Here is a 57,671-nt window from a genome sequence, read left to right as displayed (position 1 = left end):
CGCCGGGTTTGTGTGCCCGAACTGACCGCCGCACATCTGGCAGAGCTGGGTTTCGCCCGCATCGCTTTGGAACCGCATTTGGCGCAAATCGCGGCAAATCGTATGCAAGATATTGATATTGATGAATTAGAAAAGATTGATGCGCAGGTAAATGCCGCGATCCGCCTTGGTGATATTCCGGCCTATCTAAAGCAAAACTATCTGTTTCACACCACGCTTTATGCCCATTCCGGCGCTGAAATTCTTGGGGCGCTGGTACAGGGGCTTTGGTTGCGTGTCGGCCCGTCCTTGCGGGTTGTTTGTGGCCGCTATGGCACGCAAAACCTGCCGGACAAACATGCCGAGGCGATCTTGGCTTTGCGCCAAAGGCGTGTAGCGGATGTGGCTGCTGCAATCCGCGATGACATCGCGCAAGGGCAAGAGCAAATCGCGATGGCGCTGGCCGAGACTCATTGACTTTGAATAATTTGATCATATTCTTGGCGCAAAGTTTGAACTAGCCTGCAATTGCGTGGAACGATGCCGCGCCGCGAACCCTTTGACAACCTGACACCTGCCAGCTGCATCACTGCCCGGCACTGCGAAAAGGACGATGCCATGACTGCGATCACCAATCATATGCCCACCAAAGAGCTTCAGGCGCTGGATGCGGCCCATCACATGCACCCGTTTACAGATGCCAATGATCTGAACGCCGTGGGCGCGCGCATCATCACACGGGCCAAAGGGTGCACGATTACCGATAGTGAGGGGCTGGATATTCTGGACGGGATGTCAGGCCTGTGGTGCGTTGGTGTGGGCTATGGCCGTCAGGAACTGGTCGATGCCGCAGCGCGCCAAATGCTGGAGCTGCCGTTCTACAACACGTTCTTCATGACCAGCCATGTGCCTGTTATTGCGCTAAGCGCAAAACTGGCCGAGCTTGCCCCCGACAATATCAACCACGTCTTTTATGCCAGCTCGGGGTCTGAATCGAATGACACCAATATCCGCCTTGTGCGGCATTATTGGGCGAAAAAGGGCAAGCCGACAAAAACCACGCTGATCGCCCGCAAAAACGGTTATCACGGGTCCACCCTTGGGGGCGGCAGCCTTGGCGGGATGAAATCGATGCAAAATCAGGGCTGCCCGGTCATTCCCGGCATCCATCACATCGACCAACCGCATTGGTGGGCCGAAGGTGGTGACATGACGCCCGAGGAATTCGGTCTGGAACGCGCGCGCCAGCTCGAAGCCGCCATTCTGGAAATCGGCGAAGACAATGTCGCGGCATTTATTGGCGAGCCTATTCAAGGCGCCGGCGGCGTTATCATTCCGCCAAGCACCTATTGGCCGGAAATCCAGCGCATTTGCGACAAATACGAAATCCTGCTGATCGCGGATGAGGTGATTACAGGCTTTGGCCGCACGGGCAACTGGTTCGGTTCCACCACGATGGGCATCCGTCCTGACATCATCACCATCGCGAAAACCCTGACCTCGGGCTATATTCCGATGGGGGGCTCGTTGGTAAGTGATGAGATCGCCACGACAATTGCCGATGGCGATTTCAACCATGGCTATACCTATTCTGGTCACCCTGTGGCGGCGGCTGTGGCGCTCGAAAACCTGCGGATCATCGAAGATGAGGCGCTGGTGGCCCGCGTGCGTGACGATGTTGGCCCGTATTTGGCAAAACAATGGGCAACCTTGCTGGACCACCCGCTGGTGGGCGAGGCGAACTCGGTCGGCCTGATGGGGACGCTTGCACTGACCCCCGACAAGGCCAAGCGCGCCAAATTCAAGGGCAATGAAGGTGACGTAGGGCTACGCTGCCGCACGCATTGCTTTGCCAATGGCCTTGTGATGCGCCATGTCGGCGACCGCATGATCATCGCGCCGCCCTTTATCATCACACATGACGAAATCGACACGCTGGTCAAACGGGCGCGTCTGTCGCTGGACCAAACGTATGAAGGTTTGATCAAAGACGGATTGTTAGTTGCGGCGGATGCCTAACACATGCATGTCGGGGCCGGTGTTACCGGCCCCATTTGCAGGGTGAACTGATCCAGTCTCGCGGGATTACGCGGCGTTTTCTCAATGCCTTGTAACGAAACGGCTGTGGCCGCGTGGTAGTCTTTGGCTTGGCGCATATTCGGCGCTGACTCTCTGGGTAGGCGCTAGCCAAGCTCGCTTTGCTGGTGTTTGGCGTGGGCCAGCCACTCTGGGTTGATTTCAACACCCCAACCGGGCCCTTGGGGAATTTGGACTTTGCCATCCGTGACGGCAAAAGGATTGCCAATGAAAAGCCCGTTTTGCCACGGGTAATAGTCATCGCCCTCAATGGAAAATTCGAGGTACTTGCCCGCGTTGGGAATAGCCCCCAGCAAGTGCATTGTGCAGATTGTAACCAGCGACAGATTGGCGGAATGGGGGGTGCAGGGCATGCCCGCCGCTGCCGCCATTTCGGCCACCAATACTGTGCGCGCCATGCCACCCATATACATTACATCGGGTTGAACGATATCGACGGCTTGCATGTCGATCATGCGACGCCATGTGGCCAGATCCCAATCTTGCTCGCCGCCGGTCACGTCGATGTCCAGCGCAGCAGTGACCTCACGCGTTTGGTCGAGCTCCCAATAGGGTGTGGGCTCTTCAAAATGGGAAATGCCGTTGTCTGACAGTATTTTACCAACTTCGATCGCGCGTTTGGGCGAAAAACCCGAATTGCCATCGACAAGTTTTGCGATGCCTTGGCCCAAAGCGGCGGATACCACCGGAATAACCTCTTCGGTGCGGCCAGCCCATTCGTCAATATCGCGCCCACATTCCGCAGCAACCCGCCATTTGAAGGCGTCAAAACCGTAAGTATCGCGCAGTTTGACGAAGCGCGCCGCCTCATCCTGCGGTGTGATGTCGCGTTTCATCGAACTTGCATAGGCGCGCAGCCGACCCGGCGTACCACCAAGCAGTTCAACCACGGGTTTGTTCTGGCGCCGCCCCTCCATATCCCAAAGCGCGGTATCAAGGCCTGCATTGGCGCGGCAGCGGTAGGAGCCGGGGAATTTGTGCTCTCGTTCCTCGATGCGCTGGATAAGGGGGAGGATGTCATTTGTGCTGTTGATATCGGTGCCCAAGGCCCAAGGTGCAATTTGGCGGTGCAAGATTTGCGCTGTGATATCAGCATTGTAGGTGGATGTTTGGCCCCAACCGACCGCGCCATCAGCGGCTGTGATCTTGGTAAAGCAAACAAATTCATTGGAGAAGGTTTCGATTCTGGTGAGCTTGGGCATAGACGGCTCCGTTTGAGATGGGGCGAGTGTGCGTCAGTATTTGCTTTGGATCAAGCGGCGGTAGGGGGGCGCTGCCCCCCTCTGGCCCTGATGGGCCATTCACCCCCCGGGATATTTGGGCCGAAAAGAAAGCAGGGGCAGGGCGCTTTACCTGTGTAGGGGTTGCGCAGTAGAAGGGGCCAAATGAAGGAGTGCCGGCCATGACATTTTCACGCAATATTAAGATCGCCCCATCTATCCTGTCGGCTGATTTTGCCAATTTCGGCGCCGAGTGCCGCGCGATTGAAGAACAGGGTGCGGATTGGGTGCATGTTGATGTGATGGACGGGCATTTTGTACCCAATATTACCTTTGGGCCTGCGACTTGTGCTGCCATCCGGCCGCATATCAAAGGTGTAATGGATGTGCATTTGATGATCGCGCCAGTGGACAGCTATATTGACGCTTTTGCGCAGGCGGGGGCGGATGTGATTTCGGCGCATCTGGAGGCAGGGCCACATATTCACCGCACGCTGCAAGCCATTCGCGGGGCAGGGGCCAAGGCAGGGCTTGCGATCAATCCCGGAACGCCGGTGGAGGCGGTGGAATATTTGCTCGATATGGTGGATCTGATCTGTGTGATGACGGTAAACCCCGGTTTTGGCGGGCAAAAGTTCATTCATTCGCAAGTGGCCAAGGTTGCCAAACTACGGGCAATGATTGGCGATCGGCCTGTGCATATCGAGATTGACGGCGGTGTCACGCCCGAGACGGTGCCTTTGGTGGCAGCGGCGGGGGCAGATGTGCTGGTGGCAGGTTCGGCAGTGTTCAAAGGCGGGTCAGTTGGCAATCCGGCACCTTATGGCGTAAATATTGCCGCCATCCGGGCCGCCGCCCAAGACGCGCTATGACCGCTGTTATTTTTGATTTGGACGGCACGCTGATTGATAGCGCAGCCGATATTGCCGCCAATGCCAATGCTGTGTTGGAAGAGGTTGGCCTTGGCACCTTGCCGCCTGAGCAGATCGCCAGCTTTGTGGGGCGCGGTGTGCCGCATTTGCTGCAAAGGGTGCTTGAGGCATCGGGTATGGCACCAGAGGGCCCATTGCTAAAGCCAATGATCCAGCGATTCAACGCGTTGTATGAAACCGCGTTTGAGCATACTGTGATTTACCCCGGTGTGACTAAGGCATTGGCGCAACTGTCTGAAATGGGCTGCGTGTTGGGCCTGTGTACCAACAAGCCCATCGCGCCGACTCGTGCCGTTTTGCGCCATCTGGGCTTGGAACAACATTTTGCGTCTGTTTACGGCGGCGACAGCCTGCCGCAGCGCAAACCCGACCCTGCGCCTTTGTTTGCCACAGCGGCCGATCTGGGCCGTGCTCGTGTGATCTATGTCGGCGATAGCGAAGTTGACGCCGAGACGGCCGCCAACGCAAAGCTGCCATTTCTGATTTACACCGAAGGCTATCGCAAAACACCGGTACATGATTTGCCGCATGATGCGGCGTTCAATGATTTCAAACAGTTACCAGGGCTGGTTGCCAGCCTGATGAAAGGCTGAGCCATGTCTGCTTCCTACCACTTTACCCATGCGATCACCCGTAAACCCAGCGCCAGCATCACCAGCGGCCTGCGCGCAGTTGATATTGGCACGCCTGATCTGGCCAAAATGCAGGCCCATCACGCCGATTATATCGCAGCCCTGCGCAGTACGGGCGCCGAGGTCGTAGAGCTTGACGCGCTTGAGGCGTTTCCCGACAGCGTTTTTGTCGAGGATACCGCCCTATGCTTGCCCGAAGGGGCGGTTGTGATGCGCCCCGGCGCGCCCAGCCGCTTGGGCGAGGCCGCTTTGATGGCCCCGCACTTGCGGGCGCTTTATGCGCAGGTTCGGCAAATCTCTGGTGCTGACAGTTTTATTGAAGGTGGCGATATCCTGACCACAGAAACCGAGATTTTGGTTGGTCGTTCGGCGCGTACCAATGCTGCCGGAATTGTCGAACTGACCGCCCTCGTCAGCGACTGGGGCCACACTGTGCGCGAGGTGTTTACCCCGCCGGGTGTGCTGCATTTCAAAACCGATTGTTCCTTGCTGGACGGCGAGACAATTCTTGCGACCGAGCGACTTGCTGCGTCGGGGTGTTTTGACGGCTATAAGGTAATCCATACCGCGATCGGCGAGGAGGCCTGTGCCAACACAATCCGCTTTAACGATTTGGTCATCATGCCCGCAGGCTTTCCAAAAACCCGTGATACGCTGGTCGCGGCAGGCTATGCGGTGCGCGAGGTTGGCAATAGTGAATGTGCCAAACTGGATGGCGGCATGTCTTGTCTTAGCCTTAGGTTCAGCCCGCGCGGGTGAAGCCAGGGCCTTTGGCGCTGACCGTTTGATGGCAGCACTACGCGCCCGCGCAAGCGTTTTGAAAACCCAGTCACGATTCCGACGGTTTCGGCATCAATAAAACATGCCATGCTGCCGTGCAGAATATTGATATGTGTCTTTTGCATGGCGGAAATGCGCCTATCGCATCACAAGCAATCTGGCGCTTCTCCTGATAGTCTGCGATTTCTGTTGAGTTTTTCGAGAATCGAAGCAGGGAGCTCTTATGCCGGTCCAACCGCGCCTAAACGTCAAACTATCGCGCCGCGCCATTCTGGCCGGGGTTGGCGCCTTGGCTATTCTGCAATGCAGCACAAGCTTGTCTGGCTTTGCGATGGCGCAAATTGCACCTGAAACGCCAGCTGTGCCGGCACCTGTCGTACCGTTCGATTTCGATTGGTTGACCGATGATGCACGTGCACGCGCAACCCAAGCACAAGTACCTGCGACAAAGGTCGAAGGGTTCTTTACGACCTTCAATTATGATGATTATCAAGCCATTCAGTTCAACCCGCAGCAGGCGCGTTGGGCGGGGGCGGAATCGGGCATTCAGCTGCATGCGTTCCACCTTGGCTGGCTTTTTGCCTCGCCGGTCACGCTGTATGAGGTTGATGGCGGCGTTGCACGTCCGATGCTGTTTACCACCGATGATTTTCTCTATTATGACCGGATCAAAGACCGGGTTCCGGCGCATGAGGCGTTGCCCGGCGTCGCAGGGTTCCGTCTGAATGCGCCGCTGAACCGCGCTGACCTGTTTGATGAGGTTGTGGCCTTTCTGGGGGCCAGCTATTTCCGCGCTTTGGGGCGTGGCAACGGCTATGGTCTGTCGGCACGTGGTCTTGCGATCAACACCGGCTTGGGCAAGCCCGAGGAATTCCCCCGCTTTACGCAGTTCTGGATTGAAAAGCCGGTACCGTTTGCCCGCAGCATCACCGTCTATGCCGCGCTTGAAAGCGAAAACTGCACGGGTGCCTATCGCTTTGTCATTTCGCCCGGCACCAATACTGTCATGGACGTGACTGCACGCCTGTTTTTCCGGTCCGAGGTGGATCAGGTAGGGGTCGCGCCATTGACGTCAATGTTCTTGTTCTCGGAAAAAAACCGCGCCGATTTTGATGATTTCCGGCCGAATGTACATGACAGTGACGGACTGGTCATTCACCGGCGCGATGGCGATCATATCTGGCGGCCGCTGAACAACCCAGTCCGCCTGACAGAATCATGGTTCGTCGAGGAAAGCCCGCATGCGTTTGGCCTTATGCAGCGTGACCGCGACTTTGATGATTTTCAGGATGCCTCGGCACATTATGAAAGCCGTCCGTCCTTGTTGATCGAGCCTCTCGGCGATTGGGGCCGTGGCGCGGTAAGGCTGGTCGAAATTCCAACCCGGCAAGAGGTGAACGACAATATCGTTGCATTCTGGGTTCCCGAAGAAAAGCCTGTCGTCGGTGAACTGCGTGAATTCCAATACCGCATGCATTGGGGGGCTTTGCCTGTCGATCCTACGGCAGATATCGCCTATGTGCTGGAAACCCGCGCTGGATTGGGCGGTGTTTCAGGCGCCGATACGCCAGATGGAACGCGCAAGTTTGTCGTCGACTTCGCGGGCGGCCTGCTGGCCAGTTTGCCTGCCGAATCCGCGCTTGTCCCTGTGGTTTCGGTTTCGGGCGGAACGATCGCAGTCCAAACACTGTCAAAAATCGAGGGCCACAATATTTGGCGCCTTGTCATCGATGTGATGCCGAACTCTGGTCAAACCGTAGAAATGCGGGCGCATGTGGCCGGGTTTGGACGCAAACTAACCGAAAACTGGTTCTACCAATGGGTGCCTGAATGACCAATCATATGCCAAATCTTTCCACGTCGGCAGCAATGGTTGCGGATGAGCCATCTTTGTCGCTGCCGCCATATGCGCCGCTGGCGATGCCAAAGCAGATCCTCGCTTCGGACCTGCAGCTGTTCAGTTTTGTGGCCGCAGTGCTGAATTTGGTGCTTTCGGCCCTAAAGCCCGGCTATCGGAGCGCAAACTGACCGATGAAACGGGCCGCTGACCAAAATCGCACCCTATGGGTGCGCCTGTTTGCGGTCGTTGCAAGTGTGCTGCTTGCAGCTGCAGCGGGCATGGTCTTTATAATATACGGTGCCACCGATGGAATATCGTGGCTAGACCTGCTGCGCGCGGGTCTGATCATGCTGTCAACGTGGTGGCTGGCGTGGGGCGCAGTGACCGGGCTTTTGGGCTTGGTGTTCCGCAAGCCACCTGTGGCAAGCAGGCTCGAAGGGCCGATCACTGGCAAAACCGTTATTATTGTTCCGGTCTATAATGAAGATCCGGTAGCAACTTTCGCGCGCGTGGCTGCAATGGACAATTCATTGCGCGCCAATGCAGCGCTGCCTCATATCGATTTTGCCATTCTGTCTGATACCCGTGATGTCAGCATCGCGGCGCAAGAGCAGCACTGGTTTGCCCACCTGATCGCGCAACAGAATGCGGCGGGCCGGATGTTCTATCGCCGCCGCATCCAGAATAAAGGGCGCAAAGCTGGCAATATCGAAGAGTTCATAACAACATCGGGCGGCGCGTGGGATTACGCAGTGATCCTTGATGCCGACAGCCTGATGGAAGGCGCGACCATTCTTGAAATGATCCGCCGGATAGAGGCAGATCCTGCTGTTGGTTTGCTGCAAACCTTGCCCAAAGTCGTCGAGGCCAATTCGATCTTTGGCCGGGCTATGCAATTTGCCGCGGCCTTTCATTCGCCGGCCTTTGCGCGGGGGCTTGGCGCTTTGCAAGGGCGTTCGGGACCGTTTTGGGGGCACAATGCCATCGTGCGGATCAACGCTTGGGCCGAAAGCTGTGGATTGCCGGAACTGTCGGGCCCGCCACCCTTTGGCGGCCATATCATGAGCCACGATTCCGTAGAGGCGGCCTTGCTTGCGCGGGCAGGTTGGGTTGTGCGTTTGGATGATGATCTGGAAGGCTCTTATGAAGGGGCGCCCGAAAACATCCTTGACCATGCCAAACGCGATCGGCGCTGGTGCCAGGGCAACCTTCAACATAGCAAAATCCTTGGCGCGCCCGGCCTGCTGATGTGGAGCAGGTTCAGCCTGTTCCAAGGCATTTTCTCGTATCTGGCGCCGTTGATCTGGGTCGCCTTTATCATAACCTCGATTGCCGCAATCCCGCTTGCGGGCGATCTGAACTATTTTCCCGAGGCAAACTGGCCCTTTCCGGTGTTTCCGAATGACGAAACCCAAAAGGCTATTGGTCTTGCGTTCGGTATTTTCGGGTTGCTTGTGATGCCCAAATTTCTGGTCGGTTTGGATGCAATTCTAACCGGCCGCGCCAAAGAGTTTGGCGGCGCGCGTCAAAGCCTGCGGTCGGTTTTGGCCGAACTGGCCTTGTCATCGCTGTTTGCGCCTGTGCTGCTGGCGTTTCAGACCCGCTCGGTCTTGCAGGTTTTGTTGGGCCGTGACGGGGGGTGGCCGACGAACAATCGCGGCGATGGCAGCCTGAGCGGCGCCGAAAGCTGGGCCGCTGCCCGCTGGATAAGCCTTTGGGGCTTTGGTGTGCTGGCGGCAACGCAGTATATCGCACCAGAGCTGACGCTGTGGCTTTTGCCCGTCGCTTTGCCTTTGGCAATTGCGCCGTTCCTGATCTGGTGGACTTCTCGCGCGTCAAAGGGCCGGTATTTCCGTGTGCCTGCCGATCAAGCCCGCCCCGCCATTCTTGCCGCGAATGATGCCATTCTGGCGGCTTGGTCAGATCAAAAAGCGGGGCAGGTCAGTGCCTAATCCTATCCGTACGCGCGACCATCGCATTGACATGTTGCGCGGCATTGCCTTGGTGATGATTTTCATCAACCATATCCCCGAAACCGCATGGGAACATTTTACCTCACGCAATTTCGGGTTTTCCGACGCCGCCGAGGGATTTGTCCTGATGTCCGGTATGGCGGCGGGGCTGGCCTATGGTGCGGTCTATTTGCGCGGCACACCTACTCTGGCCGAGGTGCTGCGTCCGTGGCGACGGGCCGTGACCCTTTGGTGGGTGCATTGCATCATCATTTTCAGCGTGCTGGCGATGTTCCTTTTGCTGATAGATCAGCCCGGCATCCACAGCATGGCCTATGATCGCAATATCCTGTTTGCGGTCGAGGATCCGGCCAAACTGTCGATCGGGATGGCGTTTTTGGGTCATCACTTTGCCTATGCCGATATTTTGCCGCTTTATATTGTGTTGATGCTGGCTGCGCCGTTGCTGCTGTTTGCCTGTGCCCGTTGGCCGCGCCGCGCGCTTGCGGGGTCGATTCTGCTTTGGCTTTGTGTCGGTGTCGTCAAGCTGAAAATGCCGACATGGCCGACAGATTATGGCTGGTCTTTCAATCCGATGGCGTGGCAGTTGTTGTTTGTTGCAGGCATCTTGACCGGATATGGGTTGCGGCAAGGGCGGCGGTTTTTGCCGGTGAACCGTTTGGCCTTGCAGTTGGCAATCGGCTATCTGGTGTTCGCCTTGATCTGGACAAAGGTTCCAGTCGTGGCCGATTGGGGCGGGCATGCGCTGTGGCTGCTCTATGAATATGCGGGCGTTCCAAGCCTTTTCACCGCGTTTGACAAATGCTTTGTCTCTGTGCCGCGGCTGTTGCACATCCTTGCGCTGGCCTATGTGCTAAGCGTGTTGCCGGTGGTCAAGGCGATGTCGGCTCATCCATGGGCCACGCCGTTTTGCCTTTTGGGCCGCAATTCCCTGCCGGTTTTCGCTGTGGGGTCTGTCTTGGCCTATGTTGGCCAGCTAACAAAGGCATTGCAGCCTCCGTCGGCCTTGCTGGATGCTGCGCTGATTATTTCGGGGCTTGCCGTGCTGTTCTTGGTGGCCCATTTGCGGGAAAAGCAGCGCCTGCCCAAAGCAGCACAGTTTGCAGGCGCGCCCCGCGCCGCATAATCCACGGCATGTTTTTAGAATATGGTTTCCCCCGCCGCCCAACAGCCGCGAGGGGGGAGTGTATCAGGCCAGTTCGCCTGCCGCTGTAACCCGGGTTTTGCCGCGCAAATAGGGGTGAAGCACCGCAGGCAGCTCTACCGAGCCATCGGCCTGCTGGCCGTTTTCCAGCACGGCAATCAAGCAGCGCCCGACGGCAAGGCCCGACCCGTTGAGGGTATGGACAAACTCGGGCTTGCCGCCAGCGCTGGGTTTGTAGCGGGCGTTCATCCGGCGCGCTTGGAAATCGCCGCAGACAGAAACCGAGCTGATCTCGCGGTAGGTATCCTGACCGGGCAGCCATACTTCGAGGTCGTGGGTCTTGGTCGAGCCGAACCCCATATCGCCGGTACAAAGCACCATCACTCGGTAGGGCAGGTTCAGTTTTTGCAAGATTGCCTCGGCGCAGTCGGTCATCCGCTCATGTTCCGCTAGGCTGGTTTCGGGGGTGGTGATGCTGACCATTTCCACCTTTTCAAACTGGTGCTGGCGCAGCATCCCGCTGGTGTCGCGGCCGGCCGAGCCTGCCTCGGAGCGGAAGCATTGGGTGTGGGCGGTCATGCGGATAGGGAGCTGGGCCTCGTCGAGCGTGTCACCCGCGACGGTGTTGGTCAGCGTGACCTCGGAAGTGGGGATAAGCCACCAGCCGTTGGTGGTTTGATAGCTGTCTTCGGCAAATTTCGGCAGGTTGCCGGTGCCGAACATCGCCTCATCCTTGACCAGAACTGGCGTCCAGACCTCATTCAGGCCGTGTTCCTCGATATGGGTATCCAGCATGAACTGGGCGAGGGCGCGGTGGATGCGGATCATGGCGCCCCGAAGGACAACAAAGCGGCTGCCGGACAATTTGGCGGCGGTCGCGAAATCGAGACCCGGGATGGCTGCGGGCAGCTGGTAATGCTCTAACGGTTTGAAATCGAGCGTGCGCGGGGTGCCCCAGCGGCGGATTTCGACGTTATCTTCCTCGCCCTTGCCAAAAGGAACCTCTGCTAGCGGAAGGTTATCGATGGCCATCAAAAGGTCGCGCAGGCGAGTGTCTTCGAGGCCGGCTTCTTCGTTCAGCGTGGCGATCTCGGCTTTCTTTTCGGCGACGAGGGCGCGGAGGCGTTCAAATTCGGCGTCATTTCCGGCGGCTTTGGCGGCGCCCACCTGTTTAGAGGCGGCGTTTTGGGCCGCGGTCGCGGTTTCGGCGGCCAGAATTTTGGTCCGGCGGGCGGCATCGATATCGAGGATTTGAGGCGAGAGGGGCGACAGGCCGCGCCGTGCGAGGGCGGCGTCAAAAGCTGCGGGGTTCTCTCGGATCGCTTTGATATCGTGCATTTTAGGCCTCTTTTTTCGGATGGGGTAGATATGCCCGATTATGCGGGCGAGGGAAACGGGGAAATTTGTCCCAGATGTCCGCGCGCGGGCATTTTGCTAAGGTGTTGTAATCAATCAATCTTCAGTGCGGCGTTAACGGAATGTTAGTGTTTGCAGCGCGGCTTGGGGGTAAGGGCGGCAAGAGTCGCGGCGAACCACGACCCAAGGGGAATTGCGCGGGTGGGCTACACATCTGCGCGAGGGGAGATTATATGGCGCGGGCAGGGTGGTTGCGCTGCCTTGCGGATAGGGCGCGTCAGATATAGGGTGCGCGCGATAAAACAGGGGCAAATGGCCCGTAAAGGGGCGAATGCCCACCGACCGAGAGGACTAATTGATGTTTGCTACTCCTGCTTATGCTCAGGCTGCTGGTGGCGCGATGGGCGCTGTAACCTCGCTGATGCCGCTGATCCTGATCTTTGCGATCATGTATTTCCTGCTGATCCGTCCGCAGCAAAAGAAGCTGAAAGACCATAAGGCGATGGTTGAGGCACTGCGCCGTGGCGACCAGGTTCTGACCCAAGGCGGCATTGTTGGCAAAGTTGTCAAAGTTGCCGAAGACGGGATCATCGAAGTCGAGATTGCCGATGGCGTGAAGGTTAAAGTGGTCAAGCACACAATCGCGCAGGTAATGTCGAAAACCGAACCGGCAGCGGCGTAAGTCAAGCCTGATTCAAGCCTGAATTAAGAAAGCCCTATCCCATGTTGCAGATACCGCTGTGGAAGCGATTGATAATTGTAGGGCTATGCGCCCTTGGGATTATCATCGCTGTTCCGAACCTGTTTTATACCAAGGTTGAAATGCACAATGACGCCGTGGCAGCGGTGACGGCAGCAAAGGGTGTTGCAACACCTGAGCAGACGGCGGCAGAGGCGGCTTGGCCTTCGTGGCTGCCGTCTGGTCTGGTGAACTTGGGGCTTGATTTGCGCGGCGGTGCGCATTTGCTGGCCGAGGTTCACGTGGCCGATGTCTATGCGTCGCGGATTGATGCGATGTGGCCTTTGGTGCGTGACGCGCTGCGCGATGTGCGCGACGCGGCGGGTTCGGTGCGCCGCCAGCCTTCGGTGCCAGGTGTGCTGCGGGTTGCGATTTCCAACCCTGCGGGGATGGATGCGGCTTTGACTGCGGTTAAGGCACTGGCGACGCCGGTGGTATCGCTGACCGGTGTTGGGCAGAACGATATTGATGTGACGGCCGAAGGTGACGAGATCGTCGTGCAATTGTCCGAGGCCGAGCGTGTGGCAACCGATAGCCGGACTATCCAGCAATCGCTGGAGATCATTCGGCGTCGGGTTGATGCAGCAGGCACGCGCGAACCAACGATCCAACGCCAGGGCGAAGACCGGATTTTGATTCAGGTGCCGGGGATTGGTTCTGCATCTGAATTGAAAAAGCTGATCGGCACCACGGCCAAGTTGACATTTAACCCGGTGGTCGGCCGCACGACCGATGCCGGTGCAGCCCCCGGCCCGCGCAACCTGTTGTTGCCGGCCATGGGCGAGGACGGGCAGTTTTACATTGTCGAACAGACGCCGGTTGTAACCGGTGAAGACCTGACCGACGCGCAACCCGCGTTCGACCAAAACAACCGCCCCGCCGTCAGTTTCCGGTTCAATCCGGCGGGCGGGCGTTTGTTTGGTGATTACACCGCCAATAACATCGGCAGCCCGTTTGCGATTGTCTTGGACAACGAGGTGATTTCGGCGCCGGTTATCCAAAGCCATATCGCGGGCGGTTCGGGTATTATCACCGGCAACTTTAGCGTTGAGGAAAGCACCAATTTGGCAGTGTTGCTGCGGGCAGGGGCCTTGCCTGCTGAAATGACCTTTCTGGAAGAGCGCACCGTTGGGCCGGAACTGGGCCAGGACAGCATAGACGCGGGCAAAGTCGCGGCAGTGATCGCGATTGTGATCGTGGGCCTGTATATGCTGGCGTCTTACGGGTTGTTCGGCATGTTTGCCAATCTGGCGCTGGCGATCAACATCGCGCTGATCTTTGCGATTTTGACGATGATCGGCGGCACATTGACGCTGCCGGGGATCGCCGGGATTGTGCTGACAATCGGTATGGCGGTGGATGCCAACGTGCTGGTGTATGAGCGGATCCGTGAGGAATTGAAAACCGCCAAAGGGCCTGCGCGCGCGATTGAGATCGGGTATGAGCGGGCGATGTCGGCGATTATCGATGCGAACGTGACGACGTTGATTACTGCGGCGGCGCTGTTCTTTTTCGGCGCGGGGCCGGTGCGTGGCTTTGCGGTGGTTTTGGGCATTGGTATCGTCACATCGGTGTTTAGCGCGATCTTTGTGACGCGTTTGTTCATCTCGATCTGGTTCGGCTGGCGCCGGCCCAAGACCATTGAATTGTAAGGAGAGCCGAAGATGGCATGGCGTTTAAAGCTCGTTCCTGAGGTCACCAACTTTAACTTCTTTCGCTGGCAGTGGTTTACCTTTGGTGGCTCGATTGCCCTGATGGTGGTGGCGTTGGTGGCCTGGGCCTTTATGGGGCTGAACTTTGGCATTGATTTCAAAGGCGGCACGACATTGCGCACCGAAAGCACCACGGCAGTGGATGTGGGCGGCTACCGGCAGGCGTTGAATGCGCTGGATGTGGGCGATGTGTCGATCACCGAGGTGTTTGACCCTTCGTTCCGTGACAATCAGCATGTCGCGCAAATCCGGATTGGTGCGCAGGATGGTTATGAGGCGGTGACGCCAGAGACGCTGGACAAGGTGCAAACGGCTTTGGTGGCGTTTGACCCCGCGTTGAAGGTGGTGTCGGTGGAATCTGTGGGGCCAAAGGTTTCGGCCGAGCTGGTCTGGACCTCGATCCTTGCGGTTATGGCGACTTCGGCGGGGGTGTTGGTTTACATCTGGCTGCGGTTCGAGTGGCAGTTTGCGCTGGGTGGCGTGTTGGCCTTGTTGCATGACATGCTGATTACCATCGGCATTTTCGCCGTGTTCCAGTGGAAGTTTGACCTGACAATCGTGGCGGCGTTGCTGACGATTTTGGGCTATTCGATCAACGATACGGTGGTGGTGTTTGACCGGTTGCGCGAAAACCTGGTAAAATACAAAACCATGCCGCTGCGCGATGTGATGAACCTGTCGGTGAACGAGACGCTGAGCCGGACGATCATGACCTCGGGCACCACATTGATGGCGTTGGCGGCGATGCTGATCTGGGGCGGCGATGTTATCCGCGGCTTTAGCCTTGCGATTTTCATCGGCGTTATTCTGGGGACGTATTCTTCGGTTTATGTGGCCAAGAACATCGTTTTGCTGATCGGCCTCGATCGTTCGGAAAAGCCGAAAGGCGGCAAGGGTACGCCGTCGGAATATGCCAATATTGATGCGTAAGGGGATCTGATGCGCTTGACCGAAGTGACCTATGACAATGCCCAGCCCATAGACAGCTATGGGCCGGGCTTTTTTCGGGTGGCGGGGCAGGTTATTCATGGCCCGGTCTTGGTGACGCCGTGGGATGCGGGGCCATGGGGCGGGCTGGAAGATACGGCGGCGCCTTTGGCCCTGATCGGCAAGATCGATGTATTGTTTGTGGGTATGGGAACCGAGATCGCCCATGTGCCGGTTGCGTTTCGCACCACGCTAGAGGCGGCAGGGATCGGGGTTGAGGTGATGAACTCGCCCGCCGCTGCACGGACCTATAACGTGCTGCTGTCCGAAGGGCGGCGGATTGCGGCGGCGTTGATGCCGGTTTTGTGACCAGTTGGCAGTGGCGTCATTTTTCTGTTAAATTTCACGCAATCCCTGCTTGCTGTGCTTTAATTGCGGGCGCATGATTGGGGCAAATAAGGGCTGGCTGGTTGACAGCCCCATCCCGCAACACCAGATATGGTGACCAGAGAGGGGAAAGCCGATTGCTGCCGAAACGACGGGGCATGGCTTTCTTGCCAGAGAGGAAATGAGATGAACGACGTTAAATCCAACAGCTACCCCGTATTGCCGCTGCGCGATATTGTGGTGTTTCCGCACATGATTGTGCCGCTGTTTGTGGGCCGTGAAAAATCGGTCCGCGCCTTGGAAGAGGTGATGGCCGATGACCGCCAGATCCTGCTGTCCAGCCAGATGGACCCAACCGTTGACGACCCGGCAGCAGACGGTATCTACCGCGCGGGTGTGTTGGCCAATGTGTTGCAATTGCTGAAACTGCCCGATGGCACTGTGAAGGTGCTGGTCGAAGGCAAGTCGCGCGTGCGCATCACGAAATTCATTGAAAACGACCGCTTCTTTGAAGCCGAGGCCGCGCCTCTGACCGAATTGCCGGGCGATGAAGCCACGGTAAGCGCCTTGGTGCGCGCAGTGGCTGACGAGTTCGAGCGTTATGCCAAGATCAAGAAAAACATCCCCGAAGAGGCGCTTTCGGCTGTGGCCGACACACGTGAGCCATCGCGCCTTGCCGATTTGGCCGCAGGCCATCTGGGGATTGAAGTTGCCGACAAGCAAGCCTTGTTGGAAACGCTTGATATCGGCCAGCGTCTGGAAAAAGTCTACGGTCATATGCAAGGCGAGATGAGCGTTTTGCAGGTTGAGAAAAAGATCAAGACCCGCGTCAAAAGCCAGATGGAGCGGACGCAGCGCGAGTATTATTTGAATGAGCAGATGAAGGCCATTCAAAAGGAACTCGGCGATGGTGAGGATGGCCAGAACGAGGTGGCCGAGCTAGAGGCCCGTATCGCCAAAACCGCGCTGTCGAAAGAGGCGCGCGAAAAGGCCGAGTCCGAGATCAAAAAGCTGAAAAACATGAGCCCGATGAGCGCCGAAGCGACCGTCGTGCGCAACTATCTGGATTGGTTGCTGGGCGTGCCATGGGGCACAAAAAGCCGTGTGAAAAAGGATTTGTCCAAGGCGCAGGCTGTGCTCGATGCCGATCACCACGGGCTGGAAAAGGTTAAGGAACGGATTGTCGAGTATCTGGCGGTTCAGGCGCGCTCGGCCAAGCTGAAAGGCCCGATCCTGTGCCTTGTTGGCCCGCCCGGCGTTGGTAAAACCTCGCTTGGCCGGTCGGTTGCCAAGGCCACGGGGCGTGAGTTTATTCGCATCTCGCTTGGCGGTGTGCGCGACGAATCCGAAATTCGGGGCCACCGGCGCACCTATATCGGGTCGATGCCCGGCAAGATTATTCAGGCGCTGAAAAAGGCGAAAACCACCAATCCGCTGATTTTGTTGGATGAGATCGACAAGATGGGGCAGGATTTCCGCGGAGATCCGGCCAGCGCGATGTTGGAGGTGTTGGACCCGGAACAGAACGCGACCTTTACCGACCACTATCTTGAGGTCGAGTATGACCTGTCGAACGTGATGTTTTTGACCACGGCGAACAGCTATAACATGCCCGGCCCGTTGCTGGACCGGATGGAGATTATTCCGCTGTCGGGCTATACCGAGGATGAAAAGCGCGAGATTGCCAAGCAGCATTTGATCCCCAAGCAGGTTAAGAACCATGCGTTGAAAAAGGGTGAATTCTCGATCGCCGATGATGCGCTGCTAGAGGTCATTCGGACCTATACGCGCGAAGCCGGGGTTCGCAACCTTGAGCGCGAGCTGGCGAAACTGGCACGCAAGGCCGTGACCGAGATCGTGAAAGGCAAGACCAAAGCGGTGAAGGTGACGATTGAGGGGCTGGAAGGCTTCCTTGGCGTCAAACGGCATCGCTATGGGCTGGCCGAAGCCGAGGACCAGATTGGTGTGGTCACCGGTTTGGCGTGGACCAGCGTGGGTGGCGAGTTGCTGCCGATTGAAGCGCTGCGGCTGCCGGGCAAAGGCCGGATGAAGACAACCGGCAAGCTGGGCGATGTGATGAAAGAGTCGATCGACGCGGCGAGCAGCTATGTGCGGTCAATCAGCCCGGAAATCGGGGTGAAGCCGCCGAAGTTCGAGACGATTGATATTCACGTTCACGTGCCGGATGGCGCGACGCCCAAGGACGGGCCGAGTGCCGGTTTGGCGATGGTAACGTCGATTGTGTCGGTGCTGACGCAGATTCCGGTGCGCAAGGATATTGCAATGACGGGCGAGGTTTCGTTGCGCGGCAATGCGATGCCTATCGGTGGTTTGAAGGAAAAGCTGCTGGCGGCGCTGCGCGGCGGGATCAAGACGGTGCTTATTCCGCAAGAGAATGAGAAAGACCTGTCCGAGATTCCGGACAATGTGAAGGAAGGTCTGAGCATTATTCCCGTTAGCCATGTGCGCGAGGTGCTAAAGCACGCATTGGTGCGCCAGCCCGAGCCGATTGAATGGGATGAGGCCGCAGAAGAAGCGGCCGCGGCGGCGCAAAAGGCCGTTGCAGGTGCGGCATCGCAGGCGACAGCGCATTGATGTGCGGCGGGGGCGGTTAAGCCTCTGACCCATACAGGATTGAAAGGCGCGCCGTGATTGGCGCGCCTTTTTGCATTTGGTGGCGCGATATTACGCGACCGGTTGCAAATTTGGCAAAGCGGGTTAGCCTGTTGCGACATCAAAGCCAATTTCGAGCAGGAGCCATCATGGCCACAACCAAAATTACCGCAAACGCAAAACCTGCCGAGGTGGCTGCGTCAAACGCCCAGCCCAAGGCGACGGGCAGCAATCCGGTGCCGACGATCACAGCGGCCGAGGTTGTTGTGCCGAAGGTTTCGGTGGTGGACGCTGGGGCAGTTGCGGCGCCGCTGCCGGGCGCAGAAGGCACTATGCTGAAAAAGCAGGAGCTGGTGGAACGTATTGTGCGGGCATCGGGGGCGAAGAAGAAGGACGTGAAGCTGATCGTCGAGGCCACTTTGGGGGTGATCGGGGATGCGCTGTCTGCGGGCGAGGTGCTGAACCTGCAGCCTTTGGGCAAGCTGAAGGTGAACCGCAAGCGCGATGAGGGCAATGCTGAGGTGTTGATCGTCAAACTGCGTCGCGGCGGCGGGAAAGCGGCCGGGAATGAGGCGCCCGATGACGACGATACGGACGACTAGAATCGCAGAGGTGGTTGATTCGAGCGGTTTCGCGGGTCTGCACCGAGGTTGATTCTGTAACAAAGGCGATTTTAGCCGTCATCGGCCGTTAGGATCGAATTTATGAAGCGCCCGTATTTTGCGGGCGTTTTGTGTTTTTAAGGTGTTTGCTCCAACATAGTCATACGGCGCCGTGGGGGAATCCGTCTGTGCAAAAATGCACATGAACGGTGTAGTGCCCGTTTTCGACGCGATGTCGCGCCAGGCGTGATCGGCTGAAACAAACCGTTTGATCAAAAAAGCGCGGAATTCCTGAGTAAACTTGATCTTTGTGGGCGGAATTGAAAAAGTTTCGTTAACCCTTTGCCGAATAGGGAAAATTTCCGTGATCGCAGGTGAATGTTCTGTGATTTGAAACTTGGCATGGCAAGGCGCATTTCATGTTCACCGGACCAAACAACTGGTTCCGCAAAACAAAACTGAAATGGAACACATGATGAAACGTATTATTCTTGCCTCGCTGATCGCCCTGACAACTGCTGGTGCTGTGAGCGCTGCCTCTGCGCCGACCAACCTGTCTTCGGCTGCAAAAGCAGAAGCCCAGAACATCCTGCCAGCTGCATCTTTCGACAACCTGACGGCTGACCAAGCGGCCCGCATCGAAGGCGTTTTGACGGGTGGCAAAGACCTGCAAGCCTATGAAGTTAAACTGATCATTTCGAAAGCACTGGCCAGCTAATCGCGGCCTGCCCTGAACCGAACACATAAAGGAACACATGATGAAACGTATTATTCTTGCCTCGCTGATCGCCCTGACAACTGCTGGTGCTGTGAGCGCTGCCTCGGCGCCGACCAACCTGTCTTCGGCTGCAAAAGCAGAAGCCCAGAGCATCCTGCCAGCTGCATCGTTCGACAACCTGACGGCTGACCAAGCGGCGCGTATCGAAGGTGTTTTGACAGGTGGCAAAGACCTGACAGACACCGAAGTGAAGTCGATCATCGCAAAGGCACTGGCAAGCTGAGCGCTGCCGGAGCATAGTGGACGCAAACCAAAGGAACACATGATGAAACGTATTATTCTAGCCTCGTTGATTGCCCTGACGACAGTTGGCGCAGCGAATGCCTGGACTGAAAAAACCACGCTGTCGGCACCTGCCAAGATGCAAGCCGAGCATATTTTGCCAGGCGTGTCGTTTGACAATCTGACAGCCCGCCAGGCGACAGTGATCGAGGGCCTGTTGACCACCAACTCTGATATGCTCGATTATGAGGTGAAACAGTCGATCAAGGCGGCTTTGGCGCGCTGAGACGGCCAGAAAAATGGGGTGCCTTTGCTGAAGGCACCCCCAAATGCGGGATTTTAGGGGGTTAGCATTGCGCTGACCCCTTCGCTTTGTTGTGCATAGGGCTGCAATCGTCTAAGGGAGACGGGAATCCTTGGGCGCAGATGCGACCTATGAAACCGGGGGCGGATATGACGGGTAAGAACGGGCTGACCTATGCCGATGCAGGCGTGGATATTGATGCAGGCAATGCGCTGGTAGAGCGGATCAAACCTGCGGCCAAGCGCACGGCACGGCCGGGAACGATGTCGGGGCTGGGCGGTTTTGGTGCGCTGTTCGATTTGAAGGCTGCGGGCTTTGTCGATCCGGTTCTGGTTGCCGCGACCGATGGTGTGGGCACCAAGTTGCGGATTGCGATTGATACCGGCAATGTGGATACGATTGGCGTTGATCTGGTTGCGATGTGCGTGAACGATCTTGTGTGCCAAGGGGCCGAGCCGCTGTTTTTCCTTGATTACTTTGCGACGGGCAAGCTGGAGCTGGACCAAGCGACGCGGATTATCGAAGGCATTGCCGCGGGGTGTGAGGCGTCGGGCTGTGCGCTGATCGGTGGCGAGACGGCGGAAATGCCGGGCATGTACCACAAGGGCGATTTTGATCTTGCCGGTTTTGCGGTTGGTGCGATGGAGCGCGGGACTGCGCTGCCCGAAGGGGTAGAGGTTGGCGATGTGCTGCTGGGCCTTGCGTCGAACGGCGTGCATTCCAACGGCTATTCGTTCGTGCGCAAAGTGGTTGAGATGTCTGGCCTTGGCTGGGATGCAAAAAGCCCGTTCAGTGCGGGCAAGCTGGGCGAGGCGCTGCTGGCGCCAACGCGGTTGTATGTAAAGCAAACCTTGGCTGCGGTGCGGGCAGGCGGCGTGCATGCGCTGGCCCATATCACCGGCGGTGGGTTGACCGAAAACCCGCCACGGGTTTTGCCCGAAGGCATGGCCTGCGAGATTGATCTGTCGGCATGGACCCTGCCGCCGGTGTTTCGCTGGTTGGCGGAAACCGCAGGGATGAGTGAGCCCGAGCTGTTGAAAACCTTTAACTGCGGCATCGGGATGATGCTTGTGGTCAAGGCCGATCGTGCCGAAGCGTTGGCGTTGCAACTGCATGATGCGGGCGAAAAAGTGGTGGTGATGGGCCATGTCGTACCCGGTGAGGGCGTGGTTTACAAAGGTAAGCTGCTGTGAAGCGTGTTGCCATCCTGATTTCAGGGGGTGGTTCGAACATGGTTGCCTTGTGTCGGGATATGGTGGGCGACCACCCGTGCCGGGCGGTTCTGGTGGCGTCGAATGACCCCGAGGCGGGGGGGCTGAAAACGGCCTCTGCTATGGGGATTGCGACAGCGGCGGTCGATCATCGGCCCTTTGGCAAGGATCGGGCGGCCTTTGAGGCAGCGCTTTTGAAACCGGTTTTGGCGGCGAGGCCCGATATTTTGTGCCTTGCCGGTTTTATGCGCGTGTTGACACCCGGCTTTGTGGCGCAGTTTGAGGGGCGGATGCTGAATATCCACCCCAGTTTGCTGCCGAAATACCCCGGTCTGCATACCCATGCCCGCGCGATTGCGGCGGGTGACACCGAGGCGGGTTGTTCGGTGCACGAGGTGACAGCGGTTCTGGATGACGGCCCGCTGTTGGGGCAGGCTGTGGTGCCGGTTTTGCCAGATGACACCGCAGATACTTTGGCCGCGCGGGTATTGGTGCAAGAGCACCGGCTGTACCCGGCTGTGCTGCGCCGCTTTGGCGCGGGCGAGCGCGGGTTGCTGCGGCTTTAACGGGCCGGATTAGTGCGGCGCGGTAAAGTAGTCGGGGTGCGCAGCCTCGATACCCGGCAAGTCCGCCTCGATCAGGCGCAAATGGGCGCGGAGTTCGGCCTCGGCTGCGTCTGCGTTTTGGGTTTCAATCGCATCGACCATGGTTTTGTGCTGTACGATCAGCGCCGGGATTGGGAATTCTTGCAGTTGCAGGAACCGTACGCGGTCCATCTGGGATTTCAGCCTTTGCAGGTGATCCCATGCGCGGGCGCGGCCTGCAATTTCGGCGATGCTGCGGTGGAAGGCTTCGTCGAGTGCCATGAACTGCGTCGGCGTATCTGCGTTTTCTTGGGCGGCCAGCAGATCCCTTAGAGTATTGATGGCGGGCGGCGTTGCATTCTTGCAGGCGACGCGGATCAGATCGGCCTCAACCGCTTCGCGTACGAAACGGGCGTCGAGCACCTCGGCGGTGGTGATTTTAGAGACGAAAGTGCCGCGCTGAGGGCGGATTTCAAGCAGACCTTCGCCGGCAAGGCGCAAGAATGCCTCGCGCACGGGTTGGCGCGAGGTGCCTATGGCATCGGCGATCTCTTGTTCCGAAACTTTGGTGCCGGGCGGTAGGGTGCCGGTCAAAATAGCGTGGCGCAGCGCCTCGGCAGCCTGAGGCTGGGCGCTTTTGCTGGGTTTCAGTGAAAATTGAAAGGCGGTGGGCAAGGGCATTGTGGCGTCCGGTCAATAGGCTTTGCCCTTTGTCGCAGGAATCGTCGGCCGAGGGAAGTCGTTGGGTTGACAGGGCTGCGTGCGGTGCGGCCTATTCGGGCAGAACAATGGATAGAGAGTGCTTATGCAAAAAGAGGTACGGGTTGGAATCGCGCCATTGACGCGGTTTTGTGAGGCGGCGTTTTTGGCGGTCGGGGCGGATAATGAGACCGCGCGCGATGCCACGCGGTCGATGATGCACGGGTCTTTGCACGGGGTAGACAGCCATGGCGTGCGGTTGCTGCCCTATTACGTCAGCGTTTTGGCGGGAGGAGAGGTGGCGCGGGCACCGGTGATGAATTTTCGGCAGGTCAAGCCGGGGACAGGGTTGCTGGATGCAGGCCATGCGCAAGGCGCGCGGGCGACCTATCACGCGCTGGATTTGGCGATAGAGATGGCGGGCACACAAGGGATTGCGGCGGTTGGCATTCAGAATACCAGCCATTTCGGGCCTGCAGGAGCCTATGCCTGGGCTGCGGCAGAGCGGGGGTATGTAGCGCTTGTGGTGGCCAATTCGGACAGTTTTGTTCGCCTGCATGACGGGGCCGAGAAGTTTCACGGTACCAATCCGATTGCGGTCGGGGTGCCTACGGGCGAGGCGAATCCGTGGCTTTTGGATATGGCGACCTCGGCCGTGCCGTATAATCGGGTGGAGCTGTACCGTTCGCTTGGGGTGGATTTGCCTGACGGTGTGGCATCGGATGCGGCGGGCGAGGCGGTGTTGGACCCCGCGCTGGTGGCAATGCTGGCGCCGGTGGGCGGAGTGTTCGGGTTCAAAGGGGCGGCATTGGGCGGGGTGGCCGAAATATTCTCGGCCGCGTTGACGGGGATGCGCCTGAGCCCCGAGATACCCTTTATGGGCGGCGAGGCGCATTCGGAGCCGCGCCAAATGGGGGCGTTTGTGATGGTGATGGACCCCGAGGGGTTTGTGGGCGGAAACATGTTGCGCGCGATCATGCAGCGCTATTTGGCGGCATTGCGCGGCTCTGCGCCGCGTGCGGGATGCCGCGTGATGGCGCCCGGAGATCGGGAGTGGGAAGAAGCGGCCCGGCGGCGTGATTTGGGCGTGCCCTTGGACCCGGTGACGGTGAGCGGGTTTGAGGCATTGGTGGCGCAGTACGGGTTGGAAGCGCCGTGGTTGTGAGAGTGACGATGATTTTTGTTTGGGGGATGGGCGGAGCCTAGAGTCGGGGGGCCAGCCCCCCGGACCAAGCTTAAAGCCGGGGGGCCAGCCCCCCGGACCCCCCGGGATATTTGAGCCGAAAAGAAAGCGCGGTGCGGGGAAGGGGGTGGTAAGGGTTGGCTTTTGGGGGGCTTGGTTGTAGGGATGGGCGCTTGTTTGTAGAGGCGGCCGCGGCGGCGGATTATTGGGGAAGCGGGTTAGATGATGTCACTGGATTTGTATCGTCAGCAATGGTTTGGCAATGTGCGGGCGGATTTGCTGTCGGGGCTGGTTGTGGCTTTGGCGTTGATCCCCGAGGCGATTGCGTTTTCGATCATTGCAGGCGTTGACCCGAAAGTCGGGCTTTATGCCAGTTTTTCCATTGCTGTGATTTGTGCGATTACAGGCGGGCGGCCGGGGATGATTTCGGCGGCAACCGCGGCGACGGCGGTGTTGATGGTGACTTTGGTCAAGGACCACGGGTTGCAATATTTGCTGGCCGCGACGGTGCTGGCGGGGCTGTTGCAGATTGGGGCCGGTTTGTTGAAGCTGGGGCGTGTCATGCGCTTTGTGTCGAAATCGGTGATGACGGGCTTTGTGAACGCGCTGGCGATTTTGATCTTTCTGGCTCAGGTGCCCGAGTTGGACCCGACCAAAGTAACTTGGCTGACCTATGCGCTGGTGGCGGCGGGGCTTGGGATTATCTACTTGTTTCCGTATATTACCCGCGCCGTGCCTTCGCCTTTGGTGACGATTGTGGTGCTGACGGCTTTGACGCTGCTATTTGGTTGGGATGTGCGGACGGTGGGCGATATGGGGGCCTTGCCCGACACGCTGCCGGTGTTTTTGATCCCGCAAATTCCGCTGACGTTTGAAACCCTGCAGATTATTTTCCCTTATTCGCTGGCGGTGGCTGTGGTGGGGTTGCTGGAAAGTCTGATGACGCAGAATATCGTCGATGATCTGACGGATACCACTTCGGACCGCAATCAGGAGTGTATCGGGCAGGGGCTGGCGAATACGGCGACCGGATTTATTGGCGGCATGGCGGGCTGTGCCATGATCGGTCAGAGCATTATCAACGTGAAATCGGGCGGGCGCGGGCGGCTTTCGACCTTTGTGGCGGGGGCGATGTTGCTGGTTTTCGTGGTGGGCCTTGGCGATTGGGTGAGCCGGATTCCAATGGCGGCCTTGGTGGCGATTATGATCATGGTCAGCATTGGCACGTTTTCCTGGTCGTCGATCAAGGCGCTGCGGACGCATCCGACTTCAAGTTCAGTCGTGATGTTGGCCACTGTGGCGGCCGTGATTTACACGCATAATCTGGCCATCGGGGTTGGGGTTGGCGTGTTGCTGTCGGGGATATTCTTTGCCGGCAAGATTGCGCAGCTGTTCCGTGTGACTTCGGTTTTGTCGGCGGATGGGGCAGAGCGGACCTATCGCGTTGAGGGACAGTTGTTCTTTGCCAGCGTTGAGGATTTCATGAAAGCCTTTGATTTCCGCGAGGTTCTGGACCGTGTGGTGATTGACGTGTCGGATGCGCATATCTGGGATATTTCTTCGGTTTCGGCGTTGGATATGGCGGTGCTGAAGTTCCGCCGCGACGGGGCCGAGGTGCAGATTGTCGGCATGAACAAAGCGTCCGAAACTATTGTGGATGAGTTGGCGCTGCACGACAAACCGGGCGCGCTTGACAATATGTTGGCACATTAAGGGAGGCGGAAAATGAAGATCGTCGCATTGGTGGATGGATCGGTTTACGCGCAATCGGTGTGTGAATTGGCAGGTTGGGCGGGCGCGCGTTTGGGCGCGGGAGTCGAGCTGCTGCATGTTTTGGGGCGGCGTGAGACGGGCGAGCAGGATTTATCCGGCTCTATCCGGCTGGGCGCGCGGACTGCGTTGCTTGAGGAATTGGCCGAGCTGGATGCGCAGCGGGCCAAGCTGGTGATGCATCGTGGTCGCGCAATTTTGGACGATGCCCAAGCGGTATTGGCCAAGGCGGGGGTTGCAGATGCGACCACGCGGTTGCGCCACGGTGATTTGCTGGAAGAAATCGGGACAGGGTTTGACCTGATTGTTGTGGGCAAGCGCGGCGAGGCGGCAGATTTTGCCAAGGGGCATTTGGGGTCAAACCTTGAACGCATTGTGCGGGGCAGCAAAGTGCCGGTTTTGGTGGCGGCGCGAGCCTTTGCGCCAGTGACCAATCTGCTATTGGCCTTTGACGGTGGCCCGTCGTCGCAACGCGCAGTGCAGCATATTGCGCAAAGCCCGCTTTACAAAGGTATGGCGGTGACGGTGGTCAGCGTGGGCGAGGCGCTGTCTGTCAGGCCATTGTTGGCCGATGCGCAGGCGCAACTGCTTGAAGCAGGGATTGAGGCCGAGACGCGGCAGGTGACAGGCCAGCCCGAGGTTGCCTTGGGGAAGCTGGTTGAGGATGAGGGCTATCAGATGTTGGTTATGGGGGCCTATGGCCACAGCCGCATCCGCAGCCTGATTATCGGTTCGACCACGACCGAGATGATCCGCTCGTGCAAAGTGCCTGTGATGTTGGTGCGCTGACAGGGCTTGATTTATCGGGCGGCATTGGCTTTGCATGGGGCGACCCATAAGCGAGGCCGCCTTTCATGCCCACAACGCCTGCCAAGCATCGCACCAAACCCAACGTATTGTTTATTGTCATCGACCAGTTGCGGGCCGATTGCCTTTGGGGCGGTTTGGCCGATGTGACGCCGATGCCGAATTTGCGCGCGTTGATGGATGAGGCTGTCAGTTTTACGCAGCACTATTCGGTTGTGAACCCCTGCGGGCCGTCGCGGGCGTCGATACTGACAGGGCAATATGCAATGAACCACGGGGCGGTGCGCAATGGCACGCCTTTGCCGCATGACACGCCCAATATCGCGACCGAGCTGCGTAAGGCGGGCTATTTGCCGCTGCTTTATGGCTATACCGATTCCGCGCAAGATCCGCGCCAGTTTCACGCCAATGACCCGGCGTTGACCAGCTATGAAGAGGTGATGCCGGGGTTTCACGAGGTGGTCGAGATGCGGCTTGAGCAAAGCCTGCCGTGGCGGGCGGATTTGCTGGCCAAGGGTTATGACGTGCCGCCCTATCCCGATATTTTTCGCCCAAACGGGCCGCGCCTTGACGATCCTGCGCTGTACCGCGCCGAAGATAGCGACACGGCCTTTCTGACGGATCAGTTCTTGCGTGGGCTGTTGGGGCGGCCGGCAGGTTGGTTCGCGCATTTGACCTATATTCGCCCGCATCCGCCGCTGGTGGCGCCGGAACCCTATAACCACTTGGTTAACCCCGCCGAGGTGCCTGCACCGGTGGTTGCGGGGACTCTGGCGCAAGAGCAAGCGCGGCACCCATTTATTGCCCTGAACCATGCGCAGACGCCGATTTCATCGGTTGTTGAAGGCTTTGCCGGATTGCAGCCAACGCGGGAAAACGTGGCGAGCTTGCGTGCTGTCTACCTTGGGTTGGCGGCCGAGGTAGACCACCATATCGGGCGGGTGATTGCGGCGCTAAAGGAGGCGGGGATTTATGACGATACGCTGCTGGTGGTGACGGCCGACCATGGCGAGATGCTGGGCGATCACTATGCCTGGGGCAAGCAGACGTTTTATGACGCAGCCTATCATACGCCGCTGATTATTCGTGACCCGCGCAGGCCGCAGGCGCAGGTGGTTAAGGCGCCGACTGAATCTGTGGATGTGACCCCGACGATATTGGAATGGTTGGGGCAGCCAGTGCCGGATACGATGGACGGCCGCAGTTTGATGCCGTTTTTGCGCGGGGAAACCCCGACAGACTGGCGCGAATTTACCTTTTCCGAGCTGGATTTCGGCAATCCGATCACTGCTACTGCAACGCAAAAGGCGCTTGGGTTGCGGGCAGAGGACGCGAATTACTGCATCTTGCGCGGGGCGCAGCATACGTTGGTGCATTTTAACGCAGGCCTGCCGCCTTTGTTGTTTGACCATGCAGGCGAAGGCGAGAAACGCGATATTGCCGGGGATGCGGCAGCGCAGCCGGTGTTGTTGGCGATGACGCGCGCCTTGCTTGACCACCGGATGCGCCACAGAGGCGGGCGCTTTCGGCGCATGATGATTAGCCAAGAGGGCGCTGTCGTGGCGCAAAATCAGGCAATCTGATCAATTGATAGGTTTTTTTACCAAACAGTTCACTTGACTGAAAATTAATTGCACGTCCATACTTGGGCCTGGGCAAGGCAGTTGCAAGCCTTGTGACCCAATGTTTACCCGCGCCAGTGTCTGGTTCCGGACTGCGCGAAAAACCTGACTGCCCTGAGACGCCGCAACTACGTAGCGTTTTTGTTACATAAGGCGGATACGCCACAAGAAGGAAGAAACTTCCGCATTAACCCACGACAGGAGAGATCATGAAACGCCTATTATTGAGCAGCGCTGCGCTGCTTATTCTACCGTTCGCAGCCCTCGCCAACTGCCCTGCAATCTCGGTCGCCGATATGGGCGGCGTTGCCCCCGGCGCTTTTCCCGAACAATATGACCTTGCTGAATTCCAAGCGGCTGCCAATTGCACGATGGAGCTGTCGGAAAACCCGAGCATGGCCGATTTCAACAGCAAAATTCGCAACAACCCTGCCTTGCCTGCTGTAGCTGACCGCCTGCCGTCCGAGCCGCTGGTGGTGGTGCCTTATGCATCGACTGGCAAATATGGTGGCACGCTGGACGCGTTGTCGAACGCGACCGAGGCGGGGACATCGGATTTCATGTCGATCCGGCATGTGAACCTTGTACGCTATTCGGATGATCTTGAAACCATCGTGCCGAACGTCGCAAAATCCTGGGCGTGGAACGATGATTTTACGCAACTGACCTTTACCCTGCGCAAAGGGCATAAATGGTCTGACGGCCAGCCCTTTACCTCGGCCGATGTAAAGTTCTGGTATGATAATCTGGCGCTTGACCCGAATATCAACGAAAAACCAAAGGATTACGTGACTGTCGGCGGTGAGCGTATGACGGTGGAAACACCCGATGACGTGACGGTCGTGTTCAAACTGCCTGCACCGAAACCCGGCCTTTTGGCGCATTTCGCGACGCATTTTGCACAGGCCTTCCAGCCCAAGCATTTCCTTGGCCAGTTCCACCCCGCTATTAACCCCGATGCCGATAAACTGGCGCAATCTTTGGGGTTTGAGAATGGCTATGCGGTGATCCGCGCCTATTACGGTAACTCGGACTGGATGGATACAGCGACGCCAATGCTGAACTCACCCGATCTGGTGGCCAAGATGCCGGGCGATGCCGCGCCAACGCTGGAAAGCCATATCGTGGTGAAAGAGACCACCGAAGGGCGGCATTTCGTGGCCAACCCCTATTTCTTTATGGTGGATACAACGGGCCAGCAATTGCCCTATATCAATGAAATGGATGAGCTTTTTGCCAATGACCAAGAGGTTCGTTTGCTAAAGCTGGTCAATGGCGAGGTGGATTACAAATCGCAAAGCTTGCAGCTTTCCGATGCACCGCTGCTGTTGGAAAATCAGGAGAAGGGCGGCTATACCATTCAGCTGAAGCCCAAGATCGCGATGCAGACGATTTCGTTCAACGTGACGCATCCGGATGAGGCCAAGCGTGCGGTCTTTGGCGATGTGAAGTTCCGTATTGCGATGTCTGAAGCGATTAACCGCGATAACCTGAACAGCACGGCCTATTTTGGCCAAGGACAGTTGCAGCAATACACCGGCTTTTCACCGCTGCCGGAATATATCGATCCAAAGTGGAAAACCTTTGGGATGGAATATAATCCGGACGCCGCCAAAGCGGTGCTGGACGAGCTGGGGCTGAAGGATGTTGACGGTGACGGCTTCCGCGAATTGCCGGATGGGTCGCCTTTGGTCATCAACATGCAATTTGCCACCCAAGGGATTGCCGGGCAGGTGGTTGAACTGATCAGCCAGGATTGGGCCAATGTCGGCATCAAATCGGCGGTCAAAGAGGTGACGCCGGATGAGTATCGCTCGGCGCAATCGTCAAACCAGCTGGACGTGGGCCTGTGGGAAAAGGGCCAGCCGTTGGGCATCATCCTTGGCAATAACGAGCTGTGGGTGCCGCCGTTTGAAAACTATTTTGCGCATCGCACAGGTATGCTCTGGGCTGAATGGGTGGATAGCAAAGGCGCCAGCGGTGTTGAGCCGCCGGAATATGTAAAGACGCTGATGGCTGATATCAGCACCTTGCAATCAACACCAAGTGGCACGGATGAGTTCAAGGCGATTGCAAACCGGATGGTTGCTGCAATGGTTGAAAACATGCTGTTCATCGGTACCGCGCTGACGCCGGACCCGATCTATGTGAACAACAAGGTCAAGAACTTCCCCGAGTTCAAAACCGCGTCTTATGAATACTATCGCACCTATCCGTACCGTGGTCCGCAATGGTATCTTGAGCAATAAGATCAAGGCGTTATCCCTTGTTCTTAAAGTGGTGGCAGGCGTTCGCGCCTGCTGCTTTTCCCGCCCTTGTCTGTAGGACGCGCCTATGCTTCGTTTCGCGCTGACCCGTGCCTTTTTGGCCATCGTCACCTTGCTGACCGTTTCGCTGATTGTGTTTACCTTGATGGAACTGGTGCCGGGCACCTGCGCCGAGCGGTATCTGGCGTTCAAGAACACCTCGGGGTCGCAGATTTCACTGGCCGATATCGAGGCGGAAAAGGTGCGGCTGGGGCTGGACCGGCCGTTTCTAACGCGCTGGGGCTCATGGGTCTATGACGTTGTTGTGCATGGCGAATTTGGCGACAGTTGCATTTTGCGGCTGAACATCAACCAGCTTTTGGCCGATAAGTTCTGGGTGTCTTTGGGCATATGCATGGCGGCGCTGATCTTGTCTTATGCGATCGCGGTGCCGATCGGGATTATATCATCAAGCTCGACCAGCCCGATTGCCAACAATTCCTTGCGATTTGTCAGCTATCTGGGCCTTGCGCTGCCGAATTTCTTGCTGGCGCTGATTATCATGCTGATTTCCACGGTGTATTTCGGTGACAGCCTTACTGGCTTGTTTTCAAAGGAATATCGAGATGCGGCTTGGTCTTGGGCCAAGTTCGGCGATTTCCTGTCGCGCGCGTGGCTGCCGGTATTTATTCTGGGCTGGTCGGCCACGGCCTTTGCGCTGCAAACCGTGCGGGCCTTGATGCTGGATGAGATTGGCAAGCTCTATGTCACTGCCGCCTCGGCGCGGGGTGTTTCCGGCTCGCGGTTGTTGTGGCGCTATCCGGCCAAGCATTCTTTGGGGCCTGTGATCAACTCGCTCGGGTTTGATTTAAACAGGATTTTCAATGAGTTGCCGATTGTCGCGCTGATCTTGACGCTGACCGAGGCGGGCGCCCTGTTGTTTGACAGCCTTGCGCGATCAAACGATCAGCAGCTTGCCGGCGCGATTATTTTCCTTCTTACCGCCAGTATCGTTGCGCTGAACTTCGTGACCGATATTTTGCTGGCCCTGATTGATCCGCGCGTGCGTCGCGGGCTGATAGGATAGACGTATGTTTTGGCGCAAAACCGCAACCGCACCCGATATCGACCAAAAGGCCAAAGAGGCCTATTTTACCGCAGGCCAAGGCCAGTTGATCATGGCGCGGTTCAAATCGAACCGCACGGCGATGATCGCGGCCTGGGCGCTGATTATCATGATTATGATGGGCCTGTTTGCGCCGTTCCTGTCGCCCTATGACCCGACGATTGCGGGGCGGGATGACCAGTATGAAAACGGCGCGCCGCAATTGCCGAAAATGTGGGATGAGAACGGGTTTTCCTTGCGGCCGTTCATTTACGCAAACGAGCGCGAACGGTCTATGGCGACGAATTTCCGCTGGGTGGTCAAGGAAAACCGCGAGCATCGGCTGTATATGCAGTTCTTTACCCGCGACTGGGAATATTCGCTTTTCGGGTTAGATCTCAGGAGCTTCGGGCTGAATGTTGATGTGGCGTTGATCCGGTCGAATATCCATTTGTTCGGGGTTGAGGGCGGTAAGATCCATCTTTTTGGCACCGATGCCAGTGGCAAGGATATTTTCAGCCGCACGCTGCACGCGATCTGGACCTCGCTTGCGGTCGGGACGCTGGGGGTGCTGATTTCATTCGTGCTGGCGCTGGCGATTGGCGGGGTGGCAGGGTATTTCGGCGGCTGGTTGGATAGCGTTTTGCAGATGATTACCGATGCAATCCGAACGGTGCCGCAGATACCGCTGTTCATGGCGATGGCCGCGTTTTTGCCGCCCGAATGGTCATCCGAGGCGCGTTTCTTCTTTATCTCGATCATCCTTGGCCTGATTGGCTGGCCCACCCTCGCGCGGCGTATCCGGACGCATTTGCTGACCGAGCGGTCGCAGGAATATGTGCTGGCGGCCGAGCTGTGCGGGGCGTCGAGCAGCCACATTATCCGGCGGCATTTGTTGCCCAGTTTCACCAGCTATATCATCGTCGATCTGATGATTTCGTTTCCTTATATGGTGCGGTCGGAAACGGCGCTGTCGTTTATCGGGCTGGGGTTGAAAGACCCCGTAAACAGCCTTGGCGCGATGATGCAGAACGTATCCAAAGCGGATGTTTTGCTGAATTATCAATGGTATTTCATCCCTGTTCTGTTTTTCGTCGCCCTTGTTCTGGCCTTTGTTTTCGTGGGTGACGGCCTGCGTGATGCTGCAGACCCTTATTCGGATAGCAAGAAATGACTGTGCTGATTGACGTTCAAAACCTGACGCTGAAATTTCGCACCGATGAGGGGCTGATTACGGCGGTGGATGATGTGAGCTTTACCATCGACAAAGGCGAGGTGATGGGGCTGGTGGGCGAGTCCGGGTCTGGCAAATCGGTAACGGCCAAGGCCTTGATGCATTTGAATGCCAAGAACGCGGTATACGCGCCTGAAAGCAAGATCTTGTTGCATACCGATGCGGGCGTTGTCGATGTGTTGAAACTGCGCACGGCCAAAGAGCTGAAGGTCGCCCGTGGCGGCGCGATTTCGATGATTTTTCAAGAGCCTATGGCGAGTTTTGCACCTGCGATCACCATCGGCAGCCAGATGGTTGAACAGCTGCTTATTCATGGCGATATGACCAAAGCGCGGGCGAAAGAGATTTCGATCGAGATGCTGGACCGCGTGGGGATTTCGGACCCCAGTAAACGGTTTGACCAATACGCGTTTGAACTGTCGGGCGGGATGCGGCAGCGGGCGATGATCGCGATGGCGCTTTCAACCAAGCCAAGCCTTTTGATTGCGGATGAACCGACGACTGCGCTGGATGTGACGATTCAGGCGCAGGTTATTGATTTGATGAAGGATTTGGTGGCCGAGTTTCACATGGGCATCTTGTTCATTACCCATGATCTGGGGGTGATTGCGCAGACTGCCGATAAGGTTTCGGTGATGTATCTGGGCAAGGTGATTGAAACGGGGCCGGTGCGCGATGTGATCCGTCATGCCAAGCACCCTTACACCCAAGGGCTGCTGGCGGCTTTGCCGAAACTGGATGATCTGGATGCGCCTTTGACGCCGGTGGCGGGCGATATTCCGTCGCCGCTGGAACGGCCGCCGGGCTGTGTGTTTCATACCCGTTGCCCGCAGATTATTGGTGACGTGTGCAAGGCGAAACTGCCCCAGCGCGTGCAGCTTGATGCCAACCATTCTGTGGCCTGCCATCTGTATTCCGAAGGGGGCAAAGCATGAGCGAGAAGCCGTTGATTTCTGCGCGGGGCCTGTCGGTCGGGTTCAAGATCGGCTCGGGGATGTTTAGCAAAAGCATTCTGAAGGCGGTGGATAATGTAAGTCTGGATATCGAGAAGGGTTCGTTTTTCGGGCTGGTGGGCGAGTCTGGCTCGGGTAAAACCACGTTGGGGCGGGCGTTTCTAAAGGCGGTGCCGATCACGGGGGGGCATGCGGCCTATAATGATGATGAGGTGAGCTATGACCTTGGCACGCTGACCGGCCCTGCGTTGAAAGATTACCGCAAACGGGCGCAGCTGATTTTCCAAGACCCCTATGCCGCGCTTTCGCCGCGCATGACGGTACGCGATATCATTGCCGAGCCGCTAGAGGTGATGGGCCTGACCAAATCGCGCGAGGAAACCGATGCCCGTGTGCGCGAGATTGCCGCGAAATGCCGGTTGAACCTTGAGCATCTGCGGCGTTTCCCACATGCGTTTTCGGGCGGGCAGCGGCAGCGGATTTCGATCGCGCGGGCGCTGGTTTCACGGCCGAACTTTATTGTGGCGGACGAGTCTGTGGCAGCGCTGGATGTGTCAATTCAGGCCGATGTATTGAATTTGCTAAAGGATATTCAGCGCGAAATGGGGCTGACGTTTTTGTTTATCAGCCATGATTTGTCGGTTGTGGCGCATACCTGTGACCATCTGGCGGTGATGTATCTGGGCCGCTTGGTGGAAACTGCGCCGACGCGCACCTTGTTCAAGGCGCCGCGCCATCCCTATACCAAGGCGCTGTTTTCGGCCATTCCGTCGCTTGACCCCGATGATCGCCGGGGCGGGCAAAAGCTGACGGGGGAAATTCCGTCACCGACCAACCAGCCGCCGGGGTGCAAGTTTCATACACGCTGCCCGAATGTGATTGACCGATGCCGTGTCGAGGAACCGACGCTGGAAAACCCCGGCGACGGGCATTCGGTTTCGTGCCATCGCTGGCGCGAATTGCTGGCCGTGCCTGCGGGGTAGGGTTGGCTTTAATTGGTATTTGTAATGCCAATTGAAATGTGCCAAAATGGGTATGAAAAATACCTATTGGGGAAACGCTATGAAAATTGCTGACGTGATACTCTGGCCTGGCACCAAGATGTGCGAGCGCCTTGGCGTTGACCCTACATCAGATGCGGGGCTGATCCGGTCAATGTTTAATATGATTTTCTATCTGGTGGTTATTCTGGGCGGCATGTGGGCCTTTATGGGCTGACACGCAAAACCATTCCAGCAAAAGGCCCGCCCAGAGCAAACGAGGCGGGCCTAGGTTTAGGTTAGGTTAGCTTAGAACCCTGCTTTGATTTTCTCAAACTCTTCCAACATCCGGTCACGCATCTGGCTGTTGATTGGCGTTTGCGCCAGCAATGTGGTGTCGATCGGGCTTACATCGGCGGCAACCAGATCTTCGGTCGGAATTTCAGCCATCGCTTTGTCGTTGGTGTGGGCGTAGCCGAACCCGTCAAGCAAACCGCGGGCCGAACCGTGGTCGAGCCAGGCATTGATGAAATCATAGGCCTTGTCTTCGGAACCCGGTGCATCCTTGAAGTTCACATAGCCGCAGAACCAAGATGCAGCACCCTCTTTGGCCTGACGTTGGAACCCAACGGGGAATCCCTCTTCGCGCATCAGGGCAATCGAATCATTCCATGACCATGCTACCTGAACCTGACCGCCGGCCATCAGCTGCGACAGCTCGGACGGGTCGGCCCAATAGGCGACGACGTTTTCATGGGCCTGACGCAGCCATTTGGCGGCGGCTTGGAACTGGTCTTCGGTTATGTCGGTCCAGTCGCTTACGCCGGTGGCCAGCAGCGCCAGCGACCAGATATCATCGGTGTTATCTGGCAGCGAGATGCGGCCTGCGTATTTCGGGTTCAGGAACACATCAAGCGAGGCCACATCTTCGGCGGGCACATCCTTGGTGTTATAGGCGATGGCGGTATAGGCGTAATCGGTAGGGATGTACCAAACGCCGGTGTCATCGCTGAAAATCTTGGATTTCAGGAAGCGCGGGGCGATTTCGCCGAAATTGGGGATGCGCGACACGTCCCATGGTTCGATCAAACCAGCATCGCGGTATTTTGACACCATCTGCGAGCAAGGGTGTGCCACATCGGCCTTGAAGCCTGACGCGACCTTTTGGAAGGCTTCGTCATCATCACCGAAAAACGCATAGGTGGGCAATTGGCCGTATTTTTCGACATAGGGTTTGATAAGGTTGGCATCTTCAAAGCCGGCCCAGTCAAAGACGATCAGGTCCGGGTCGGCGGCATGGGCCTGGGCAAAGGGCAAGGCAAGCGCGAAAGCGGCGCCGATCAGCAGTTTGTTTTTGGTTTGCATTGGTAACCTCTGTTGTTGGGTCATTTTTTGTGTTGGGGCACGAAGCCCTTGACCAGCAAAGGCTAGGCGGTTGCGGCGAACGGCTCAAGGGGGAAAAGCGGCTTTTCCTGCGTCAAATCGGATCGAATGGCGGGTTGCGGGGGCGTCGTTTATGGCTAAGGTCTGCCAGATATGTTTGCGCGGTGGGTGCGCGACAGTTGTTTTTGCGGGGATTTATGGAATTAGATGTCGATTTCGTGCGCAGCCAGTTTCCGGCGTTTCAAAGCGAAGCGTTGGCGGGGCAGGCGTTTTTTGAGAATGCGGGCGGGTCCTATACTTGCGGGCAGGTGATTGACCGGCTGACGCGGTTTTACACGCATCGCAAGGTGCAGCCCTATGCGCCCTATGCCGCGTCACAGCTGGGCGGGGCCGAGATGGATGAGGCCCGTGCGCGGCTGGCCGCGATGATGGGGGTTGAGGGCGACGAGGTGTCTTTTGGCCCTTCGACCAGCGCGAACACCTATGTTCTGGCGCAGGCGGTGCGGCGGTTGATTGCAACGCAAGGCGGCGCTGTTGTTGTGACCAATCAGGACCATGAGGCGAATTCGGGCGTGTGGCGGCGGCTGGCTGAAGACGGGGTTGAGGTAAGAGAGTGGCGGGTTGATCCGCAAACGGGGCATCTGGATCTGGCGGCTTTGCGCGGTTTGTTGGCGGATGGCAAGGTGCGGATGCTGTGCTTTCCGCATTGTTCCAACGTGGTGGCCGAGGTGAACCCCGTGGCCGAGATTTGCGCGATTGCACGGGATGCAGGCGCCTTTACCTGTGTGGACGGGGTTAGTTATGCGCCGCATGGCTTTCCGGATATGAACGCGCTGGGGGCGGATATCTATTTGTTTTCGGCGTATAAAACCTATGGTCCGCATCAAGGCATCATGGTGTTGCGTCGCGCCGTGGGCGAGGCTTTGCCAGCGCAATGCCATTATTTCAATGCGGGCAGCCTGTATAAGCGCTTTACGTCGGCGGGGCCGGACCATGCGCAGGTGGCGGCCTGTGCGGGAATGGCCGATTATATCGATGCGCTTTATGCCCATCATGTGCCGGATGGGGTGGCGGGGCCGCTTGAGCGTAACCGCGTGGTGCATGATCTGATGCGGGCGCATGAGGTGCGGATATTGCAGCCTTTGCTGGACTATCTGGCCGCGCGCAATGACCTGCGCCTGATCGGCCCGCGTGATGCGGCGCGGCGGGCCCCGACGGTGGCTGTGGCACTGGACCGCGCGGCCGAGCCTGTGGCGGCCGAGTTGGCCAAGCATGGAATTATGGCGGGGGGCGGCGATTTCTATGCCGTGCGGCCGTTGGAGGCGATGGGCGTGGATGTTGAACGGGGTGTGCTGCGGCTGAGCTTTGTGCATTACACGACCGCGGCCGAGGTGGCGCGATTGATTGCGGCGCTGGACGCGGTTTTGTGAGGGCGGAAGGGGGGCTGTCTGCCCCCCAACAGGGTTTGCGGGGCAAACCCTTCCCCCCCGAGGATATTTTTGGATAGATGATGGGGTAAGGTGATCTGTTGGTTGCGTGGCGGCGTATAGGGAACAAGTGGTTTTGAGTGGAGCCTATGACAGATAGCCCTTTGATAGTTTGGATACGGCGGGATTTGCGCCTTGGGGATAACCCGATGCTGGCGCAGGCGGTGGCGTCAGGGCGGCCTGTGGTGCCGGTATTTGTGTTGGACGCCGAGACCGAGGCATTGGGGGCTGCGGCAAAGTGGCGGCTGGGCCTTGGGGTGGCGGCGTTTGCGCGGGCGTTGGAAGGCATTGGAAGCAAGCTGATTTTGCGGCGCGGTGCGGCGTTGCAGGTGTTGCAAGGTTTGGCAGCCGAGGTTGGGGCGGGGGCTGTGCATTGGTCGCGGCTATATGACCCTGTATCCAAAACGCGGGACACAACCGTCAAAGCAGGGTTGCGGGCGGTTGGGCTGGAGGCTGTGAGCCATGCAGGGCATGTGCTGTTTGAGCCTTGGACGGTGGCCACGGGGCAGGGCGGGTTTTACAAGGTCTATTCACCTTTTTGGCGGGCAGTGAAGAATTTGGATGTGGCGGGACCTTTGCCCGCGCCGGTTGGGATGCGTGCGCCGCAGGTTTGGCCTGTCAGTGACGTGTTAGAGGACTGGCAGTTGGGCCGTGCGATGCAGCGGGGGGCCGCTGTCGTGGCGCGCCATGTCGGTGTGGGTGAAGCGGTGGCTGAGGCGCGGCTTGCGGCGTTTTTGGATGGGCCGGTTGATGGGTATAAAGAGCGGCGCGATTTTCCGGCCGAGGATGCGACCTCGCGTTTGTCGGAAAACCTGACCTATGGCGAGATCGGGGTACGAGCGGTGTGGCACGCAGGAATGCGGGCGCTGCATGAAGGGCGCGCAGGGGCCGAGCATTTTTTGAAAGAGCTGGTTTGGCGCGAGTTTGCCTATCATTTGCTGCATCATTCGCCGCATATCACCAGCCGCAACTGGCGCGAGGAATGGGACGGCTTTGCATGGCGCGGTGACAATGAAGATGCCGAGCGTTGGCGGCGCGGGATGACGGGCGAGCCCTTTGTCGATGCGGCAATGCGCGAGATGTATGTTACAGGGACGATGCACAACCGTGCGCGGATGATTGCGGGGTCGTATTTGACCAAGCATTTGCTGACCGATTGGCGCGTGGGCCAAGCGTGGTTTGCCGAATGTCTGACCGATTGGGACCCGGCTGCGAATGCGATGGGATGGCAATGGGTTGCGGGCTCTGGGCCTGATGCCTCTTTGTATTTTCGGGTGTTCAACCCCGCGACGCAGGCCGAGAAATTTGACCCGAAAGCGGCCTATCGCCAGCGGTTCATTGCCGAATTGGCACCGTCGCCCGGTGAGGTGGCGTTGAGCTATTTTGAGGCTGTGCCGCAGGCTTGGGGGATGGATGCGGGGCAGGCCTATCCGGAGCGGTTGATCGGATTGGCGCAGGGGCGGCAACGCGCGCTTGACGCCTATGCTGCGCGCGGCAAGGGTTGACAGCGGGTCGTTGACCGAACGCAAGGAAATGAAATCAAAGATATGAACTCTGGGGGTCTTGCGCTTGTGCGGCTGAACGCGGAAACTGGGCGGCGATGCAATTCATAAAACGCGCCGAAACGCGCGTGACAGTTCAGCCGGACAGGGGCCATATGCCGACGATTTCGAAACTGTTTGCTGCCGTCTGGTTCGGGGCAATCGCGTTTATCGCCGCCGAGGCGTATAAGCTCGGGATGCCAGAGGGCATGCGATACGGCCAGTTCAACGTGATTTGCGCGGCAATCGGTGTGATCTGCGGCTGGCGCGTGATGGGGGCCTTGACGGGCAGTGGGTATCGGCGGGCCATGGGGTCGGGCATTCGCACATCGGTGACCATTACGGCATGGGCAATTCTGGTGTTTTCGATTGTTTTGATGGTGCGCGAGGCATTTCGAAAGCGCTATGACAGCCCGCTGACGGCGATTGTGGATATATTCGCGCTGGCATTGGAATATGGCCAGAAAGCTCTCACTGTGGAGGTTGGAAGCGTTTTGATTATGGGTGGGATTTTGGGTGCGCTTGGCGCCGAATGGGCCAAGAGGCGTTGGGATTGATATGACGGAACCGCTGTTTATCTATGGCACCTTGTGCCACCCCGCGCTGCTGCACCTTGTATTGGGGCGCGTGCCTGTTGCGGTTCCTGCGCGCTTGGCCGATCATGCGGTGCATTGGGCCGAGGGCCATGATTTTCCGTTGATCATTGCGGCGCAAGGGGGCGAGGCCGAGGGGCTTTTGCTGACCGATCTGACGGCGGAAGATGTTGCGCGGCTGGATTATTACGAAGGCCCGTTTGGGTATAGTTTGCAGCCGTGTACGGTGCGGTTGGCAGGCGACATGCCCCGACCCGCGCGGGTTTATGTGCCCGATCCCGGCCTGTGGCAGCCGGGCGCTGCATGGCGTCTGGACGATTGGGTAACGCGGTTTGGCGAGATCATTGTGACGACAGCGGCGGATGTGATGGCGCTCTATCCTGCGCCGATTGCGCCGTCGCGGCGTTGGCCGATGCTGGTGCGCGGGGCAAGCCGCGTGCGGGCCGCACAGGCCCCTGCGAACGGCCTGCGGCGCGTGACGCAAGCTGCGGATGTTGCTGTGCAAAACAGCAAGCTCGCCTATGCGGATTTCTTTGGTGTCGAGGAATATTTCGTTTCATTCCAGAAGTTTGACGGCAAGCAAAGCCCTGTGGTCAAACGGGCTGTGTTTGTGTCTGGCGATGCGGTGACGGTACTGCCCTATGACCCGGTGCGTGATAGGGTGCTATGTGTCGAGCAGTTTCGCGTGGGGCCATTCGCGCGGGGTGATGTGCAGCCGTGGCAACTTGAACCCATCGCCGGGCGGATCGATCCGTTCGAGACGGCCGAAGTGGCGGCGCGGCGCGAAGCGGTTGAAGAGGCGGGTTTGAACTTGGGGGCCTTGTTGCCGATCGGGGGCTATTATCCGACACCGGGGGCAAAGACCGAGTATATCTATTCTTATATCGCCCTGACCGATCTGCCCGATGGGGCGGCGATTTTGGGCGGTGAGCCAAGCGAGGCCGAGGATATAAAGGGCCATATTCTGCCGTTTACCGAGTTTGCGGCGTTGGTCGCGCGGGGCGAGGCGACAACGGGGCCGCTTTTGATAAGCTATTTCTGGCTGGAGCGTGAGCGCCCACGGCTGATGGCCGAGGCTGCACGCACAGGATTGTGAGGGATTGTTTGGCGCGCGGCCTGTTTGCTGGCGGTCTCGCGCTTGAGTTTGGGCTTGTCAGCCCGTAGACACGGCATAAAGAGCGATGGCCGTAAAAACCGTTGGCCGTGAAGATAAAAGGAATGCGCAGATGCAGATTTACAGCGATTTGGCCGACGCTATTGGCAAAACACCCCTGATCCGGCTGAACAAGGCATCGGATGCGACGGGCTGCGAGATTCTGGGTAAGGCCGAGTTCATGAACCCCGGTCAATCGGTCAAAGACCGTGCGGCGCTGTATATCATCAAGGATGCTGTGGCCAAAGGCTTGCTGAAGCCGGGTGGCACGATTGTTGAGGGGACAGCCGGCAATACCGGCATCGGCCTTGCGCTGGTCGGGGCCTCGATGGGGTTTCGGACGGTGATCGTTATTCCGGAAACCCAAAGTCAGGAAAAGAAAGACATGCTGCGGCTTGCGGGGGCGGAATTGGTACAAGTGCCAGCCGCGCCGTACAAGAACCCCAACAATTATGTGCGCTATTCCGGACGCTTGGCCGCCAAGCTGGCACAGACTGAGCCGAATGGCGCAATTTGGGCCAACCAGTTTGACAACACGGCAAACCGGCAGGCGCATGTCGAAACCACTGGTCCCGAGGTTTGGGAACAGACGGGCGGCAAGGTAGACGGGTTCATTTGCGCGGTCGGGTCTGGCGGCACTTTGGCGGGTATGGCGCTGGCGTTGCAGCCCAAAGGTGTGAAAATCGGTCTGGCCGACCCGGAAGGTGCGGCGCTGCATTCGTTTTACACGACAGGCGCATTGGATAGCCCCGGCTCGTCTATCACCGAAGGTATCGGGCAGGGGCGGATTACGGCCAATCTGGAAGGGTTCAAACCCGACTACAGCTATCGCATTCCTGACGCCGAGGCGCTGCCGATTGTGTTTGATCTGCTGGCCGAGGAGGGGCTTTGCCTTGGCGGATCGTCTGGTATCAACGTCGCGGGGGCCATTCGCATGGCGCGCGAGATGGGGCCGGGCCATACAATCGTGACTATTCTATGCGACTATGGCACGCGCTATCAGTCCAAATTGTTCAATCCGGAATTCCTGCACTCCAAAGGTTTGCCTGTGCCAGAATGGTTAGATGCGGCGGGGCGCGAAATTCCGGCCGTGTTTGAAGAGTGAGGCACATGGCTGATCGCAAATCCGCCGGTTTTATACTGTCTTCGGTCTTGGCTTCGATCTTGGCTTTGACCTTGGCAATGCTGCTGGGCTTTGGCAGCGTTGCGCCGGTTTTTGCCCAGACAAATTTGTCAACCGGGGCAAAACCCGAAGCGGCAGATGCTGCGGCACCGTTGGATTATCCTGCGTGGGAAAAATTTGCCTCTGCTGCGGATAAGCTGATCGGGGATCCTAGCTCTAGTGATATCCGGCTTGAAACCTTGCGCAGCGAAATCGCATCCTGGCGCGAGAGATTTCTGGCCGCGCAAGGGACAAATGCGGCGCGGTTGACGACGATCAAGTCGCAAATCGATGCTTTGGGGCCGGTGCCTGCCGATGGTGCAACCGAGGCAAAAGACATCGCCGCACGGCGGGCCGATTTGAACAAGCAATTAAGCGTGCTGCAAGCGCCATCTATCGCCGCGGTTGAGGCCTATAGCCGCGCCGACGGCATGATCCGTGAAATCGACGCGTTGGTACGAGAGCGCCAGACGGATGCGTTGCTGCAGCTTTGGCCAACGCCTTTGAACCCGGCAGCCTGGCCTGCGGCGATGGAAAGCGTGCTGGCCGCGACCAAAGGTTTGACCGATGAGCTGACCGCCAATTGGCAAAATGAGGCCAAGCGCGCCACGGCTTTGGACAAACTGCCGCCGATCGTTTTGCTGCTGTTGTTTTCGGCGCTGACCATTCTGCGGGGCAGGTCGTTTGTTGAAGGTGTGGCCTTTCGTCTGTTAGAGCGTGGCCATTCGAATGCGCGCGAGATCTGGGCCTTTGTTGCCTCGCTCGGTCAGATTGTTGTCCCGACCCTTGGGGTTCTGGCCTTTTCAACGGCGGCGATCATGTCGGGGATGTTGGGGCCGCTGGGCGAAGTTGTCGCTGGCGAAGTGGTGGTTTTCGGCATTATTGTTTTTGTTGCGCGCTGGATCGGGTCTTGCAATTTTCCACGGGCAAATAATGTGCAAACCCATTTGGGTATGTCTACGGCCGCGCGGACCAAGGGCCGGTTTCTGGCGCAGGCTTTGGGCCTGGTGCTGGGGCTCGAAGTTCTGCGAAAGGCGTTTTTGCCAAGCAGCCAGTTGACCGAGGCAAGCAACGCGGTGCTTTCTTTTCCGACGGTCGTTGTCGCCGGTTATTTTCTATACCGTCTGGGCAAGTTGCTGTTGCGGAATGCGAAAGAAGAGGCAGGGGCCGATGACGAGGCTGATACGGCGCAGACTTTTGCGACGCGGCTGATTTCGCTGATTGCACGTGCCTCTATTGCGGTGGCCGTCATCGGACCGTTTCTGGGGGCGGTTGGCTATATTCCTGCGGCTTCGGGGCTGGTTTTTCCGATGGTGGCCTCGCTTGGGCTGATCGGGTTGCTGATGACGCTGCAAAATCTGGTTGGGGCGATCTATTCGGTTATTATCCGCTCGGACGAACGGGGGCGTGATGCGCTGGTGCCGGTGTTGATCGGCTTTTTCCTGAGCTTTGCCTCGACCCCGTTTTTTGCGCTGATATGGGGGGCACGGGTTGCCGACCTGACCGAGGTTTTCACCAAGCTGCGTGACGGATTTCAGATTGGGGCAACCCGAATTTCGCCGTCCGACTATATCTTGCTGGCTGTCGTTTTCGGGTTTTGGTACTTGGTTACGCGCCTTTTGCAAGGGGCGCTGAAGGCTACGATCTTGCCGAAAACCAGCCTCGACCAAGGCGGGCAAAACGCGATTGTTGCGGGTGTCGGCTATATCGGTATTTTCCTTGCGGCACTGATCGGGGTGACGGCCGCGGGTATCGATTTGTCGGGCCTTGCGATTGTTGCCGGTGCGCTGTCGGTCGGTATCGGTTTCGGTTTGCAAAACATCGTTTCCAACTTTGTGGCAGGCATTATCTTGCTGATCGAGCGGCCGATTTCGGAAGGTGACTGGATTGAGGTGAACGGTGTGATGGGCACAGTGAGCGGGATTTCCGTGCGCTCGACCCGAATTCAGACCTTTGACCGCACCGATGTGATCGTCCCCAATTCGGATTTTGTGTCGGGCATGGTGACGAACTGGACCCGGTTCAACCTGTCGGGGCGGTTGATTGTAAAGGTTGGGGTTGCCTATGGCACTGATACCCGCAAGGTCGAGAAGATCTTGAAAGAGATCGCCGAGGCGCAACCGCTGGCCGTTCTGAACCCGCCGCCGAATGTGCTGTTGGTGAATTTTGGTGCGGATAGTCTGGATTTTGAAATCCGGTTGATTTTGCGCGATGTCAATTTCTCGATGGCGGTGCGATCAGAGATGAACCACGAAATCGCGCGCCGCTTTGCCGAAGAGGGCATCGAGATACCCTTTGGCCAGCGCGACATCTGGTTGCGAAACCCCGAGATATTGGCCCAAATGGTGGCGCCGGCGCTCCAACCCGGTGAGCCGGTTGCCCTTGCAGAGCCGGAAGGCGACGCGCCCCCGGCGGACAGGCCGCGAAAGGAGGTTTGAGTGACTGACTTGTTGTTTCGAACCGACCCGTATCAGGCCGAGGCCGAAGCCGTCGTCGTGGCGCATACGCCCGAAGGCGCGATTGTTCTGGACCGAACGGTGTTTTACCCCACCGGTGGCGGACAACCGGGCGATAGCGGGCATTTGTTGTGGCAAGATAAGGCCTTACCAATCGCGACCACTGTCAAGCTAGGGCCTGAAAAGGTGGGCTTGGTTGCCGCCATACCTGCCGAGATGCCTGCCGTGGGCGCAATGGTGCGACAGGTGCTGGATTGGCCGCGCCGCCATCGGCATATGCGCGTGCATACTGCGCTGCATTTGCTGTCGGTGGTCATTCCTTTGCCGGTGACAGGCGGGCAGATCACAGCCGAGAAGGGGCGCCTTGATTTTGCGATGCCTGACGCGCCGCAAGATATGCAAGCGGTTGAGGATGCGCTGAACCGTTTGATCGACAGCGATCTGCCGGTAACAGAAAGCTGGATCTCGGAAGAAGAGCTGTTGGCCAATCCGGGTCTGGTGAAAACCATGTCGGTCATGCCGCCGATGGGGGCAGGCCGCGTGCGATTGGTGCGCATAGGCCACGCCACGCGTCAGGTCGATTTGCAACCCTGCGGTGGTACCCATGTGGCCCGGACCAGCGAAATTGGCCGCGTGGCACTGGGAAAAGTCGAAAATAAAGGCCGCCAGAACCGCCGCGTAAGTCTGAGTTTGGTGGAATGATGAATTTGGCAGCGCAATCGTCGAAATTCTGAACAGCCCCCCTTGTCACTACCTATAAATGCAGGCTAAAGACCCCACAACGGAGCGGTGGCCGAGTGGTCGAAGGCGCACGCCTGGAAAGTGTGTAGGCGGGGAACCGTCTCGAGGGTTCGAATCCCTCTCGCTCCGCCATTACATATTGAAATCATTGAATAATTTCGTAATTTGGCAGGCCTACCCCATCCTGACCCCGTTTAGAGCGTGGGCTTGGCTTTGTTGGTTTTGTTTGCAGCTTCATCGCATCGGTATGGATAGAGGGTGCGTCAGAATGTCGCGGCTTTGCGCACGGCTGGGTTATCACTGTCCGGCACGGACAGCGATGGTTGGGGCAAGCCGGATTTGAAGGCCGCACCTGTGCCGGACAAGCGCAGGACGTCGGACAGGGGGCGTGGCTAACGGGCGTGGACGTGAAGTGCGGACGTGGAGACAAAGGACACAGCGCCGGAAGTGGGGGCCGGACGCGGACTGCGTCCACGTCCGACCCCACCCCCCGGCCTACCCCGGCGGCGCGGCTGCAACCTCTTTATGCCGCGCCTATAAAGCGGGCACTCCCCCAACTTTTTCTGACAAAGCAGACAACCATGCCAATTTGGTTTGCAAGGCACTTACTTGCTTTGTCTGAACACTAACGACAAGCCCAACTGATTTAGGGCTAGGCTTGACGGCAACTAGGGCTTAGGCAACTGTTCAACAAAAGAATTTGGGGCAGATATGTTTGAACAGACCTTCAAGAACCTAGACGACATTATGTTCCAAGAGCCCGGCTGCAACACCGAGTTGGATTATGTCGAACAGTCCTCTTGGATGCTGTTCCTAAAATACCTCGACGACCAAGAACGCAACCGCGCGGTTGAGGCACAGTTAACAGGCACGCCCTACGATTATCTGTTTGAAAAGCAATACCGCTGGTCTGAATGGGCCGCCCCCAAACTGCCCGATGGCAAGCCCGATCTTGACCGCACCCGTATCGGTAGCGATCTGGTCGAGTTTGTGAACAACCACCTGATGCCATATCTGCGCAGCTTTCGCCAATCGGCCCCGGCCCCCGATACCATTGAATACAAAATTGGCGAGATTTTCACCGAGGTCCGCAACAAGTTCCAAAACGGCTATATGCTGCGCGATGCGCTGTCCCTGATCGACCAGCTTAACTTCGGCACCCAAGCGCAAAAGCATGAACTGTCCGACCTCTATGAAACCCGCATCAAGAACATGGGCAACGGGGGCCGCAATGGCGGGCAATACTACACGCCGCGCCCGCTGATCCGCGCCATGATCGCGGTGACGCAGCCCAAGCTTGGCGAAACCATCTATGATGGCGCTGCTGGGTCGGCAGGCTTTCTGTGCGAAGCGTTTGATTACCTGCGTCCCACCGTCAAAAGCACCGACGATCTGCAACGGCTGGAACGCCGCACCTTTTACGGCAAGGAACAGGCCCCCTTGGCCTATGTCATCGGGCTGATGAACCTTATCCTGCACGGCGTCCCTGCGCCAAACCTGCTGCGCACCGATACGCTGGCCGACCGGATGGCTGATATTGAGGAAAAGGACCGCTACAACGTCATCCTTGCCAACCCGCCCTTTGGCACCAACAAGAACAAGCAGTTGCAACAGAACTTTCCGATCAAATCGTCGGAAAGCGCCTATATGTTCATGCAGCATTTCATTGAAAGCCTGAAGGCAGGCGGACGCGCCGCGATTGTTATCAAGAACACGTTTCTGAGCAACACCGACAACGCCTCTGTCGCCCTGCGCAAACAACTGCTGACCGATTGCCATCTGCACACCGTGCTGGATTGCCCCGGCGGCACGTTTCTGGGCGCGGGCGTGAAAACCGTGGTGCTGTTCTTTGAACGGGGCCGTAAATCGCGCGACATTTGGTATTATCAGCTTAGTCCGGGCCGCAATATGGGCAAAAACAACCCGCTGAACGATGCGGATTTGGCCGAGTTTGTGGCGATGCAGAAAACCTTTGCGTTGGGTGAGAAGTCTTGGGTCGTGAACGCCCTTACGCTGGACCCCGCCACCTATGACCTATCGGTGAAAAACCCCAACGCGCCCGAGGAGGCCCCCTTGCGCGACCCCGCCCAGATTATTGAGGATATGCTGGAACGCGACGCCGAGACGGCAGAGATTTTGGCAACCATCCGGGGGATGCTGTGAAGGCGGGCTGGGAAGTTAAGGCGCTAGGGGATGTCATCGACTTGATTTCCGGTCAGCATATAGACGCCAAAGACTATAATACCGAAGGCCAAGGAATTGGTTATCTCACCGGACCTTCGGACTTTGGCTCAATATGCCCGACAGTGTCAAAGTGGACTGAATTTCCCAAGAAGAACGCCAAATCGGGCGACGTTTTGTTGACCGTAAAAGGTTCTGGGGTTGGCAAAGTTAACTTGTTGGATATCCCCGAGGTCGCGATTAGCCGACAGATTATGGCCGTTAGAGCCAAGACAATTGACCCACGCTTCCTTTTTTTGCTACTTCAGTCATTTCAGAATTATTTTAATGGCCGCGCAAGCGGTGCTGCTATTCCGGGAATTTCAAGGACAGATGTAACAGGGCTGCGCCTACCACTCCCGCCCCTAGAAGAACAAAAGCGGATTGTTGAGGTTTTGGATGCGGCGTTCGAAGGCCTCACCCGCGCCCGCGCCCATACCGAAACCAACCTCCAAAACGCGCGGGAGTTGTTTGAGAGTGGACTACTAGAGGTGTTCGGCGGCCTCAACGATCCAGACGATCAAAAGCTGCTGAGCGATGTGTCTCTGCAATTTGGGCGAGGAAAATCCAAGCACCGTCCACGCAACGATAAGGCGCTTTATGGCGGCACTTATCCCTTCATTCAAACTGGTGACGTGCGAAACTCTCGCCATATCATCGAAAGCTACAGTCAGACTTATAATGATGTTGGGTTGGCGCAGAGCAAGCTTTGGCCTTCAGGAACAGTTTGCATTACAATCGCTGCGAACATCGCAGAGACGGGCGTTTTGGGTTTCGATGCGTGTTTTCCTGACAGCATCATCGGTATGGTGCCAAACGCGACCAAGACAAGCAGCACTTATGTCGAATATCTGCTTCAATTCTTCCAAAAGCGTATAAAGGCACTTGGCGAAGGCAGCGCGCAACAGAACATCAATCTGGCAACCTTCGAAACGGAGTATTTCCCATTTCCGCCGCTGCATGTCCAAGATGACGCCGTCGAGCGCCTATCGTACTTGCGTTCGACAGTTCAAGATTTGGAGACCCACTACCGCGCCAAACTCGCCGATCTTGATGACATCCGCCAAGCCCTCTTGCAAAAGGCCTTTGCGGGGGAACTTACCTGATGGGGAAGAAAGTGGATCGCAAGCCGCTCCCGCCTCGGGTCACTGCGCGTGACGAACTTCTCCGCAAACTGACACAGAACTTGCGCCTTTTAAGGGGAACCTTGCGCCCCTGGATTGCCAAATGCGAAGCTGGCTATAAGCTCAACCCTCTTGAGAAAAAGCAGGTTAAGGGATTGCTCGCCGAAGTTGCATCTGTGAAGCTGTCAATGGTGAAGTGCCGCAGCAATATTTCGAAACAACAAACCAATTGGAACGGCGCAACGAGTGAACCCTTGGACGAAACCGGCACAGGGCCAAAGGGGCGGAACTCCGGCGGCGTTGGCCTTTACGGAATGGGATCAGGCGCGAAATTTTGGAATGGGTAATTGATCGACAACGAAACCGAAGCAGACACCCGCGCCAACCGGATTGATCCGGTACTGATTGCTGTGGGTTGGTTGCCACCCGATGCGCATATCAAGCGCGAACAGATCGCGCCGGGCCGGATTGTGCCGGGCGGCAAACGTGCCAACCCAATGTCTGCCGATTATGTACTGCATTACCGCGACCAAAAACTGGCGGTGATAGAGGCCAAGCGCGCAGGCATCGCCACCGCCGAGGGTGTGCAGCAAGCCAAGGAATACGCCAAACGCCTGAACGCGCCCTTTGCCTATGCCACCAACGGCTTGACTTGGTACGAGATTAACATGGCAGGGGGTGAGGCCGAGGTTGCAGGCCCGCCCAGCCCCCAAGCCCTGTGGGACCGGGTTTACAAGGTGCCTAACGCATGGCGCACCCGTTTCGGGGCCGTGCCGTTTGAACTGGGCGGCGGCAAATGGGACCCGCGCTATTACCAGCACAACGCCATTGCAGCGGCGCTAGAGGCGATTTCAACAGGCCAGCGCCGCATCCTGCTCACCCTCGCCACCGGCACCGGCAAAACGGGCATCGCGTTTCAACTGTGCTGGAAACTGTTTGAGGCGCGCTGGAACCTTGGCCTTGAGCCCACCCGCCGCCCGCGCATCCTGTTTCTGGCAGATCGCAACATCCTCGCCAATCAGGCCTATAATTCATTCGGCACGTTCGAGGATGGCGCACGCACCCGTGTTAACCCCGACAGCATCGCCAAACGCGGGTCTGTGCCGAAAAATGCCAGCATCTTTTTCACCATCTTCCAGACCCTTTCGACAGGCGGCGAAGGCAATGAAGCGTTTCGCCAATATGCCCCCGACTTTTTCGATTTCATCATCATCGACGAATGTCACCGAGGCGGGGCCAATGCCGAAGGCTCATGGCGGGCAATGCTTGATTATTTCGAACCCGCTTATCAGCTTGGCCTGACCGCGACCCCCAAGCGCACTGATAACGTGGACACCTACGCTTATTTTGGCGACCCGGTTTACACCTATTCCCTGCGCGAAGGGATTGAGGACGGCTACCTGACCCCATTCCGCGTGCGCCAATATTCCTCGACCATCGACACCTACACGTTCGAGGGTGAGGACAAGGTTGTCGCGGGTGAAGTAGCCGACGGGACCACGTTTGAGGAAAAGGATTTCAACAAAATTGTGCAGATGAAAGCACGGGAACTGCACCGCGTCCGCACATTTCTGAGCGAGATTAACACCAACGAGAAAACTATCGTTTTCTGCGCAACCCAAGCCCATGCCGCCCTGATCCGCGACCTAATCAATCAAGAGGTCAAACATAGCGATCCCGACTATTGTGTAAGGGTGACGGCGAACGACGGGACCGAGGGCGAACGCCATCTTGAGACGTTCCAGCAGAACAGTAAAACCATTCCGACGATACTGACGACGTCGCAAAAGCTATCAACGGGAGTGGATGCAAAAAACGTCCGCAATATTGTTCTGATGCGCCCGATCAATTCGATGATTGAGTTCAAGCAAATCATTGGGCGCGGCACCCGTACATTTGAGGGCAAAGACTATTTCACCGTCTATGATTTCGTAAAGGCGCATGAAAAGTTTGACGATCCGCAATGGGATGGAGACCCAGCGGACGTTATCATTGATCCGCCCAATGCCCCGCGACCGCCGAAGGGTGATGATGAACCGCCCGAGCCAATGGCACCACGGGAACCGGGCGAACCTGACGATCCCGTTGATCGCCCACCCATGATCGAAATTGAACTAATCCCCGGCAAGATCATCAATATCGCAGCTACGACGTTCTGGGGGCCAGACGGCAAACCCATGAGCGCAAGAGATTTCATCACGCGCATGTTTGGCGAATTGCCGGAACTGTTCCAAGATGAAGATGAACTGAGATTGCTTTGGGGAAACCCAGATACGCGCAAAGCCCTTTTAGGGCAGTTAGCCGAGCGCGGATATGATGACGCTGTGCTAAAGCAGATCAGGCAAACGATCTTGGCCGACAATAGCGATATTTTTGACGTATTGGCGCACGTCGCCTATGCAGTTGACCCTTTGACCCGCGAGGAAAGAGCCTCAACGGGAAGCGCCGCCATTGACGCAAACTACAATGACAAGCTTGCGGCCTTTTTGCAGTTCGTACTTGGTCAATATGTTGCAACTGGTGCCGAAGAATTGGACAGGTCAAAGCTGCCCGATTACCTGAAACTAAATTATGGAAATCCGGCAGATGGCGCGGCCATTTTGGGTGGCCCTGACTTGGTAGTCGGTGCGTTCGTGGACTTCCAGAAGTACTTGTATCCTAAGCCTCAATAGGTTCGGGGTGGGTGGGCGGTTGGGTCAAGCTAGACCCGTAAGCACTTGGCCCTGCTGGGCAAGACGCAGTGCTGAGGCCAGACGCGGAAGGGAGGTCCCCCGGCCTCTCTTGGCGACACGGCTGGGTACGTTCTCTATGCAGTCTCGACAGAGCAGCCAATTTCTTAACATCTATGAAAAACGGTAGTCTTCGCCAAAGAACTGACGCTTCGTCATGTGCTGTCAAGACTTGTCGTTTTCGACCCAAACCGGACCTTCAACCAGCTTAGAGAATGCCTCGGTGCAACACGTCAAACTTGCCGTTCGCCGCGCACGCGAGCCTTGTGCCTTTCCGGACACTAATTTGAAACCAACAATCGCGCTTGCTCGCATCTGCAACCTAGGCGCAATTCATTGTGTGGTTCTTGAATACGTGAGAGATGTGCTAGAATGACGCCGATATTGTAAGGAATACACCATTGCCATTGCGAGTACAGCCAATGGTCCAGTATCTGACTGAACAGGTCGAACAGATGCGGGACAAGGATTACACCTCACTGTCAATAGCAAAAGCTATAAAAGGCCGAAATCCTGGCGGAATGAATAAGTCGCTTCGGCTAGGCGGTAAGGTTTACAATTTTGGACCGGGCTCTCCCGATGGGGCAGTGGACCTTTGGACAGCGTGGGCCGTGAGTTTGATAAAAGGAGCAATGGACCCACCTGACGCTCAGTTGGTAATTATTCCTGTTCCCAACTCACACGCGACGGTTGGCAACAGCAGTGACTTTAGAACTTGGGAATTGGCACGTCGCATCGCCGAACAGTTTGGTGATAACGTTACAGCTTTCGACGAGCTGAGGTGGACTGAAGTAATGCGGAAGGCGAGCGAGGGAGGGCCGCGCCAAGCACATGAACTTTATCCAAAGCTGCAATGTGAACTGAAGGCCGACGCTACCATCGACCGAATTCTCATCGACGACATCATGACCAGCGGTGGACATCTTCAAGCTAGCGCAGGGCAAATTCGAAATGCAGGTGCCTCAGTTGAGGCAGCGCTAGTGTGTGGCCGAACGAAGCACATTCAGGTGTCGAATCCGTTTGCGATGCCTGTTGAAGAACTTGCTGATTTTGATCCCAACGATCCGTTTGGGTTTGGTGCAATCTTCCATGAGGTAGAATGATTAACGGACAGGGCTATATATGTTACAATATATGACGGTCCGCGAGTTCCTCGCGAGTCCACCAAGGCCGTGACGCTTGCACCATCCCATGGCAGTTCGCGCAGAGCAGGACCAGATCGATCAGCTTGGTCGTCTCGCCCGTGGCGAGCGCCGAAACAAGCTTGGTGTGACGACATTCGATAAAGCTGTCTCCGCGCTCGCTATCGGTGGCCTGGAAGTCGAAGCTGCATGCCTCGCAGCACAGGTGCCCATGCTGCTTTAGTTAGGATGCCTTCTTATGCTTCACGATGGCGGCGGTCTGCTCCCGATACCGGTGTATCCGAGTTAGGAGTTGTCCCTCAGCGGCTTCGGTTAACTCATCCTCTGGCAGCACAGGCGCGTTCTCTGCTGTCGCTGTTTTCGTCGCGTTGAGGATCGAGGCGAGCACCCTCTTTAGTGCAGCCGGATTATTGGCAAATTCTGCCCAGAAGACCTCTTCGAGCTTGTTTCCCCGGCTACAGACCTTCGGCGTCATGGTTCGGGCCGTGGGCGCGAAAGTTCAGGAGTTTCATCGACACGCTGTTGGCGTTGCGGAGGGTGTCACAGACTGTCAAGCCCAACGCCATAGCGACCAGGCTGATCTTGGTCGTCAGATCGAGCACTCATTCGCCGATCGGCGACAAATAATCGTTGGGATAGCAGAGGTAGTGGTCAAACGCGACGTGTAACTCATCACGGGTCCAAGGTAGGTTTCGTGCTTCTGCCATTTCTAGCGCCATCCTAAGATTTCCCTGGGTCGAAGAGGTCATCCCAGAGTGCGGCGTCCTCGGATGGAAGCAGCATGTGCGCGCCAAGACATTCTAAGATGGGTTCGACGCTCAAAACGGTCAGATATCCGAGTTCCTCCGGCATGTCGTTTTTCAGCAAACTCGACGTTACCATTCCCATAGCGACGCCCCATTCCGACAGCACCACACCGCCACTGAAGCCTCCGCGAGCCATTGTCGAAACGATAAAATGGACATGCTCCGCGACAGTTAGGTCGACGACTGCGTTAATCTGACCTCTAGAAGTAACGAGGATGTTGCTCTTGGCAAGCGGTATTGGCGGAAATCCAAGAACGAGGACCTCATTCAGCACAAACTGTTCGTCGTTGATCCAATCGTCCAGATGCCCGCCCAAAGGTATTCCGGGTAGGTCAGACAGACTCGGGACCGAAAAGACTGCGACGTCCTTTTTACTGTCCGGATGAAAGAGTGGTTGCAGGGCGACTAATTCAAAACGATCGGGTTTCTGAAAGTGTACCGTCTGTCGTAGCCATCGATGGTGCCGATAAGAGTCGATTTCGACGCTGCATTCGGCCTTTCCCTCCATGACATGTCGTGCTGTCACGAAGGAACCATCACCAACGTGAAATGCAGACCCGATGCCGTGATCACCGTTTTTGTCTTTAACCACGAGGGGGAGAATGGCCGCACTGAAGTCAGTGTAGAGCTCTTTGGCGAATAAATTGGCTCTTTCGCGCTCTGGCTTTCGTTTTTCCATACATTGGCGTTAAACCTGAGGACGAAAGGATGCTAGCGAATTGAGTAAAAACCGTGGAAAACAAAAATAACCAAATGATCCAGCCTGACCGTCGTCGCTATGACTTGCAACCCGATTAATCAGTTGCCCAGTTCAAGATATGTCAGAAGGGTCAATATCCTTGAACGGATTTGGATGTATGGTCCTTGCGACAAAAATACCCGTTATAGGTACTCCGGGAAAGCGATCAGACAGGACGCTGTGCATTGCGCGGTAATGCCTACCAACTGTTAAGACATCATCGAAAACACCAATGCTCACAGGCGCGGGGTTAGTCAGGGTATCGTCTATCTTATAGTTTGCAATTAAGTCTTCGACCGACGCGCGATTGCCATCTCCGGCTGCGTGGGAGGCATCCATCGAGCTGATTTGCTTGACTAGGCAACGCACATCGAGACCATCGCGGATGCCATTGCATATCTGTTCCATGCGGTTATCGTAGTCAGGGTGGCCGAACGATTTTGAACCTGGTACAGGAACCAGCGTTGCGTGGTCCAGCCATTTGGGATTTAGAGAATCGGCTAGCTCCTGTGAGAACTGGTGGATGGCACGCGCCTTGTAGTGCCAGCCGCCCTTGGTGAGGCGTTCGCTTGGCTTCTTTTTGAGGTTTAGAATCAGGCTGTTGGTATCACCTTCGTAGCCTGCACCGGCTCTGTACTCCCTTAGGAAGATGCAGCTATCTAGAGCGGTCAAGGCGTTGTGATCGCCTAAGATCAATTCGTCAACTTTCGTGAAACCCATTAGGACTGCAAAGCCTTCCAGATGTCTTCTGGTTCCCGCACGCGAATTGCGCCTTCCTTTTCAAAGCGGGCAGGCCAGGTGATTGCAGGGTTTCTGAAGCAACTATCCAAGATGAACAGCTTCCGACCCTGATACAGAGCAGCACGGGCTTGGGTGAGGGTGCCAGACGTCTCACCGGCTTCAACGATGATGGTCCCTTCGGTGAGGGCGCTCATGGTAGCGTTGCGTTCGGGGAAGTAGAATCGCTTTGTCTTGAATGGCTGGGTCGAATACCGCAGCACTGGTACTTGTGAAACCAGCAGGTGTTCTTTGGCTATGTGTGCCTGAAGTTCTGCATTCTCTTTTGGGTAGCTCTCACCAAGGGGGGTTCCGATCACCGCGATGGTTCTGCCACCGGCTTCGAGCGCTGCAGTGTGAGCGGCTTTGTCTATGCCTATTGCGAGGCCAGAAACGACTGCGAAGTCTCGGGCCACGAGCTCCCTAGCAATTCTCGCTGCTCGCTGCGCGCCTTCGTCTGACGGTTTCCGGCTGCCGACAACGGCGAGGCCCCGCATCTCGCTTATTTCCCATGTGCCTTGGTAATACAGCAATTCGACTGGATGCTTTGCATGACGCAGTTTGGAAGGGTAATCGCCAGCTTTGTTTATGCGGACACCGAATTGGTACACGCCTGCCTTATGCAGCATTTCGAGCACCTTGGTCGCCGTTTCATCAGCCACTGCCGGTGGTACAAAATCGGATGGAAGCGCGGTTTCGTCCGCAGCGAATTTCTCTGCTAACGTCTTGAAAGTCGCGCCCTGTTCCATGAACAATGCTTCGTAAGCCCCAAGTTCCCTCCGGGGAGAAATTGTGGTTCTTGCCGGTCCATCATGGTCTGTCAGCAGCAGCCTATTCAAGGCATGTCAACGCGCTGTCTGTGGTCATCTGCGTCTCCCCTTGCCGTCATTTTGTCCCGACCCGTTTTGCCTAGAGTGCCCCAAAAGTAACGTGAATTACAATACCAACATATTAACCGAGCCTTCGTTTCTGCTTCGCAGCGACGATGACTGGTTCGCATCCACGCTCCCCCGGCACTTCCTATGCGAAATCTTTGGATTGCACTTGGAAGATTGTACCAATGGTCATAGCTGTAACCGCATTTCAGCATGAAGCCGAGGTTCTGCAAAGTTGGTCGACGATCGACTAGGCGCAAAGATGGTCCGTTTTTGACTGATGCAATAGAGTTTTCACAATTACGCAAAACTTCCTCAATCCGCCAGCCTGTGCATTGGGCGGTAACCGATATTCTTTACTGCTCAATGTTGGTTGGGGTATTATTTTACCTCACATGCTTGTTTTGCATTCATCAGAAAGCGGTACCATGCAGCGCCCATCCGGATTTAAGTCCAACACCCAGCGCCAAAACTTCTTTGCGGCTGCCAAGTTGCACCAACGCGGCGGGGTTTTGTCGCCCATTTGCGGCTCGCGGACGCGGACGGGAGCAGTCTGCACCCAAGTCCCGATCAGTGAGGGTAAAGGCCGTTGCCAGCGTCATTGCGGGCCGGACGCGGCACGGGCGCATCGGGAAACCCAACTCCGGCAGATGCAAACCGGAAAGACCTCTCCGGAGGAATTTGCGCGGGCCGAAGCTCGCCGCGCCCGCAACAGGCTGACAAACGGCTGGAAGAAAAATCCGGCCCTGTCGGGGCGTACGATTGATCTTGGCGCGTCAGAAGGGCCATTTGTAGACGCCGTTCGGGCGCTGGGCGCGGACGTGGACGCGCTTTTGCCCGCCGTCCGAGATTGGTTGGCGTGGCGCTTCCAGCGGACGCAACTGGACCGGACGGCGGACGAGGCATGGACGCGGGCCGTCCGGGTTGATCTGCCCAAACGGATTACGGACGCGGACGCCGCGATGGTTTGGGTCCGGTTGGGCAATCTGGACAAGCGGACCAAAGAAGGCCGCGCCATGAAAGCCGCACTGCGGGCCGGGGGCGAGCCTTTGGCCGCGAGATTAGCCTCAACGGCTTCCCGGCCCGCGCTGGACGGCGCAGGGGGCCAGATCATCGCCCCCATAAGGGTCTGGGCTGCGCAGACGCCAGAGGGACCTTCTAGGCGCTCTTTGCCAGATAGGGCCAAGGCGCCCAAATCGGCACGAATGAGTGCGCCTAAGCCGTTGGGGCGGCCAAGGAGGCGGCCAGACACGCCGGACGAGTTGGCGGCGCTCATGGCGGTCTATTGGGCCGCCGACAGCGCCGTGCAAGGCATGTTTCAGGCGATTGAGGGGGAAGCGGATAGGTTGGCCTTCCTGCGGGCCTTGAAGGGCGTTGCGGATGCGCCCGACGATCCAAACGCACAACGGCGCTGGGGGCACTGGTATAGGGCGCTTGCGCGGGCCTAGAACAGCCCGCGCAAGGCGTTACTCGGACACAGGCAAAAGCAGAAACCGTGCTTGCGTCTCAACCGCCCCTCCGACGCGCTTGGCATCGCGCCAAAGCGTTTCGTAGATCAAAGTGTCTTCTATGTCCGGGCTGGGGTTTCGCTTCCATGCGGTAAAGGCTGGGATGTGCGTAAAGGCTTCCCTTTTTAGGCGGCTTCCGGGGTCCGCGATGTGGTGCCCCAAGATCCAGCCGCCGGGGGCGTCAGGATCAGCGACCCGGAAAGACAGGATCAAAATCGGCTTGCCGAAATTTCTTTCCGCAAACAACCAGACCCGCCCAAGGCGCTTTGGGTTGCTTCGCAACCAATCAGCGTCATTGCCGAGATCAAGTCCCTCATAGGCTTCGTCTGGGTATTTGAAGCTGATGTCATAAACATGGGCGGTGTTGCGTTTGTATTCGGCGGCGACTTTCGATGTGGTCAAAGTACTATTCATTGGGTGTTCCTTCTGTTGTTTTCGAGCGTCGGAGTTGGTGGTGTTCGCGGTTTGCGCGTTCGGGTGGCATTGGCTTGAATTGCGCCCGCCAATGGGCTGGGAGTTCCGAAAGGTCTGCGATGGTCACAAAGCGCAGAATTGACATGGCAAAACCGCCTTCGGCTTCTGCGTCTGCGGCAATGACCGACAT

General features: G+C 57.4%; 55 protein-coding genes and 1 tRNA gene (1 of these 56 running past the window's edge). 45 read left to right on the top strand and 11 right to left on the bottom strand.

All coding sequences use genetic code 11. From position 1 onward, the window contains the following. Together AKU79_RS10590 and AKU79_RS10585 are read left to right on the top strand one after the other, a co-directional pair. On the top strand, positions 1–456 hold the 3' portion of the coding sequence (locus tag AKU79_RS10590) for a GntR family transcriptional regulator (RefSeq protein WP_050523572.1). Its footprint begins 195 nt before the window's first position; only the last 456 of its 651 coding nucleotides appear in the window; its start codon lies beyond the left edge, outside the window; its stop codon occupies positions 454–456. 141 nt (positions 457–597) lie between these two features. Next, a complete protein-coding gene (locus tag AKU79_RS10585; protein ID WP_050523595.1) occupies positions 598–1,998 on the top strand; it encodes an aspartate aminotransferase family protein in 1,401 nt (466 codons plus the stop codon). 164 nt (positions 1,999–2,162) lie between these two features. Here the strand turns inward: AKU79_RS10585 and AKU79_RS10580 are convergent, their stop codons facing one another. Next, the gene (locus AKU79_RS10580) at positions 2,163–3,278 is read right to left on the bottom strand and encodes a mandelate racemase/muconate lactonizing enzyme family protein (protein WP_050523571.1); all 1,116 of its coding nucleotides are present in this window, start codon (positions 3,276–3,278) and stop codon (positions 2,163–2,165) included. A gap of 200 nt (positions 3,279–3,478) precedes the next feature. Here AKU79_RS10580 and rpe point away from each other — a divergent pair, with 200 nt between their 5' ends. The 7 genes from rpe (at position 3,479) to AKU79_RS10545 (ending at position 10,579) form a co-directional block, all read left to right on the top strand. Further along, positions 3,479–4,168 carry a ribulose-phosphate 3-epimerase gene (gene rpe, locus AKU79_RS10575; RefSeq protein ID WP_050523570.1) on the top strand — a complete coding sequence of 230 codons (690 nt, stop codon included), beginning with the start codon at positions 3,479–3,481 and terminating at the stop codon, positions 4,166–4,168. Beyond that, positions 4,165–4,821 (top strand): phosphoglycolate phosphatase, encoded by a 657-nt coding sequence (gene gph, locus AKU79_RS10570; RefSeq protein WP_050523569.1) that lies wholly within the window; start codon positions 4,165–4,167, stop codon positions 4,819–4,821. The genes rpe and gph overlap by 4 nt, the downstream gene beginning before the upstream one ends. 3 nt (positions 4,822–4,824) lie before the next feature. Next, complete coding sequence (locus AKU79_RS10565; protein ID WP_050523568.1) at positions 4,825–5,619, top strand: dimethylarginine dimethylaminohydrolase family protein; 795 nt, start codon at positions 4,825–4,827, stop codon at positions 5,617–5,619. A 244-nt stretch (positions 5,620–5,863) separates the two neighbouring features. Next, complete coding sequence (locus AKU79_RS10560; RefSeq protein ID WP_050523567.1) at positions 5,864–7,474, top strand: glucan biosynthesis protein; 1,611 nt, start codon at positions 5,864–5,866, stop codon at positions 7,472–7,474. After that, positions 7,471–7,668 (top strand): hypothetical protein, encoded by a 198-nt coding sequence (locus AKU79_RS10555; protein WP_050523566.1) that lies wholly within the window; start codon positions 7,471–7,473, stop codon positions 7,666–7,668. The genes AKU79_RS10560 and AKU79_RS10555 overlap by 4 nt, the downstream gene beginning before the upstream one ends. A gap of 3 nt (positions 7,669–7,671) precedes the next feature. Then, positions 7,672–9,432, top strand: coding sequence for a glucans biosynthesis glucosyltransferase MdoH (mdoH, locus tag AKU79_RS10550; protein WP_050523565.1), 1,761 nt, complete (start codon positions 7,672–7,674; stop codon positions 9,430–9,432). Beyond that, positions 9,425–10,579 (top strand): OpgC family protein, encoded by a 1,155-nt coding sequence (locus AKU79_RS10545; RefSeq protein WP_197087280.1) that lies wholly within the window; start codon positions 9,425–9,427, stop codon positions 10,577–10,579. Before mdoH ends, AKU79_RS10545 begins: the two co-directional genes overlap by 8 nt. Before the next feature lie 63 nt (positions 10,580–10,642). On the opposite strand, the gene serS is transcribed toward AKU79_RS10545, so the two are convergent. Next, positions 10,643–11,935, bottom strand: a complete 1,293-nt coding sequence (gene serS, locus AKU79_RS10540; RefSeq protein WP_050523563.1) for a serine--tRNA ligase — start codon at positions 11,933–11,935, stop codon at positions 10,643–10,645. Positions 11,936–12,311: 376 nt separating this feature from the next. Here serS and yajC point away from each other — a divergent pair, with 376 nt between their 5' ends. The 11 genes from yajC to purN all read left to right on the top strand — a co-directional run bounded on the left by yajC (position 12,312) and on the right by purN (position 22,014). Further along, positions 12,312–12,635, top strand: a complete 324-nt coding sequence (yajC, locus tag AKU79_RS10535) for a preprotein translocase subunit YajC (protein ID WP_156209651.1) — start codon at positions 12,312–12,314, stop codon at positions 12,633–12,635. A gap of 41 nt (positions 12,636–12,676) precedes the next feature. Then, entirely contained in the window at positions 12,677–14,344 is a 1,668-nt protein-coding gene (gene secD / locus AKU79_RS10530) for a protein translocase subunit SecD (RefSeq protein WP_050523562.1), read from the top strand. A 12-nt stretch (positions 14,345–14,356) separates the two neighbouring features. Further along, the gene (secF, locus tag AKU79_RS10525; protein WP_050523561.1) at positions 14,357–15,334 is read left to right on the top strand and encodes a protein translocase subunit SecF; all 978 of its coding nucleotides are present in this window, start codon (positions 14,357–14,359) and stop codon (positions 15,332–15,334) included. A gap of 9 nt (positions 15,335–15,343) precedes the next feature. After that, positions 15,344–15,700, top strand: a complete 357-nt coding sequence (locus AKU79_RS10520) for an Mth938-like domain-containing protein (RefSeq protein WP_050523560.1) — start codon at positions 15,344–15,346, stop codon at positions 15,698–15,700. A 204-nt stretch (positions 15,701–15,904) separates the two neighbouring features. Next, a complete protein-coding gene (gene lon, locus AKU79_RS10515) occupies positions 15,905–18,313 on the top strand; it encodes an endopeptidase La (protein WP_050523559.1) in 2,409 nt (802 codons plus the stop codon). 167 nt (positions 18,314–18,480) lie between these two features. Further along, a complete protein-coding gene (locus AKU79_RS19735; protein ID WP_231580145.1) occupies positions 18,481–18,933 on the top strand; it encodes an HU family DNA-binding protein in 453 nt (150 codons plus the stop codon). A 472-nt stretch (positions 18,934–19,405) separates the two neighbouring features. Continuing rightward, positions 19,406–19,651 carry a hypothetical protein gene (locus AKU79_RS10505; protein ID WP_156209649.1) on the top strand — a complete coding sequence of 82 codons (246 nt, stop codon included), beginning with the start codon at positions 19,406–19,408 and terminating at the stop codon, positions 19,649–19,651. A 37-nt stretch (positions 19,652–19,688) separates the two neighbouring features. Beyond that, entirely contained in the window at positions 19,689–19,934 is a 246-nt protein-coding gene (locus AKU79_RS10500) for a hypothetical protein (protein WP_050523557.1), read from the top strand. Between the two features lie 39 nt (positions 19,935–19,973). Next, a complete protein-coding gene (locus tag AKU79_RS10495; protein WP_050523556.1) occupies positions 19,974–20,219 on the top strand; it encodes a hypothetical protein in 246 nt (81 codons plus the stop codon). Between the two features lie 149 nt (positions 20,220–20,368). Next, complete coding sequence (gene purM / locus AKU79_RS10490) at positions 20,369–21,430, top strand: phosphoribosylformylglycinamidine cyclo-ligase (RefSeq protein WP_408002840.1); 1,062 nt, start codon at positions 20,369–20,371, stop codon at positions 21,428–21,430. Then, the gene (purN, locus tag AKU79_RS10485) at positions 21,427–22,014 is read left to right on the top strand and encodes a phosphoribosylglycinamide formyltransferase (protein WP_050523554.1); all 588 of its coding nucleotides are present in this window, start codon (positions 21,427–21,429) and stop codon (positions 22,012–22,014) included. The genes purM and purN overlap by 4 nt, the downstream gene beginning before the upstream one ends. Before the next feature lie 9 nt (positions 22,015–22,023). Here the strand turns inward: purN and AKU79_RS10480 are convergent, their stop codons facing one another. Then, complete coding sequence (locus tag AKU79_RS10480; RefSeq protein WP_082224000.1) at positions 22,024–22,713, bottom strand: GntR family transcriptional regulator; 690 nt, start codon at positions 22,711–22,713, stop codon at positions 22,024–22,026. Between the two features lie 124 nt (positions 22,714–22,837). Here AKU79_RS10480 and AKU79_RS10475 point away from each other — a divergent pair, with 124 nt between their 5' ends. The 10 genes from AKU79_RS10475 (at position 22,838) to AKU79_RS19490 (ending at position 34,869) form a co-directional block, all read left to right on the top strand. Beyond that, positions 22,838–23,896, top strand: a complete 1,059-nt coding sequence (locus AKU79_RS10475) for an Ldh family oxidoreductase (protein WP_050523553.1) — start codon at positions 22,838–22,840, stop codon at positions 23,894–23,896. Positions 23,897–24,136: 240 nt separating this feature from the next. Next, positions 24,137–25,627 (top strand): SulP family inorganic anion transporter, encoded by a 1,491-nt coding sequence (locus AKU79_RS10470; protein ID WP_050523552.1) that lies wholly within the window; start codon positions 24,137–24,139, stop codon positions 25,625–25,627. A 12-nt stretch (positions 25,628–25,639) separates the two neighbouring features. Continuing rightward, a complete protein-coding gene (locus AKU79_RS10465; RefSeq protein ID WP_050523551.1) occupies positions 25,640–26,473 on the top strand; it encodes a universal stress protein in 834 nt (277 codons plus the stop codon). A 65-nt stretch (positions 26,474–26,538) separates the two neighbouring features. Continuing rightward, a complete protein-coding gene (locus AKU79_RS10460) occupies positions 26,539–28,074 on the top strand; it encodes an alkaline phosphatase family protein (protein WP_050523550.1) in 1,536 nt (511 codons plus the stop codon). A gap of 248 nt (positions 28,075–28,322) precedes the next feature. Continuing rightward, the gene (locus AKU79_RS10455) at positions 28,323–30,362 is read left to right on the top strand and encodes an ABC transporter substrate-binding protein (protein ID WP_050523549.1); all 2,040 of its coding nucleotides are present in this window, start codon (positions 28,323–28,325) and stop codon (positions 30,360–30,362) included. An 85-nt stretch (positions 30,363–30,447) separates the two neighbouring features. Continuing rightward, positions 30,448–31,446: an ABC transporter permease gene (locus AKU79_RS10450; RefSeq protein ID WP_050523548.1), complete on the top strand. Its 999-nt coding sequence runs from the start codon at positions 30,448–30,450 to the stop codon at positions 31,444–31,446. Between the two features lie 4 nt (positions 31,447–31,450). Next, positions 31,451–32,638, top strand: coding sequence for an ABC transporter permease (locus AKU79_RS10445; RefSeq protein WP_050523547.1), 1,188 nt, complete (start codon positions 31,451–31,453; stop codon positions 32,636–32,638). Then, a complete protein-coding gene (locus AKU79_RS10440; RefSeq protein ID WP_197087278.1) occupies positions 32,635–33,633 on the top strand; it encodes an ABC transporter ATP-binding protein in 999 nt (332 codons plus the stop codon). Before AKU79_RS10445 ends, AKU79_RS10440 begins: the two co-directional genes overlap by 4 nt. Next, positions 33,630–34,634 carry an ABC transporter ATP-binding protein gene (locus tag AKU79_RS10435; protein ID WP_050523546.1) on the top strand — a complete coding sequence of 335 codons (1,005 nt, stop codon included), beginning with the start codon at positions 33,630–33,632 and terminating at the stop codon, positions 34,632–34,634. Before AKU79_RS10440 ends, AKU79_RS10435 begins: the two co-directional genes overlap by 4 nt. A gap of 79 nt (positions 34,635–34,713) precedes the next feature. Next, complete coding sequence (locus AKU79_RS19490) at positions 34,714–34,869, top strand: hypothetical protein (protein WP_197087276.1); 156 nt, start codon at positions 34,714–34,716, stop codon at positions 34,867–34,869. 71 nt (positions 34,870–34,940) lie between these two features. Here AKU79_RS19490 and AKU79_RS10425 read toward each other — a convergent pair whose 3' ends face one another. Continuing rightward, complete coding sequence (locus AKU79_RS10425; RefSeq protein ID WP_050523544.1) at positions 34,941–35,996, bottom strand: extracellular solute-binding protein; 1,056 nt, start codon at positions 35,994–35,996, stop codon at positions 34,941–34,943. Positions 35,997–36,211: 215 nt separating this feature from the next. On the opposite strand from AKU79_RS10425, the gene AKU79_RS10420 reads away from it, so the two are divergent. The 14 genes from AKU79_RS10420 (at position 36,212) to AKU79_RS19275 (ending at position 52,585) form a co-directional block, all read left to right on the top strand. After that, on the top strand, positions 36,212–37,444 hold the full coding sequence (locus tag AKU79_RS10420; RefSeq protein ID WP_050523590.1) for an aminotransferase class V-fold PLP-dependent enzyme: 1,233 nt from the start codon (positions 36,212–36,214) through the stop codon (positions 37,442–37,444). 146 nt (positions 37,445–37,590) lie between these two features. Continuing rightward, entirely contained in the window at positions 37,591–39,006 is a 1,416-nt protein-coding gene (locus tag AKU79_RS10415) for a cryptochrome/photolyase family protein (protein ID WP_050523543.1), read from the top strand. Positions 39,007–39,101: 95 nt separating this feature from the next. Next, entirely contained in the window at positions 39,102–39,599 is a 498-nt protein-coding gene (locus AKU79_RS10410; RefSeq protein ID WP_050523542.1) for a TrgA family protein, read from the top strand. A gap of 1 nt (position 39,600) precedes the next feature. Beyond that, positions 39,601–40,731: a gamma-glutamylcyclotransferase gene (locus tag AKU79_RS10405; protein WP_050523541.1), complete on the top strand. Its 1,131-nt coding sequence runs from the start codon at positions 39,601–39,603 to the stop codon at positions 40,729–40,731. Positions 40,732–40,861: 130 nt separating this feature from the next. Further along, positions 40,862–41,893 carry a cysteine synthase A gene (locus AKU79_RS10400; RefSeq protein WP_050523589.1) on the top strand — a complete coding sequence of 344 codons (1,032 nt, stop codon included), beginning with the start codon at positions 40,862–40,864 and terminating at the stop codon, positions 41,891–41,893. A 5-nt stretch (positions 41,894–41,898) separates the two neighbouring features. Then, positions 41,899–44,388: a DUF3772 domain-containing protein gene (locus AKU79_RS10395; protein WP_156209646.1), complete on the top strand. Its 2,490-nt coding sequence runs from the start codon at positions 41,899–41,901 to the stop codon at positions 44,386–44,388. After that, entirely contained in the window at positions 44,389–45,108 is a 720-nt protein-coding gene (locus tag AKU79_RS10390) for an alanyl-tRNA editing protein (RefSeq protein ID WP_050523540.1), read from the top strand. 81 nt (positions 45,109–45,189) lie between these two features. Beyond that, positions 45,190–45,279, top strand: a tRNA-Ser gene (locus AKU79_RS10385). Positions 45,280–45,858: 579 nt separating this feature from the next. Next, positions 45,859–47,310 (top strand): class I SAM-dependent DNA methyltransferase, encoded by a 1,452-nt coding sequence (locus AKU79_RS10380; RefSeq protein ID WP_050523539.1) that lies wholly within the window; start codon positions 45,859–45,861, stop codon positions 47,308–47,310. Then, on the top strand, positions 47,307–48,473 hold the full coding sequence (locus tag AKU79_RS10375; protein WP_050523538.1) for a restriction endonuclease subunit S: 1,167 nt from the start codon (positions 47,307–47,309) through the stop codon (positions 48,471–48,473). The genes AKU79_RS10380 and AKU79_RS10375 overlap by 4 nt, the downstream gene beginning before the upstream one ends. Next, positions 48,473–48,838 carry a hypothetical protein gene (locus AKU79_RS10370; protein WP_050523537.1) on the top strand — a complete coding sequence of 122 codons (366 nt, stop codon included), beginning with the start codon at positions 48,473–48,475 and terminating at the stop codon, positions 48,836–48,838. Before AKU79_RS10375 ends, AKU79_RS10370 begins: the two co-directional genes overlap by 1 nt. Then, positions 48,839–51,163 carry an EcoAI/FtnUII family type I restriction enzme subunit R gene (hsdR, locus tag AKU79_RS10365; protein WP_050523536.1) on the top strand — a complete coding sequence of 775 codons (2,325 nt, stop codon included), beginning with the start codon at positions 48,839–48,841 and terminating at the stop codon, positions 51,161–51,163. A 479-nt stretch (positions 51,164–51,642) separates the two neighbouring features. Beyond that, positions 51,643–52,323: a hypothetical protein gene (locus tag AKU79_RS10360; protein ID WP_050523535.1), complete on the top strand. Its 681-nt coding sequence runs from the start codon at positions 51,643–51,645 to the stop codon at positions 52,321–52,323. An 88-nt stretch (positions 52,324–52,411) separates the two neighbouring features. After that, positions 52,412–52,585 carry a hypothetical protein gene (locus AKU79_RS19275; RefSeq protein ID WP_156209644.1) on the top strand — a complete coding sequence of 58 codons (174 nt, stop codon included), beginning with the start codon at positions 52,412–52,414 and terminating at the stop codon, positions 52,583–52,585. On the opposite strand, the gene AKU79_RS10355 is transcribed toward AKU79_RS19275, so the two are convergent. The 5 genes from AKU79_RS10355 to AKU79_RS10335 form a co-directional block, all read right to left on the bottom strand. After that, a complete protein-coding gene (locus AKU79_RS10355) occupies positions 52,586–52,837 on the bottom strand; it encodes a hypothetical protein (RefSeq protein WP_050523534.1) in 252 nt (83 codons plus the stop codon). After that, positions 52,818–52,964, bottom strand: a complete 147-nt coding sequence (locus AKU79_RS19270; protein WP_156209642.1) for a hypothetical protein — start codon at positions 52,962–52,964, stop codon at positions 52,818–52,820. The genes AKU79_RS10355 and AKU79_RS19270 overlap by 20 nt, the downstream gene beginning before the upstream one ends. 118 nt (positions 52,965–53,082) lie before the next feature. Beyond that, entirely contained in the window at positions 53,083–53,847 is a 765-nt protein-coding gene (locus tag AKU79_RS10345) for a S1 family peptidase (protein ID WP_050523532.1), read from the bottom strand. A gap of 132 nt (positions 53,848–53,979) precedes the next feature. Then, positions 53,980–54,627: a hypothetical protein gene (locus tag AKU79_RS10340; protein ID WP_050523531.1), complete on the bottom strand. Its 648-nt coding sequence runs from the start codon at positions 54,625–54,627 to the stop codon at positions 53,980–53,982. Continuing rightward, the gene (locus tag AKU79_RS10335) at positions 54,627–55,433 is read right to left on the bottom strand and encodes a DNA-processing protein DprA (RefSeq protein ID WP_082223999.1); all 807 of its coding nucleotides are present in this window, start codon (positions 55,431–55,433) and stop codon (positions 54,627–54,629) included. Before AKU79_RS10335 ends, AKU79_RS10340 begins: the two co-directional genes overlap by 1 nt. A 554-nt stretch (positions 55,434–55,987) precedes the next feature. Between AKU79_RS10335 and AKU79_RS10330 the strand changes: the two genes are divergently transcribed. Beyond that, the gene (locus AKU79_RS10330) at positions 55,988–57,007 is read left to right on the top strand and encodes a hypothetical protein (protein ID WP_050523530.1); all 1,020 of its coding nucleotides are present in this window, start codon (positions 55,988–55,990) and stop codon (positions 57,005–57,007) included. Between the two features lie 18 nt (positions 57,008–57,025). Here AKU79_RS10330 and AKU79_RS10325 read toward each other — a convergent pair whose 3' ends face one another. Together AKU79_RS10325 and AKU79_RS19730 are read right to left on the bottom strand one after the other, a co-directional pair. Beyond that, positions 57,026–57,481, bottom strand: coding sequence for a hypothetical protein (locus AKU79_RS10325; RefSeq protein ID WP_050523529.1), 456 nt, complete (start codon positions 57,479–57,481; stop codon positions 57,026–57,028). Further along, on the bottom strand, positions 57,474–57,671 hold a 198-nt coding region (locus AKU79_RS19730; protein ID WP_050523528.1), incomplete at its 5' end, for a hypothetical protein. The genes AKU79_RS19730 and AKU79_RS10325, both read right to left, overlap by 8 nt.

Origin of the sequence: Pseudorhodobacter wandonensis (assembly GCF_001202035.1) — a bacterium.
GTDB classification, from domain to species: Bacteria; Pseudomonadota; Alphaproteobacteria; order Rhodobacterales; family Rhodobacteraceae; genus Pseudorhodobacter; species Pseudorhodobacter wandonensis.
The sequence above is the reverse complement of the archived record's forward strand: the minus strand, read 5'-3'. Positions and strand labels throughout refer to the sequence as shown.

Coding starts and splice junctions, on each gene's coding strand:
- AKU79_RS10585 (WP_050523595.1), top strand. CDS start 598: ATGACTGCGATCACCAATCATATGCCCACCAAAGAGCTTCAGGCGCTG.
- AKU79_RS10580 (WP_050523571.1), bottom strand. CDS start 3,278: ATGCCCAAGCTCACCAGAATCGAAACCTTCTCCAATGAATTTGTTTGC.
- rpe (WP_050523570.1), top strand. CDS start 3,479: ATGACATTTTCACGCAATATTAAGATCGCCCCATCTATCCTGTCGGCT.
- gph (WP_050523569.1), top strand. CDS start 4,165: ATGACCGCTGTTATTTTTGATTTGGACGGCACGCTGATTGATAGCGCA.
- AKU79_RS10565 (WP_050523568.1), top strand. CDS start 4,825: ATGTCTGCTTCCTACCACTTTACCCATGCGATCACCCGTAAACCCAGC.
- AKU79_RS10560 (WP_050523567.1), top strand. CDS start 5,864: ATGCCGGTCCAACCGCGCCTAAACGTCAAACTATCGCGCCGCGCCATT.
- AKU79_RS10555 (WP_050523566.1), top strand. CDS start 7,471: ATGACCAATCATATGCCAAATCTTTCCACGTCGGCAGCAATGGTTGCG.
- mdoH (WP_050523565.1), top strand. CDS start 7,672: ATGAAACGGGCCGCTGACCAAAATCGCACCCTATGGGTGCGCCTGTTT.
- serS (WP_050523563.1), bottom strand. CDS start 11,935: ATGCACGATATCAAAGCGATCCGAGAGAACCCCGCAGCTTTTGACGCC.
- yajC (WP_156209651.1), top strand. CDS start 12,312: ATGTTTGCTACTCCTGCTTATGCTCAGGCTGCTGGTGGCGCGATGGGC.
- secD (WP_050523562.1), top strand. CDS start 12,677: ATGTTGCAGATACCGCTGTGGAAGCGATTGATAATTGTAGGGCTATGC.
- secF (WP_050523561.1), top strand. CDS start 14,357: ATGGCATGGCGTTTAAAGCTCGTTCCTGAGGTCACCAACTTTAACTTC.
- AKU79_RS10520 (WP_050523560.1), top strand. CDS start 15,344: ATGCGCTTGACCGAAGTGACCTATGACAATGCCCAGCCCATAGACAGC.
- lon (WP_050523559.1), top strand. CDS start 15,905: ATGAACGACGTTAAATCCAACAGCTACCCCGTATTGCCGCTGCGCGAT.
- AKU79_RS19735 (WP_231580145.1), top strand. CDS start 18,481: ATGGCCACAACCAAAATTACCGCAAACGCAAAACCTGCCGAGGTGGCT.
- AKU79_RS10505 (WP_156209649.1), top strand. CDS start 19,406: ATGATGAAACGTATTATTCTTGCCTCGCTGATCGCCCTGACAACTGCT.
- AKU79_RS10500 (WP_050523557.1), top strand. CDS start 19,689: ATGATGAAACGTATTATTCTTGCCTCGCTGATCGCCCTGACAACTGCT.
- AKU79_RS10495 (WP_050523556.1), top strand. CDS start 19,974: ATGATGAAACGTATTATTCTAGCCTCGTTGATTGCCCTGACGACAGTT.
- purM (WP_408002840.1), top strand. CDS start 20,369: ATGAAACCGGGGGCGGATATGACGGGTAAGAACGGGCTGACCTATGCC.
- AKU79_RS10480 (WP_082224000.1), bottom strand. CDS start 22,713: ATGCCCTTGCCCACCGCCTTTCAATTTTCACTGAAACCCAGCAAAAGC.
- AKU79_RS10475 (WP_050523553.1), top strand. CDS start 22,838: ATGCAAAAAGAGGTACGGGTTGGAATCGCGCCATTGACGCGGTTTTGT.
- AKU79_RS10470 (WP_050523552.1), top strand. CDS start 24,137: ATGATGTCACTGGATTTGTATCGTCAGCAATGGTTTGGCAATGTGCGG.
- AKU79_RS10465 (WP_050523551.1), top strand. CDS start 25,640: ATGAAGATCGTCGCATTGGTGGATGGATCGGTTTACGCGCAATCGGTG.
- AKU79_RS10460 (WP_050523550.1), top strand. CDS start 26,539: ATGCCCACAACGCCTGCCAAGCATCGCACCAAACCCAACGTATTGTTT.
- AKU79_RS10455 (WP_050523549.1), top strand. CDS start 28,323: ATGAAACGCCTATTATTGAGCAGCGCTGCGCTGCTTATTCTACCGTTC.
- AKU79_RS10450 (WP_050523548.1), top strand. CDS start 30,448: ATGCTTCGTTTCGCGCTGACCCGTGCCTTTTTGGCCATCGTCACCTTG.
- AKU79_RS10445 (WP_050523547.1), top strand. CDS start 31,451: ATGTTTTGGCGCAAAACCGCAACCGCACCCGATATCGACCAAAAGGCC.
- AKU79_RS10440 (WP_197087278.1), top strand. CDS start 32,635: ATGACTGTGCTGATTGACGTTCAAAACCTGACGCTGAAATTTCGCACC.
- AKU79_RS10435 (WP_050523546.1), top strand. CDS start 33,630: ATGAGCGAGAAGCCGTTGATTTCTGCGCGGGGCCTGTCGGTCGGGTTC.
- AKU79_RS19490 (WP_197087276.1), top strand. CDS start 34,714: ATGAAAATTGCTGACGTGATACTCTGGCCTGGCACCAAGATGTGCGAG.
- AKU79_RS10425 (WP_050523544.1), bottom strand. CDS start 35,996: ATGCAAACCAAAAACAAACTGCTGATCGGCGCCGCTTTCGCGCTTGCC.
- AKU79_RS10420 (WP_050523590.1), top strand. CDS start 36,212: ATGGAATTAGATGTCGATTTCGTGCGCAGCCAGTTTCCGGCGTTTCAA.
- AKU79_RS10415 (WP_050523543.1), top strand. CDS start 37,591: ATGACAGATAGCCCTTTGATAGTTTGGATACGGCGGGATTTGCGCCTT.
- AKU79_RS10410 (WP_050523542.1), top strand. CDS start 39,102: ATGCAATTCATAAAACGCGCCGAAACGCGCGTGACAGTTCAGCCGGAC.
- AKU79_RS10405 (WP_050523541.1), top strand. CDS start 39,601: ATGACGGAACCGCTGTTTATCTATGGCACCTTGTGCCACCCCGCGCTG.
- AKU79_RS10400 (WP_050523589.1), top strand. CDS start 40,862: ATGCAGATTTACAGCGATTTGGCCGACGCTATTGGCAAAACACCCCTG.
- AKU79_RS10395 (WP_156209646.1), top strand. CDS start 41,899: ATGGCTGATCGCAAATCCGCCGGTTTTATACTGTCTTCGGTCTTGGCT.
- AKU79_RS10380 (WP_050523539.1), top strand. CDS start 45,859: ATGTTTGAACAGACCTTCAAGAACCTAGACGACATTATGTTCCAAGAG.
- AKU79_RS10370 (WP_050523537.1), top strand. CDS start 48,473: ATGGGGAAGAAAGTGGATCGCAAGCCGCTCCCGCCTCGGGTCACTGCG.
- AKU79_RS10360 (WP_050523535.1), top strand. CDS start 51,643: ATGGTCCAGTATCTGACTGAACAGGTCGAACAGATGCGGGACAAGGAT.
- AKU79_RS19275 (WP_156209644.1), top strand. CDS start 52,412: ATGGCAGTTCGCGCAGAGCAGGACCAGATCGATCAGCTTGGTCGTCTC.
- AKU79_RS10355 (WP_050523534.1), bottom strand. CDS start 52,837: ATGACGCCGAAGGTCTGTAGCCGGGGAAACAAGCTCGAAGAGGTCTTC.
- AKU79_RS10345 (WP_050523532.1), bottom strand. CDS start 53,847: ATGGAAAAACGAAAGCCAGAGCGCGAAAGAGCCAATTTATTCGCCAAA.
- AKU79_RS10340 (WP_050523531.1), bottom strand. CDS start 54,627: ATGGGTTTCACGAAAGTTGACGAATTGATCTTAGGCGATCACAACGCC.
- AKU79_RS10335 (WP_082223999.1), bottom strand. CDS start 55,433: ATGGAACAGGGCGCGACTTTCAAGACGTTAGCAGAGAAATTCGCTGCG.
- AKU79_RS10330 (WP_050523530.1), top strand. CDS start 55,988: ATGCAGCGCCCATCCGGATTTAAGTCCAACACCCAGCGCCAAAACTTC.
- AKU79_RS10325 (WP_050523529.1), bottom strand. CDS start 57,481: ATGAATAGTACTTTGACCACATCGAAAGTCGCCGCCGAATACAAACGC.